Genomic DNA, 56,750 nt, shown 5'->3' on the forward strand with positions numbered 1-56,750 from the left:
CGTCAGCGTCGTCTCGCCAGCGGCTTGAGCGGCGGGAGCCGGCTTCGCCTCCTCCGCGAACACAGGGGTTCCCACGAGCGTCAGCGCGACCAGGGCCAGCTTCATTCCGAAATGCATGGTGTGTCCTCCACAGGGGGTTTCTTCCACCTTCACGGGGGAGACACCGGCCACTCCGGGGCGTTGCATTTCGCCGCGAATTATTTCGGCGACCCCGTGTGGCTCAGGAGGGACGGCAGGCTCAAGTCCAGCTCGCCATGCAGCGCGCGCATCAGGCTGTGCAGCTCGCCCGAGGTGAGCTGGAGCCGCTCCGCCAATCGCTGGCGCGTCCCCTCCATCACCGACTCCCGCGCGCGGGCCACCCAGCGTGACACGGTGGACTTGTGCGTCTGGTACAGGGTGCCGATGCGCTCCAGGCTCAGGCCCTCCACCGCGTGGAGCCGCAGCACGGTGCGCTCGCGCGCGGGCAGGGCCTTCAGCGATTCGGAGAGCGCCCTTTGAAAGTCCTCGCGGTGGTGGCGCTGGAGGTAGGCGAGCTCGACGTCCGCCGCGCCCGCGCCACTCGCCAGCGGCACCGCTTCGGCTTCCTCCTCCGCGTGGGCCCTCCGGCGCTCCGTGCGTTGAAGGTTGAGGGCCGTGCGCACCGCCGCGGCGCGCAACCAGGCCGCGAGCGGGCCACTGCCCTGGTACTCCGCCATGCGCGCGGGGCGGTTTCCCTCGGGCACGAGGAGCCGCTCACGGAGCTGCTGGAGCACCTCGGACGGTTCCACGCCGGATGCCTTCAGCCGCGACACCGAGGCCGCCGCCTTGGGCAACACCTGCCGCTCCAGCGCGGCGTGCGCCGTGGTGTCTCCCCGCGCGCAGGCACAGGCCAGATAGAGGTCGGCGCCGTGCACCGTGGCGAGCACCCGCGCGGGGTCCTCATCCCTGGGCAGACAGCCGGCGAGGTGGCGAAGGAAGTCCTCCTCCTCCAACGCGACGCCCTCCCAGGTGCTCACGCCCGCGGCGTGAAGCGACGCCAACGCGTCCTCCAAACCGGAGAGGCGTTCGTAGCCCTCGCGGACGCCGGGTTCGAGTTGCTGGAGGAAGACGAGCGAGCGGCGCTGCTGCGTTCGCATGCGAACCTCGGCAAGGCCTGTACCTGGAACGGCACGGCGCCCTGCCTTGTTAGCCTGCTCCCTCCATCCGTTTCCACTCAGGGCAGCGCAACACCCACACTGCTGGCGCGCGAGGGCTCCGCGTTCCTCCGCGAATCACTCGCGCGCCAAGGTCCTACATGGACACGGACTTGCTCGGGTCGAACGGCTTCTTCTCCGGCTCGCGTGTCCGGACCTGCTGCGTGTCCGCCTGCTTCGAGGCGTCCTGATTCTTGCGCGGGGCTTCGACCTCCGCCTTCACCGGGGCCTCGCAGTGCTCACCCTTCCGGTTCGGGTGGCAGTGCCGGATGCCGTACACATGGTGGCAGCCACAGGGGTCCACCCGCTTCTTCGCGCACGCCGAAGGATTGAACACCGGGGATGCTGCTACCTCCACCGGCTTCTGCGCCTGCTCCTCCTCCACGGGCCCCGCCTGCAACGCCATCGCCAGGAAAATCCCACCAAGGAAACCCATCGCCCACCCCCTACCTGGATGCTGCGGAATGGATGGGAATGAAATCCGCACGTGACAAGTCCCGCGCCGATCGGACCTTCGCCGTCCGCTCGCGAGCTGACGCTCGCCCCCTTGTGCCGGTGCGCTTCGCGGCGCCTTCTGCCTCCGAATTCGCTCGCCTTGCCGCCTGTGCCCCCAGCATCCTCTTCTCCTGTTCTCGGGTTCCGGCCCCTGGCGTCAGCTTCCCTGGACGCTTCCGTCGCTGCCGCGTGTTCATCCCACCTGGGGGAGTCGAGTCATGAGCTGGAAGCAGCGGCTGGAGAAGGTCTCGGAAGGGCACTACACCCTGCCGAAGACCAAGAGCATGAAGGTCGATGCGGACCTGTTCCTGTCCGACAAGTTGCTGTGGGGGGAGGGCCCCGAGCAACCCGGCCTGGAGGACTCCGTCTTTGACCAGGTGGTGAATGCCGCCTCCTTCCCCGGGGTCACCCGCGTCGCCGTCACGCCGGACTGTCATCTGGGCTACGGAGTTCCCATTGGCACGGTGGTGGAAACGGACGGCATCCTCCTGCCCACCGCCGCCGGGTACGACATCGGCTGCGGCATGGTGCAGCTCCAGACGACGCTCATGGCCGAGGACGTCGCCGACCCCGCCAAGCGCCGCCGCTGGATTGACGAGGTGACGAAGCGCATCGCCGTGGGCGTGGGCGCCAGCCGCGTGCAGCGCCAGCGGCGCGTGACGGACCGCACCTTCGGCGACGTGGTGCGCCATGGCGCCAAGGCCCTGGGCCGGGGCAACGCCGTCACCGAGCGCGACTACATCCCCGTCGAGGACGACCGGGTGGACATCCCCGAGCGCGCCTTCGGCAAGCGCGAGCAGTTGGGCAGCCTGGGCGGCGGCAACCACTTCACCGAGATGCAGGTCGACCAGGACGGCCGCGTGTGGGTGATGCTGCACACCGGCAGCCGGGGCTTCGGATGGAACATCGCCAAGCACTTCTTCGTGGAGGGCGCCGCGCAGCTCGGCCTCAAGAGCCGCAGCGAGGACCATGTCTGGCTGGACGCGGAGAGCCCGCTGGGCCGCGACTATTGGAACCTGCACAACATGGCGGCCAACTTCGCGGTGGCCAACCGGCTCATCATTGGTGAGGCGGTGTGCGACGCGCTCGAGGCTGTCTTTGGCGGCACGGCCCACGTCTATTACGAAATCTCCCACAACCTCATCCAGAAGGAGGCGGGCAGGTTCGTCGCGCGCAAGGGCGCCACGCGGGCGTTCCCCGGTGGACACCCCGCGCTCAAGGGCACGCCGTGGGAGAAGTCGGGCCACCCCATCCTCATCCCGGGCTCCATGGAGACGGGCAGCGCCATCCTCTTCGCGGAGCCGGGGGCCGAGAAGTCCATCTACTCGGTGAATCATGGCTCCGGCCGGCGCATGTCTCGCGGCGAGGCGCGGCGCGTGCTGAAGCAGGACGCCACCGACCAGCGCATGGCCGAGGCCGGCATCCTCCTCAACACCCGCCAGACGCCGCTGGATGAATCCGGGCCTTGCTACAAGAACCTGGACGACGTCCTGGAGACGGTGGAGATGGCCGGGCTCGCCCGGGTGGCCCACCGCCTCAAGCCGGTGGCCTGCATCAAGGGCGCGGACTGAGCGAACGCGGCCCGGGGAGAGGCCGCCTGCCTGCTCCTGGCGGCACGGCGGGGCCCCGGGTCATTCCGGGCGCGGCGCGTGGGACTCGTGGCGTCGCCAGGGGGACGCTACAGTGGGCGCCCCTGGAGTCCCTCGCAAATGACCTCGCCGTCCCCTGCTGCCCGCATGCCCCCGGCTGCTTCCCGTGAAGCGGAGCTGGCTCGCGCCGAGAATGAGCTGTCCACGCTGGAGGCCCGGCTCCATGAACAACTGGCCCAGGCCAGCACGGACGCCTCCGCGCTCTCGGCCCGGCTGGAGCAGACCCGGCAGGCGCTGACGAAGGCCCACCAGGCCCCCGGCGCGGATCCCCTGTTGGGTGAACAGGCCTCCCGGCTGCAGGTCGCCGCGGCGCCCGCGTTGGACGTCGAGGCGCCTCGCGCGAAGGCGCTGGAGGCCCGGCAGGCCGCGTTGCAGGCCCGGCGCCAGGCGGGTTCGGAGATGCAGGCCCTGCTGAAGGCCCATCAGGAGCAGACGGCCCAGGTGGTTCGCGCCGTGGCCGAGGCGGAGGCCGTGCTGAAGCGGCAGGCCGACGCGGCCCGGGCCCGGCAGGAAGCCGCCGCTCGGTCGCAGCAGGAGGCCGCGAAGAACCGGCAGGCGGAGCTGGCACGGGCCGCCGCCGCGGCGAGGGCCCAGGGGCACGCCCCCGTCCCCGCGGCCGCGCCCCGGCCCGTGGCGCCTCCGGATGGGAAGGATGCCCGGCGCAACGGGCGGGTGCGGATGCACACGTCCATCGACATGCGCAGTGACTCCAACTTCTTCACGGGTTTCTCATTGGACATCAGTGAGGGCGGCGTCTTCATCGCCACCGTGGACGCGGTGCCGCGCGGCACGCAGGTGGAGCTGGACTTCACGCTGCCGGGCGGGCGGCCCATGAAGGTGACGGGCGTGGTGCGCTGGGTGCGCGAGGCCAACGCCCGCACCCCGGAGCTGATGCCGGGCGTGGGCGTGCAGTTCACCGGACTGCCGGACGAAGTGGCCACGGCCATCTCTTCGTTCGTCACCACGCGCGACCCGATGTTCTTCCCAGACTGAGATGAGACAGTTTCGCGACACGCGGGCGCGCTGTTTCACGCTATCCGTCCGGTAGTCGACCTCGCTGCCACTCCCGCACGCCGACAGGCGGGATTATCTTCCGCAGAAGGCAGACAATCGACGTCGAATTCATGGCGCGAGCCATCCCAGCGGCGCCGCGGAAGGAGAACACACCCGCATGAGCGCGCCCCATCGAAGTTCAACAGTCCTCACCGGACGGCCCCCGCGGTGGGATTCCCGCCGCCGCGTGAATCCGGCCCGGGCCATGGAGTCCGCCTCGCGCGCGCTCGACGCGCCCGTTCCCGAGGTGGACAAGGTCAACCTCGCGCAGAAGCTGGCGCTCTTCTCCGAGCACTGGTCCCCCAAGGTGGTGGGGGAGTTGAATGGCCAGCACGTGCGGCTCGCGCGGCTGCATGGGCCCTTCGTCTGGCATCAGCATGAGGCCGAGGACGAGCTGTTCCTGGTGCTGCACGGCCACCTGCGCATGGAGCTCCGCGAACGCACGGTGGACGTGGGTCCCGGTGAATTCATCATCATCCCCCGCGGCGTCGAGCACCGGCCCGTGGCGGAGGAGGAGGTCCACGTGCTCCTCTTCGAGCCCGCCAGCACGCTCAACACCGGCGATGTCCGCGAGGCGCGCACCGCCGAGCAGCTCCAGCATCTCTGAGACGAACGCCTCGGCACCCACCGGGCGGGCGAGCCTCTTGCCGCCACGCTCGCGCGGATTCCTCCTTGGCGGCACGCAGCGCACCTTAGCTCCGGACCCGGGCCGCTCCTGCGGCTCACTCGCGAGGAGCGGAAGCGATGCGCATCCACCACCTGAACTGCACCACCCTGTGTCCGCCGGGTGGCCGCCTGGCGGACGGGCGGAAGGGCTTCAAGGGGCCGGCGGCGCTGACGTGCCACTGCCTCCTGGTGGAAGGTCCGCGTGGGCTCATCCTGGTGGACACCGGCTTCGGCCTGGAGGACGTGAAGCACCCGCGTCCCCGGCTGGCACCGATGTTCCTCGACGTGCTGACCCGGCCTCGGCTCAACGAAGGGTCCACGGCCATCCGGCAGATTGAGCGCATGGGCTTCCGGGCCGAGGACGTGCGCGACATCGTCCTCACCCACCTGGACTTCGACCACGCGGGCGGCCTGGATGACTTCCCGCACGCCCGGGTCCACCTGCTGTCGGACGAGTACCAGAGCGCCTTCGCTCAGGCGACGCCGCTGGACCGGCGCCGCTACCGGCCGCTGCAATGGATGAATGAGACGCAGTGGGTGACGTACCCGTCGGGTGGAGACGGGGGGCGCTGGTTCGGCTTCGAGTGCGTGCGGGACTTGACGGGCCTGCCGCCGGAAATCCTGCTGGTGCCGCTGCCCGGCCACACGCTGGGCCATGCGGGCGTGGCCATCCAGGACGGCAGCGGGTGGCTGCTGCACGCCGGAGACGCGTACTTCTACCACGGGGAGATGGCGCCGGACCGGTACCGGTGTACGCCCGTGCTGCGCGCCTATCAGAAGCTGATGCAGAAGGACGGGTACCTGCGCTGGCACAACATGCGCCGCCTGCGCGAGCTGGTGCAGCGGCACGGACGGGACGTCACCGTGTTCTGCGCGCACGACTCCCTGGAGTTCGAGCTGCTGGAGGAGCGGGAGAGGTCGCCGGACCTGGACTCCCCCTTGAGGCACTTCGTGGACGCGCAGCCGCCGCTGCATGTCTGACGACCGCCGCGTGTTTCACGAATGCAGCGACGGACCCGTGGAGTCACGCAGGTCCGCGCTTCGCTGGACGAGCGGCAGCTCCATTGTGAAGGTCGCGCCCCTACCCGGCACGCTCTCCACGCGGATGGTGCCGCCGTGGGCCTCCACCAACTGCCGGACGATGTAGAGCCCCAGGCCAAAGCCTGAATGCTTCCCTCCCGAGAGCTCCCGCTCGAAGCGCTCGAAGATGCGCCGCTGCGCCTCCGGCGCGATGCCCTCGCCGTGGTCCTTCACCACCAGCCGTGCTCGCGCCATGCCCGCATGCTCCACCCGAATCTCCACCGGGTGCCCCTTGCCGAACTTCAGCGCATTGGACAGCAGGTTCGTCACCACCCGGTCCAATCGCAGCCGGTCCCACCGGCCCACCAGCCCCGGCTCCGTGCCGAGCTCCAACGTGCAACCCGCATCCGCCGCTTGCTCGGAGAAGCGCTCCGCCACCTCATTCACCAGCTCCGACAGGTCCACCGGCGCCACGTCCAGCGTCAGCTTCCCCGACGACAGCCGCGACAAGTCCAACAGGTTGTGCAGCAACTGCCCCAGGCGCTGTGTCTGCCGCAGCGCCGCCGCCAGTCCATTGCGCGCCTTCTGGCCTCCCGCCAGCTCCAAGCCCTGGAGCCTGTGCAGCAACAACTGCAACGTGTTCAGCGGGTTGCCCAAATCGTGCGCCGCCACGCCGATGAGCTCCACCGCCTCCTGTGCCTCGCTCCAGAGCCGCGCATTGTCCAATGCGAGCGCGGCTCGGCCCGCGACCTCTTCCACGAAGACCTTGTCCGTCACCGTCAAGCGCCGCTCCGGCGAGGACGTGAGCAAGACGAATACGCCCCGGATCTGCTGCCCCACCCGAAGCGGCACCGCCAGGTAGGAACGCACGCCCACCTTCTCCACCAAGGACAGGTGCTCGGGCCCTCCCAACCCCTGCGCCAACGTCTCCGGCGAGACGTCGCTGTTGAGCTCGGAACGCCCCGTGCGCATCACCTGCCAGATGCCCCACTGCGCATCACGCGGAGGCGGGAAGCGGCGCGCAGAGTCCCACAACCATTCCTCCTTCTCCGGCACCGCATGCGCGATGGCTCGAGGCCACAGGTCGCCGTCCGGCGTCACCAGGTAGAGCAGGCACGCATCCGCCACCTCCGGCACCATGATGCGCGTCAACTCGGCCACGGTCTGGTCCGGGTCCTGGAACTGGTGGAACAGGCCACCTGCTTCCGCCAGGAGCTGCTGCGTGCGGTCGGCGCGCCGGCGCTCGGTGATGTCGCGCGTCACCTTGGCGAAGCCCCGGGGCCGCCCGCGGCCGTCCTGAAGCACCGTGATGCTGACGTCCGCGAGGTAACGCGAGCCGTCCTTGCGCACCCGCCAGCCCTCGGTGTGCAACCGTCCGTCTCTCAGGGCCCGCTCGAGGTCCTTGTCCGGAATCCCCGCCGCCACCGCCTCGGGCGGGTAGAACACGCTGGAGGGCCGGCCCAGGATTTCGTCCTCGCGGTAGCCCATGATGCGCTCCGCCCCTGGGTTCCAACTCGCCACCCGGCCCTGTGCATCCAACAGGAAGAGCGCGTAGTCGCGCACACCCTCCACGAGGAGTTGGAAGCGCTCCACGTTGGCCTCCGCCTCCTGCTGGAGAGGCCGCAGCTTGCGCGTCAAGGTCCACGCCAGCATCGTCGCGCCCGCCAGCCCCAGGCTCCCCGCGAGCAGCGACAGCCCGAGCGCGCTCCGGTCCGTTGCCAGGCTTTCGTGGATGCCATCGGACAGCTTCGCCTCGGCTTCCTGGTGGAGCGTCCTCAGGCTGTCCACCGCGCGGCGCCGTGTGTCCGCGACGTGCCCGTCGAAAATCTGCTCCAGGCGCTGGCGCGCGACACCATCCTCCCGCTCCATGATGAGCGCCTGCACGGCCTCCTCATGCTCCAGCTCCGCGTGGGAGACCGCCTCCAGCAGCGTGGCGAGGGGTTCGTCGCCAAGCCGGCTGTTCAGCGACTCATAGGTGGCCATGAAGCGCTCACGCGCGACGGACATGTCCTGGGCGAAGAACGCGTCACCCGACAGGGCGTAGGCCCGACCACTCACCACCTTGTCGTTGAAGGTCCGCTCCAGGTGCTTGATGTCCAGCACGTCCCGGGACAGCTCCAGGATGCGCGCCTTGTGATTGGCCCGCACGGAGAGCAGCGCCACCACGGACGTTCCCGCCAGCACCAGCGCCACCAGCAGCGAGACGATGAAGCCGGCGCCCGCGCGCTGCGCGAACGTCCACGGACGTGCCACCCACCCTCCTCACCCAGACGTTCCCTGCCCGATGCAGTGCAGGGTGACCCGCCCTCCTCTCTGCAGCCAGGGGACTCGCCGGGTACGGGAACGTCGAAAACCGTGCGGTCTCGTGGACGCTCCCCGCGCCTCCGCCCCGCTGTGTGTGAACCGTCCAACCCCGGGCTCACACCGTGGCTGGGCACGAGCAGGCGTCAGCCCCACGTTGAAGCCGGGTGGTCAGGGCGGCGGGGCGGGAGCACATGCGCGGAGCGGGGCAACGGGGAGCGTGGTTCTGGGCGTGTGGCCTGGTGCTGTGGGTTGCGTGCAGCCATACGCAGCCCGACGAGACGGCGGACAGCCGCCAGCCCGCGTCCTCATGTCAGCCCATGACGTGTGCCTCGCAGGGCATGGACTGCGGCATCGCCATCGACGGCTGCGGCGGCACGCTGGAATGCGGCCAGTGCGGCCCGGACGAGGTGTGCGGCGGCGGCGGACGGCACAACGTCTGCGGTCCCGCGCCCTGCGAGCCCACCACCTGCGAGGCCCTGGGCAACGACTGTGGACAGGTTTCGGATGGCTGCGGCGGTGTCCTCGAGTGCGGCGGCTGTGAAGCCCCCGAGGCGTGCGGCGGCGGAGGAACCCCCAACGTCTGTGGCGAGCCCACTTGCACGCCAGACACCTGTGAGTCCCTGGCGCGCAACTGCGGCGCCGTACCGGACGGCTGTGGCGGCATCCTGAGCTGCGGCGCGTGCCCGGAGGGATTGTCATGCGGGGGTGACGGCACGCCCAACATGTGCGGCCGTGGCGTCTGCAAGCGGACCACCTGCGGCGCGCTGGGGAAGAACTGCGGACAGGTGTCCGATGGCTGTGGCGGCATGCTCGACTGCGGTGTCTGCGCGAACGGGCTGTCGTGTGGAGGCGGCGGCGTCCCCAACGTGTGCGGCAACCCGCTGTGCACGCCGGGGACGTGTGAGACGCTGGGGAAGAACTGCGGAGCGGTCGCGGACGGCTGTGGCGGCATGCTCGACTGTGGCGTCTGCGTGGATGGCGAGACGTGCGGTGGCACCGAGCCCAACGTGTGTGGGAGCGGCGTGTGCACGCCCCTCACCTGTGAATCCCAGGGGAAGAACTGTGGTGACGTGCCGGACGGCTGCGGTGGGCTCCTGGACTGCGGCTTCTGTCCGGGAGACCAGACGTGCGGCGGTGGCGGCGTGGACCATGTTTGCGGCAATCCCATCTGCACACCGGCCACGTGCGAATCGCTGGGGAGCGATTGCGGCACCGTGCCGGACGGCTGCGGCGGCGCGCTTCAGTGTGGGACGTGCGCGAACGGTGAGGTCTGCGGCGGAGGTGGAACGCCCAACGTGTGCGCGGCGACGTCCTGCCGGCCGTACACCTGCGGCCTGCTCGGGAAGACCTGCGGCAGCGTGCCGGATGGTTGCGGCGGATACCTGGAGTGTGGCACCTGCACCGCGCCCGAGTCCTGCGGCGCGACGGGCGTCCCCAATGTCTGCGCCGCGAGCGCATCCGTCTGCGTGGACCGCGACCTGGGCGACATGCTGCCCGTGATGCTGAAGGGCACCACCGCGCACGCGGGGGATGACCACCAGTCCTCGTGTGGTGGAAGCGGCGCGCCGGACCGGGGCTTCTTGTGGCGAGCGCCCAAGAGCGCGCTGTTCACCTTCGACACGGCGAAGTCGGCAATGCGCTCGCTCATCTCCGTGCGCAGCGGCGGTTGTGGTGGCGCGGAGCTGGCGTGCGCGAAGGATGGCATCAGCTATGGCGGCGGCGCGCGCGTCTCCGTGCCGCTGGTGAAGGGGCAGACGGTGCTGGTGGTGGTGGACTCGGCCAGTCCGGACCGCTTCAACGCGGGGTACTTCGAGCTGCACATCGACGAGCAACGGTCGAGCGAGGCGGGCTCCTGCTTCGACGGCATGGACAACGATGGTGACCGCTGGGTGGATTGCGCGGACCCCGACTGTCACGACGCGCCCGGCTGCGGCGGACGTGGGTGCGCGCACCACGACCTGGGCAGCGCGTTGCCCGTGACGTTCCACGGTGAAACGGCGGGCTCCGGAGATGGCTTCCAGGGCACGTGTGGCGCGCTGCTCCAACAGGACCGGGCGCACCTGTGGACGGCACCCAAGGCGGGCACCTACGTCTTCGACACGGCGCCAAATGAGTGGGGCAATGCACTCTACGTGCTCACCGGGTGCCGGGGCACGGAGCTGGGGTGCTCGGCCAATCCGAACCCGGGCCCGCGGGGCTCGCCCGCGGTGAAGGTGACGCTGGCGCAGGGGCGGACGGTCCTGGTGGTGGTGGACGGGATGGCGAATCCCGACCAGGACACGCCCATCCGCTACACGCTCCACATCAGCGAGTACGCCGAGACGGAGGCAGGCCGGTGCGCGGATGGCGCGGACAACGACGCGGATGGATTCGCGGACTCAGCGGACTCCGACTGCCGGTAGCGCGAGCGTGAGGCAACCGCGTGTGGAGGAGCACTCCCGTGCTCCTGCGCCGGACCTTCAACGAATCAGCGATGCGCCTGCCGAAGGGCCTTCACCACCACGTCACGGACTCCGAGGACACGCGAATAGGAGCCTTCCGCATCCTTGTCATTTGAGTCATGGACGTGTGCCGTCAACTCCACGACGCCGCGCTTCGTCTCGACGGCACCACAGGCCCACTCGACAAAGGCGCCGTGTCGGACAGACACGCTGGCGGTGACTGCCCCGGCCTCTCTGCGAAGCATCGCGCTCGTCAAGTCTCGCAGGATGCGCTCGCCTTCGGCACGGGACAACCTCCTGGGGCTGAGACGGACCGGATCCTCCCCGCTATACGATCGACCTGAAACCGTCGCACCGCTCAGACCCACCTTCAAATAGAAGGTGCTCATGGTCACCATGGGGTGCGTCATCACGGAGTAGTCGACCTTCACCGCCACGGGCAGGTCCTCGCTCAGGCAGCGTAGGATCTCCTCGCTGGGCGCCGCGTATCCGACGGCGCCTCCGACGAGGCCTCCGACAGATCTCGCCTGCGCGGAAGAAAGCCCCACCACCGCGAACACCACCGTGAGCCCCTGAAAGAACCGCTGCATCGTGCTCCCTCCGTTCTATTGAACGAAGGGAGCGTGGCACCCGCGCCTCGCGGGCCACCACGCATCGTTCCCTCACGATTTCAGCACGAAAGCCGGACTCAGCCTTCCTGATCGGACACGTACGCCGGCGCCGCGTGCGCTGGCTGTCGGTCGCTCCAATGAGAGGCGTCCTCTGATGGCGAAGTGCCTCGATGAAGCACTCCCGAGCGTACGCACCGGACCTTCAGCGAATCAGCGATGCGCCTGCCGGAGCGCCTTCACCACGACATCACGAACTCCAATGGCTCGGGCGTAGCTGCCCATCGCATCCGTGCCATAACCATCGAGCAAAGTGCATATGGGCGCTGTGAACTCGACGACGCCGCGCTTCGTCTCGACGGCGCCACAGGCCCACTCGACGATGGTGATGTAGTTGGCCGATTTGCCCGAGCAGGACAAGTCGGTTTCGCCGCGAAGCATCGCGCTCGTCAAAGCATGGAGGATGCGATCACCTTCAGCCCGGGACAGCTTCCTGGGACTGAGTTGGGCCGGTTCAAACTGGTCATTCCCTCGACCTGAGACCTCCGCGCCGCGTTGTGTCACCTTCAGATAGAAGGTGCTCTTGGAGCCCCCGTTGCAATCGCTGACGAGATAGTCGACCTTCACCGCCACGGGCAGGTCCTCGCTCAGGCAGCGCAAGAGCTTTTCGCTGGGCTCCTCGTACTCGAAGACGCCTCCGACAGATTCCGCCTGCGCGGCGGAAATCCCCACCACCGCGAACACCACCGTGAGCCCCTGAAAGAACCGCCGCATCGTGCGACCTCCGTTCCATTGAACGAAGGGAGCGTGGCACCCTCTCCTCGCGAGCCACCACGCATCGTTCCCTCACGGTTACCGCACGAAAGCCGACCTCAGCCTTCCTGAGCGGGCACATGCGCCGGCGCCGCGGGCTCTGGCTGTCGGTCGTTCCACTGAGAGGCATCCTCTGATGGCGAAGTGCCTCGATGAGGCACTCCCGCGCATCAGCGATGCGCCTGCCGAAGTGCCTTCACCACGATGTCGCGGATTCCGATGGCACGTGCGTAGGTGCCCAACTCATCCGTACCGAGACCTTCATGCGAGGAGCACATGGGCGCTGTGAACTCGACGATGCCGCGCTTCGTCTCGACGGCGCCACAGGCCCATTCGACGACAGTCTTGTAGTAGGGCACGGAACCCTTGTGACACGACATCTGGCTCTCGCCGCGAAGCATCGCGCTCGTCAAACGACCAAGGAGGTCCTCGCCTTCGGCCCGGGACAGCTTTCGAGGACTGAGTTTGAACGGGTCATCAAAGTCGTTCCCTCGACCTGAGATCTCCGCACCGCTCCGACCCACGCTCAAATAGAAGGTGCTGCGGGAGAACGCGCCGCAAAGGGTGACGGGATAGTAGTAGTCGACCTTCACCGCCACGGGCAGGTCCTCGCTCAGGCAGCGCAAGGCCTCCTCACTGGGCTCGGCGTGTCCGAAGACATCGTCAGACGCCTGCGCGGAAGAAAGCCCGACCACCGCGAACATCACCGTGAGCCCCTGAAAGAACCGCCGCATCGTGCGACCTCCGTTCCATTGAACGAAGGGAGCGTGGCACCCGCGCCTCACGGGCCACCACGCATCGTTCCCTCACGGTTTCAGCACGAAGACCGCGCTCAGCCTTCCTGAGCCGGCACGGGCGCCGGAGCCGCGGGCTCCTCACCCGGCGCATCGTACGTCCCCGTGGCGGGGTCCACGTTCCAGGCCGAGTACTTCAGCGTCTTCACGTCCCGCAGCTTCCCATCCTCGTAACACACCGAATAGATGAGGAACTGGGGGTTCACCAGGTTGGGCGTGCCGTAGCGGTAGCACTCCGCGCCGCTCGCCTCCCGCTCCAGGGTGATGGGCCGGCCGAGCACGGCGCGGACCTGGTCCGTCGTCATCCCGCCCCGCATGGACTTGAAGCCACTGGGCGTGACGATGCGGAACGTCTTCTCCTCGCCCTTGGCGATGCTCCAGAGGCCCACACCCAGCACCACCGGGACCAGGGCCGCCAGCAGCGCGCCCGCCCAACGGCCCCGAGGGACCTTGCCTTCCTTCTGGAAGGCCGTGAACAGGCCACTGGCCGCATCCGCCTGGGGGTTCGTCTCCGTCGCGCTCACGTCGCCTGACATGCAGTCCTCATATCGCGGATGCAACAAAGTCCACGCCTTCCGCCCTTTCTTCCTGCCTGCCCACCCAGGAAGGCTTACATCGCCTGACCGCTCCCTCGCCCAGGTAACACGCGAGTTTACAATGAGAGGGGGGACGTCCTGCTACATCCCCACCCCGGGGAGTCAACGAGGAGTCAAGTCACCATGCCGAAACGCGGCGGCGGCAGTCGCGGCGTCACCCAGAAGCCCTCGAACCGGGACGCCCTCCCGGCGGGCCCGGAGTCGAAGGACACGGAGCTCTTCTTCAATCGAGAGATCTCCTGGATGGCCTTCAATGACCGCGTCCTGCAGCTCGCCGAGTCTCCGGAGCTGCCGCTGCTGGAGCGCCTGAAGTTCATCTCCATCTACGCGCGCAACCTGGACGAGTTCTTCATGATTCGCGTCGCGCGCCTGCACGAGCAGATTCGCAGCGGCGTGGCGCGGCTGGTCCCCGACGGGGCCTCTCCCAGTGACACGCTGGACAAGCTGCACGACGGCATCCTCGAGCAGACCCGGCGCCATGGCGACGCCTTCGAGAAGGTCCTCCGCCCCGCGCTCGCGGAGAAGGGCCTGCGCATCCTCTCCGCCAAGGACCTGGACGCCGAGCAGCGCGCCCAGGTGGACCAGCGCTTCAAGGACCAGATATTCCCCGTCCTCACCCCGCTGGCCATCGGCCTGGGGCGGCACTTTCCCTACATCTCCAACCTGTCGCTGAGCCTCGCGATTCTCCTGAGGGACCCGGACGCGGACGAGGAGAGCGTGGCCCGGGTGAAGGTGCCCAAGGAGCTGCTGCCGCGCTTCCTGCCCCTCAAGGGAAACGTCTTCGTGCCCCTGGAGGAGGTCATCGCCCAGCACCTGGGGGACCTGTTCCCCGGCATGGAGGTGCTGAGCTGGGGCACCTTCCGCGTCACCCGCGACGCGGACTTCACGGTGTCCGAGGACGCGGAGGACCTGCTCAAGGCCGTGGAGACAGAGCTGCGCGAGCGCCGCTTCGGGGACGTCATCCGCATGGAAGTCCAGGCGGGCATGAGTCCCAAGCTGCTCGAGCCGCTGGTGGAGGCGCTGGGACTGGAGGCACGCCAGGTCTACGAGGAGCACGGCCTGGTGGGCCTCAATGACTTGCAGTCCATCGCTTTCGGTCCGGGCTTCCCGGAGCTGAAGGACCCGCCGTGGACCCCTGTCACCCAGGTCCGCCTGCGCACGGACGTGGACGCGCAGGACGGCGGCACGGTGATGTCATCCATGCGCCGGGGTGACCTGCTGGTCCACCACCCCTACGAGTCCTTCGCCACCTCCGTGGAGCGCTTCGTCACCGAGGCCGTGGCGGACCCGGACGTGCTCGCCATCAAGCAGACGGTGTACCGCACGTCGGACAGTTCACCCCTGGTTCCCGCGCTCATCACCGCCACCGAACGCGGCAAGCAGGCCGTGTGCATGGTGGAGCTGAAGGCGCGCTTCGACGAGCGCACCAACATCCGCTGGGCCAACGCGCTGGAAGAGGCGGGCGTCCACGTCGTCTACGGCATCCCGTCCCTCAAGACGCACGCCAAGGCCATCCTCATCGTGCGGCGCGAGGGCGACAAGGTGCGCCACTACGTCCACATCGGCACGGGCAACTACAACCCGAAGACGGCGCGCCTCTACACGGACATGGGCCTGTTCACCACGGACCCGGACATTGGCGCGGACGTGGCGGACGTCTTCAACTACCTCACGGGCTTTGGCCGGCCCAAGTCCTTCCGCAAGCTGCTGGTGGCGCCGCTCACCATGCGCCAGGGGCTGCTGGAGGAAATCAAGCGCACCGTCGCCGCGCACACCGCCGAGCGCCCCTCGCGCATCCAGATGAAGATGAACGCGCTGGTGGACCCCGGCATCATCCACGCGCTCTACGACGCGTCCCGCAAGGGCGTGAAGGTGGAGCTGAACGTGCGCGGCATCTGCTGCCTGCGCCCGGGTGTCCCCGGCGTGTCGGAGAACATCCGCGTGGTGTCCGTGCTGGGCCGCTTCCTGGAGCACTCGCGCATCTACATCTTCGAGCGGGGCCCCGAACTGCGTTGCTACATCGGCTCGGCGGACCTGATGCCGCGCAACCTGGACCACCGCGTGGAAATCCTCGCGCCCGTGGAGGACCCCACGCTGGCCGCCCAGGTGAAGGACTCGCTGGAGCGCTGCATGGCCGACAACACCTCCTCGTGGGAGCTGACGGCGGATGGCTCGTGGCGCCGCCGGCAGCCGCGCGCGGGCGAGGAGAAGCGCTGGGCCCAGGGCGAGATGATGGAGCGCGCCCAACGCATGGCCCAGCTCCAGGTGGGCCGCCCGCTGCCCTGAGACACACCGCGCCGGTGCCCCGTCCTGGCGGCACCGGCACGGAGGGCCTCAGATTTCGTGCTGGATGATCTGGAAGGCCGCCACCTTGTGCGACTGCGGGAACAGCACCACGTAGAGGTGGTGGTAGTCCTTGGCGCCCGGGGCCACCGGATAGCTGGCGTGATAGTGGGCCACCAGCGGCGTCTCGGTGCCGTTGCCCAGGTCCGCCGGCAGGGCCTGGAGCAGCTCCGGGAACCAGCGGCCGGCATACGCATACTCGCTCAACTGCGCGTAGGTCAGGTCCGGCATGCGCTCGAACCGGAAGTGGTCCGCCGCCTCGCCCAGCGCCTCGTACAGCACCGCGTCCGCCACCCGGAAGAGCGTCTGCGGCATGCTGCCAACGCCCGGCACGGTGTACGTGGCGAGCAGGCCGTCGCACCAGTTCTCACCCTCCTTGCAGTGTCCGTTGCCCGCCGCCAGCGCCGCGTGCAGGGTGCCGCTCAGCGGCAGGTCGCCCAGCGGCAGTCGGCCCAGGCCGTAGTAGGCGAAATAGAAGTCCTGGCACACCGGCCACATCTGCTGCGTGAAGCTGGACAGGCCGTTCGCGCACCAGGGCTTCTGGGCCACCGGTGAGCAGTTCTCCATGTATGCGTGGTAGGCGTCCGTCGCGTCGGTGCAGGCGGCGTAGGCCTCGGCGGCCGTGTAGGGCCGGCCCAGCACCGGGTCCACCTCTTCCACCAGCGCCTGCACGCAGACCTCGATGCGCGTGGCCACGTCCAAATCACACGTGGCGAAGAGCGCCGGGTCCACACAGTTGCCGTTGAGGCAGTCCAACTGGAGCCGGAAGCGCTTGCCCACGCCGGTGCCCGTGGACACCACCGCCAGGTACTCGCCGCCCTGGGGCAGGGCCAGCGACGCAATCTTGCTCAACTGGCCGTAGCCCGCGTCGTCGTCCTGCGCCACCACCGTGGTGCCGTAGCTGCCGCTGGCGTTCTTGGGGCCATACACGAACAGGCCCGTGTCCAGGTACATGCTGCTGCCCAGGTGCGTCACCTCCAGCTTCACCTGCGCGCCCGCCGCCGCGGTGAAGGCGAAGGAGAGGTATTGCGGCTGGGTGGTGAACTGCGTCTGCACCGAGCCGCCCATGTTCAGCGGCCCCATGAACGCCGTGCTGTGCACGATGTTGCCGCTGGGCGGCAGCGGCGGCGGATACAGCACCCCCTGCTCACGCTCGGCCAGCTCCGGGACATCCACGGCCTCCGCCGTTTCCGTCGGACCGCACGCGGCCAGGAGCATCGCGGAGAACACCCAACCCAAAGACTGCGTCAGCTTGCCTTGCATGCGTCACACCCTTCTCGAAACGGGCACGGAGATGCCCGGATGACAGGCATTGCCACGGACTCCGCGTGCGACTCAAGTCACAACATGTTTTCACAGTGAGAGACGTGAGACACACTTAGTCCTCGATGTGGGCCTCCTGCCATTGCTGGTGGTTGAGGGTGGGGTCCCGGTTCGGGTCGTAGTTCGGGTTGTTCGAAGGCACGTAGGTCCCCGTGCCCTGGCCATTCAGCCAATATTGGTTGCCGCCCGTCTGGACCTGATGGCGCGTCCCATCCTTGGGATTGCGAACCGTCTCCTCGTCCTTGATGTAGTTCAAGAAGCGGTTGTGGTTGCGGTCCGACGCCTCGTTCCCCTGGGCGTAGTTCGCGGCGATGGCCTGGTTGATGGCGTCGTTCTTCTCGCGGAAGGACTTCTGCTGGGCCTCGAACGCGGCCTTGTTGGCCTTCATGCGCTCGTTGTGGGCCGCCCAGCTTTCGCGCTCCCGCGCCATCTCCGCCTGGTTGTAGGCCTGGACGTATTGGGGGTTGTAGCGGGTGTTCTCCAGGGCGTTGATGAGGATTTTCTTGGCCTCCTCGTACCGCTCCGGGGGCGCCTCGAGCGCGTGGCAGTAATAGTTCCACGTCACCATGTTCATGACCTTCGACACCGTCAGGCTGACCACGATGAGGTAGTTGACGCCCTGCGTGTCCACCCACTCCGTCACCCGCGCGTGGAAGCGCTGGTCCATGGGGCCCACTTTGTAGAGCAGGTCCGAGAAGCCCTTGTTGGCCGTCGCGATTTTCGGCGCGTCGTACTGCTTCACCAGCCGGGAGCCCTCCTTCTCCGCGATGGGGACCAGGTCCTGCTGGACGACGTCCTCCATGGAGGTGAAGGCACGCATCGTTCCGCCCGAGCGGCGGACCACCGCCTGCATCATCGGGTCTTTCGAGGACATGAACGTCCGCAGCGGGAACATGTAGACATTCACGTTCCCTGGCCCGCTCATGAAGGCCTTGCCGTTGTTGAGAATCCAGTTGTCCGGCAGGGGCAGGCTCGCCATCTCCGCGAACTTGTCGTCGAACAGTGTGTGCGAGACGAGCTTCCCGTTGGGCTCCGCCCGCGCCAGGGGATTCGCCGGCGCGGCCTTCGTGGCGGCGCGCGCCGGCGCTTCCTCACGGGTTCCGCTGGCTGCCTTCTCCGGGTTCTGTTGGCAGGCCAGGGACGTCAGGCAAAGCGCCGTGAGCGGAATCGCGCGATATCTCATGAGCAGGAGGTCTCTTCCGTGATTCAGACACTTGGAGTGAGTCTTGATTCGCGGACCGTACTACGCCCTCCCGCCCCTCCGAAACCGGGGCCCGGCGCCGTCAGCCTGGCCGCTCGGGCGAGGGCCACGCGGCGCCGTGCTCAGCGCTCGGCGTCCTCGCGCCGGTGGGCCTCCACCTCACGGACCTCGCGCCACTGAATCCAGCCCTCACGCGCCGCGTGCCGGGCCGCCTCCGTGGTGTCGTCCACGGCGAGCATCTGGCTGCCCGCCGCGCGGATGTCCTCCGCGATGCGCTCCATCTCCTGGGACCGCCGCTCGCGACCGGGCACGTTGCGGATGTAGACGCAGAGGACGCGTCCGGGGAACTCGCGGACGATGGTGCGGTAGTGCTCCGCGTCCTCCTGCCCGCTGTCTCCAATCAGGATGAAGGGCAGGTGCGACAGCGTGCCGAGCACCGCGCGAATCTTCTCCAGCTTGTGGCCATGGCCTCCGCCGGGCGCGAAGCCCGTGCTGGACAAGCCCCAGTCGCGCAGCAGCAGCGGGCCGGTGGGGATGTGGTGCAGGGAGAGGAACTCGTCCAGGTGCTCGTAGAGGTTCCACGGGCTGCTGGACACGTAGAAGATGGGGTTGTCCGCGTTGGCGCCGCGGCCGTGCTGGAGCGCCGCGTAGAAGGCGTCCACGCCCGGGAAGGGCAGCCGCACGCGGTGCTCGGTGAGGAAGAGCGCCCAGGCGCGCTTGAGCAGGTCCGTGACGCCCGTGACGATGACGGTGTCGTCGATGTCGCTGATGACGCCGAACTCCGCCCCGGGCCCAGCCATGCGCACCGGCGCGGCCACGCGCTGCACACCCTCCGGGTCTGGCGAGAGCAGCTCCAGCTCCACCATGTGCCAGCCCGAGCGCACCCCGTCCGGCGGTGGCACCCACAGCTCCAGGAAGCCCTCCTCGTCGGTGGTGCCTTCCCAGCGCTTGTCACCCCAGCGCACCGCGACGTGCGCGCCGGGGACCTCGCGCGTCATGTAGCGCTTGTAGGAAGCCACCGCGCTGCCCACCAACGTGTAGCGCTGCTGCGGTGGGCGCACGTGCCGGTCCTCCAGCACGCGGGCCTTGATGACGGCGCGCTCGGGGGTGCCATAGCCCCGGTAGGGAAGGATGCGCAGCGGCGGCGCGATTCCGAGCTTCTGGCGAAGCTTGCGGCTCAGCGCGTCGTAGTGGGCGTCCACGCGGACGGCGAGTCGGTAGAAGCGAGGAAGAAAGTCGGCCATGGCGCGGGGCGTAAGGAGAGAGAGACCTGACTGTAGAGGACTCTGGGGATTGAGCGGGACAAACCGGCGCGGATCCACGCGCGGACCGTCACAGCCGGTGACCGCCTTGGCGTGCGTATCCGCCCTGCCGTACCCCTCTTGACCCGGAGCTTCGCCTTGATGCGTCATTCCCCCCGATGTTCCCTCGTGGCCCTGCTGCTCGTCGCGACGGCCGCCGCCTCGCAGCCCTCCGCGAGCATCACCTTCCAGTCCCCCTCACAGGGCTGGAATGTGTTCGCGACCCCTCACCCGCTGCCCTTTGGCGCCACCGCCGCCGTCCACTTCAACGTGGACCGGCTGACGCAGTGCCGAGGCAACCTCAACGCCTCCACCCCCGGTTGGACCCTCACCGGCTACTACCAGTTCAACGGTGGCCCGGTGCAGTCCTTCTGGGTGGCGGGGTTCTCCTCCACGCCCAACCCACCCGCGCCGGCCATTCCACTCCACACGCGGGGGACCCTGGCCGTCTGGTTCGAGAACACGAACCGCTGGGGCTGTCAGGCCTGGGATTCGAACTTCGGAAGCAACCACCTCTTCACCGTGCAGTAACGGTGAGCCCGTGGGCGCAGACAGGTGCTTCCGCGCCCACGGGGCTTTGTTTCAACAGGCCGGCGTGACGAGCTCCGCCCGACCGATGGGGCTGTGGCCTCCCGCGAGCAACCGGCGCGCCGCCAGCACCGACACGCAGTCATCCGTGCTGTGGATGTCTCCGTAGAAGGTCAGCAGCACCGCGGGGTCCACCACGCGAATCCCACCCGCGTCCACGGAGGGCACGCGCCGGACGAAGACGTCCAGCAGGACCTTGCCGCCCGCGTCGTGCCGCGCGTAGCGGTAGAAGTGCGTGGAGGTGGCGTCGAAGCGCGTCCAGATGCGGTGATACCCCCGGGCGGTGAGCACGGGAATCAGCTCCGGGAAGCGCGAGGGCTCGACGAAGAGGTCCACGTCCTTGTGGTCGTGGAAGCGCTTCAGTTCCTCATGCGGCGGGGCCATGAAATGCCAGGCCCAACCGCCAGACACCGTCACCCACGGCGCCAGGGCGCGCACCTCCTCCTCGTTGACGCGGAGGCGCTCCAGGTTCCAGCGCTCGTGCGCCCGCTTCGGATTGCGTGGGTCTCCCATGGCCGTGTCCTTGTGTGAGGGCACGGCCCGGACGGAGCCTGGCGCGCGGGCTGACAGCGCGGCTCCGGTGACTTTGTCGCGGATGGGTGGGGGCTGATAAACGTGTCTCATGGGGCACCCGTCCACCTCGAACCTCACGCCCTTCACCTTCGAGCCCCTGTTCCTCACCGACGAGGCGCTGCGGCCCTTGTTCGTCCCCGTGCTGAAGGCCACGTTCGACCTGCGGCCTCGGGGCGCGCCCGTGTTGTCCGCCGAGCAGGCACCACTGCTGACCGGGGGTGAGCGCTGGGACGGCGGGGACGCGGCCAGCCTCCGCCTGGAGCCCGAGGGCGCCTTCTTCAAGGCCGCCACGGATGTGGTGCTGGTGGGACATGCGCATGCGCCCTCGGCGGGGACTCGCGAGCTGCTGGCGGAGCTGCATGTCGGGCCGGTGCACAAGCAAGTCCGCGTGCTGGGGGACCGCACGTGGTTCAAGAGCATGGGCGGCATCGGGATGACGCAGCCTTTGCCCTTCGAGCGGATTCCCCTGCGCTACGAGCGCGCCTTCGGCGGGAAGGACGGCAACGCCTTCGAGCCTCGCAACCCGCTGGGCACGGGCTTTCGTGAGAAGGGCAGCCGGTTCGAGGAAGGGCTTCGGCTGCCGAACGTGGAGTCGCCCACCGAGCCGCTGAAGTCCTGGGGCCAGCGTCCGGCCCCCACGGGCTTCGGGTTCATCGAACCGCACTGGCAGCCCCGCGCCGCCTTCGCGGGCACCTACGATGACGCGTGGAGGAAGTCTCGCAGCCCGCTGCTGCCGAAGGACTTCGACCGGCGCTTCCTCAATGGAGCGCCGCGGGACCAGCTCGTCGCGGGCTACCTGCGGGGTGGCGAACCTGTACTGCTGAAGCACGTCGCGCCGGGTGCGCCGCTGACGTTCAAGCTGCCCGCGCTGCCGTCTCCGGAGGTCCTCGCGCCCAGGGCCCAGGGCCTGGAGGACGTGGACGGCCCGCTGCGGCTGGACACGGTCGTGCTGGACACGGACGCGATGAAGATGTTCCTCGTGTGGCGTGGCACCTTCGCGTTGCGGCACGAGCCCACGGAGCTGCGCTCCATCCAGGTGACGTGCGAGGGCTCGGAGAAGCTGGAGCCGGGGCAATCCGTCGAGGCGGACTGACGGGGGTTACTTCGTCGGCATCGTATCGATGGCCCAGTCGCCGCTGTACGTCACCGTCATGGGGACACGGGCCAGCGGTGGGCAGTAGTTGAAGCCAGTGTCTTCGGGCGCGATGCCCGCGCGCTCGGAGAGACGCAGGAGGGCGAGTCCTTCGAGCCAGAGGAAGCGATGCGGCGCGAAGGACGTCACGGGCGTGGCCACCGAACGGGCGCGCTTCTCGATGTCGATGCCGTAGTCCTGGCACGCGGTGGCGAAGGCTTCGGCGAACGACTTCGCGTCCTTGGACACCAGGGCCCGGGCCATGGTGACGCGGCTGGCGTAGGCGTCCTGTCCCACCTTCTCCAGCGGGACGAGGATGGGTTCCAATGTGGCGACCGGTGTGCGCGTGAGGTGCTGGAGCGCGGAGGCCCAGAGGAATTCGTCTTCGTACTCAGCGCCTTGCTGCCACTGCGTGGCGGAGCTGGCTGCCACGGCTTCCGCGAGGGAGAAGTGGCCCGCGGCGAGCGCGCCCAGCAGCGGAGTGTTTCGCCGAGCGGGAGGAGGTGCCAGTCCGCGGTCCGTGAGGAGGCGCTGCACCCGGCGGCCGTTCTCCGCCATCCGGCAGAGGTTGAGAAAGAAGCCCTGCGGATTGCCGTCCACCAGCAGCGTGGCCACGGCGATGAGGTGCAGGTCGAGCGTGATGGCGTCCAACCGCGCGAGAATGCTGGAGCGGTCCGCGCCCGGATCGAACCGGCTCAGCCTCTCCCCCAGGGAGCCAGCAGCGTCTGCACGGAGGGAAATGAGGCGGGCCATGAAGGTGCGGGAGAGCGTATCCTGGAACCGGGTGTTGGGGCACCATACGACGTGAGAGGTGGGTACGCGCATGAGCAACCTCAGTGCGAGCGAAATGAACACCGAGCTGGCACAACGGCTCCTGGGCATCTTCGAGCGGAGCCGCGACCGGAAGTACACGGCGGCCAAGGCGGCGAAGAAGAAGAAGCCGAAGCCCACGGACGCCGCGGCGGATGACGCCGACCACGTGGATGACAGCGCGCCGCCTCGGGGGGTGCTCGGCAAGGACAGCGACTACGCGCAGAACGGCTCTGACTACATCGCGTCCCTGGACGGCCGCGACGTGTACCGCGTCTTCGACCACTCGTATCTGGATGAAATCCGGGACTTGGTGAAGCAGGCCGCCGAGTTCCCGGGCGGGCCCCCGGAGAACTTCAATCCGAAGGCCAAGGACAAGGACAAGAAGCCCGCGCTCCAGAAGTACCCGTACGCATGGGAGGCGCACCACATCCTGCCGGGCTCGGCGTTCTATTACGAGCTGAAGGACGGGCCGGCCTTCACGTACCGGCAGCTCCGCCTCATCCTCCAGTCCGACTACAACCTGAACCACGGCCACAACATCATCATGTTGCCGGACCAAGCCTGGGCCGTGCCAGTCCATGCGCTCCTACAGCACCCTGGTGACCATCCCACCTACACGCAGCAGGTGATGCGGGACATGAAGGCCATCGCCAAGAAGCTCCAAAAACAAATTGACGATCAAAAAGACCACAAGGCACTGGTCGCGGATGTTTTTGATCAGCTACACAGCTTGGAGAACAAGTACTGGAAGCTACTCGTTGCACTAAGCCGTGCAGTTGTCGCATCCGTCACATCTGGAAAAGAATACAAACATCCATTCGTTAGATATGTTCCAAAAGGCAAAAAAGCCAAGAGCCGCTACGAATGGGGCTCTCTTTATTAATTAGAAAGAATACAAGATGAAATACTTCGTCATCAAGGTCATGGCAGAGGAAGCTGGCTTTATTGATAGCTACCCTCGTGGAAGCCCCGCGGAGTGGAAATTCGATGAGGGCATCAGTCTCGCCAAAGAATTTCCCGCGGGCGGAGAGGTTTCCTTCTCAGACAACTACCCGGATGACCGGAACCTCTACGACTTCCAGCCCAATCTCATGAGCGATTTGCTCGTCTCTGGCCGAGCGCGCAAACTTATCGAGTCACTGGAAGTGGCCAATGCTGAATGGCTTCCTGTCGTGGTCAAGGATCACAAAGGCAATGTCGTTGGCCCTGACTATGCATTCCTCAACCTGCAGGGTGCTGAAGACGCCATCGACATGGAGCGCTCGCAGTACGAGATGGATTCCCTCGAGAAGGACCAGATCGGTCAAATCGACGAATTGGCTCTGAACACGAGCGCCATCAATCCCAACGCGAAGATGTTCCGTTGCACGAAGGAGCGCCGCCTCATCCTCATCCGTGAAGACATCCACGCTGCCTTCGAGCAAGCGGGCCTGACCGGCCTCAGGGTCTACGAAGCCGAAGGCTGGAACGGACTTGAGCTCTGACCCATCATGTTCGAAGCCAATTGCCTGGAAGAGCAGCCCGCTGACATCGTTGCTCGGGTCCTCGAGGAGCAGTCTCCGTGCTTCGTCACCGCACGTGAGGGCGTCCGTGGGGTGCTGGTTCCCTTGGACGAGGTCTACACGGAAGTGCTGGAGGCGCATCCACGCGTCATCAATGCCTTGATGAAGGACCTGGTCCGCCCGGGCAAAGACATGGCCATGTACTGCGTCCAGGTCAGCATGACCGACGAACAGGACGCCATCCGCTTCACGGATGAAGAAGGGGAGCCGGTGCTCGCGTTGGTCGGTGCCATGCGATTCCTGCGCTGGCTTGAAGAGGAGGACGAGGGCTCCGAGGAGCCATGATGAACAGCCAACCAAGGCGGGTTTGGCGTCTCATTCAGCATGGGACTCGTCCGTGAAATACTTCGTCTTCAAAGTCATGGCCGAAGAGGCCGGGTTCATTGATGCCTACCCGCGTGGGAGCCCCACTGAATGGAAGTTCGATGAAGGCATCAGCCTCATCAGCCAGTTTCCTGTCGGGGGCGACGTCTCCTTCTCCCCAAACTACCCAGACGACCGGAACCTCTATGACTTCCAGCCGAATTTGATGAGTGACCTGCTCGTCTCGGGACGCGCGCGTAAGCTCATCGAGTCACTGAGCGTCTCCAACGCGGAGTGGCTGCCTGTCATCGTCAAGGACCACCAGGGCACTGTCGTGGGCCCCGACTACGCATTCCTCAACCTGCAGGGCGCGGAAGACGCCATCGACATGGAGCGTTCGGTCTATCGGATGGATGCGTTGGAGAAGGACCAGATTGGCCGCGTGAAGAAGCTGGCCTTGAAGTACGACGCCATTTCCCCGCAGGCGAAGATGTTCCGCTGCACCATGGAGCGGCGACTCATCCTCATCCGTGAGGACGTGCACGCCACCTTCGTTCAGGCGGGACTCACCGGCTTCAAGGTCTACGAAGCCGAGGGTTGGAACGGCTTGGAGCTGTGAGGTGAATCACGGCGCGCTCCCCTGCTTCCGCGGAGGAGAGCACCAACACGGATGGCGTCGGCGCGTAACCTCGCACCAGGGCCCGGTAGACCAACGCCGTGGCCACCGCTCCCGAGGCCACGCCCGTGTGCCCGAAGCTCTTGGCCGGCATCCACACCTCGCCTCGCTCGAAGCGGGCGTCCGTCTCCCTCAGACGGACCTGGAGCATCCCCCACTCGAAGGCTCGCGCGTATTGCCCGTCGTGGTCCGACACCATCAGCGGCGCGGGCACGTCTTGCCCCGAAGGCCCCAACGCCGCGAGGACCTGCCGGGCCAACTCTTGCCCATCCGGTGGCTGCTCGCCGTCCAGCGGCGCCGCGTCTCGCCCCTGCGCCACCCGCACGACGGCCATGGAGGACTCCTCGGGTTCCTCGCGCGATAGCAGCATGGCCACCGCGGCCTCCCCCGCCATCAACCCCGTGGGTCTCCCTGGTGTCTTCAACCGCTGCTGCTGGTGCAGCAACGTCAGGGTCTCGTTCGAGATGAAGCTGTCCACCGCGCAGAAGAGCGCGCGCTCCACCTTGGAGTTCCGCAGGTCCTCGCCCGACGCCGCCAGCGCCTGGGCGAAGGCCACGTTCCCCGTGGGGAACGCACGCACCGGTCCCTTCCACGCGGGCCATCCCAACGCCTGCCACGTCCCCTTCACCAACCGGTCCACCAACAGCGCGATGCGCTCGCGGGCGTCGTCCGGATCCTCCTCGTAAGGGTCCTTCCCCGTCGTGAAACCCCGTGCTTCCGGGTCGGGGAGCACCAGGTAGAGCCCCACATCGGGCCCCAGGGCTTTGACGTCCACCCGCGTCCCCAGGTCCACCAGCGCTTCCGCCAACAGCGCCACCAGCCGGCCCACACCCGAGAACCCCAGCGTGGCTTCTCCCGCCGCATGCACGGTGACGGAGCTCGGGGCCTCGTCGCCCTTCAGGAAGACCTCGAAGTCCGGCGCCGCCGAGGGCCACGACATCCCCGCCCGGAACGCCGCCGAGGCAGGTACCAGCGCCCCCAACGACGACGCCATTCCCACCGCCTGGACCCATCCGAGCATGCGTGCCACGACCTCCTACACCGGAGCGCCAGTCTTCCACGGCGCGATACAACGGGCCACCACCCTCTGGCTCGTGTCACAGCGACAGGAGCGATACACTCCCAGGCCGAGGAGCCACCCGCCATGAGCGCGACCGTCGGTGTCAACAAGCTGTCCGTGGTTCACAAAGACACCGGAGGCACGAGCATCGCCTTCCCGGACGTCTGCCAGACACCCAGCCCCGCCGGCCCCGTGCCCATCCCCTACCCCAACGTCGCCATGTCGTCGGACACGGCGAAGGGCACGAAGAAGGTGTCGGTGGACGGCAAGCCGGTCTGCGTCGAGGACTCGAACTTCAGCATGAGCACCGGTGATGAAGCGGGCTCCGCGGGTGGCGGCGTCGTCTCCGGCAAGACGAAGGGCAAGGCCGAGTTCGTCAACTACTCCTTCGACGTGAAGTTCGAGGGCAAGAGCGTGGCTCGGACCTTCGACCTCATGCTTCACAACGACAAGAACACCCCGCCGGCGCCGCTGCTCCAGGGGCCCGTCATCGCGCTCGGCAAGGACGACACGAAGGCCAAGTGCCTCGTCTGTGAAAAAGAGCTGTGAAGCCCTTGTCGTCACGCCGTCCCACCGTTCGTTGGGAGCTTCTGGAGCGCCACCTCGAGGAAGCCGAGTTCCTGTGGACGCAGTGGGAACACGCCCTCTGGAGCCCAGCGCTCACCCTGGCCTCGGTGACCCAGAGCGATGAAGGGCGCCTGCGGGCACACCTGGATGCGCTCGTGCTCGGGAGCAGCGCCGTCGCCACCCGCTTGCTGCTGCCCTCGCTGGCTTCCGAGGAACCCTCTCGCGTGGCCGCCGCGACATGGGCCCTGCTCTCCGCCGAGGACGCCGACTTTCGCGAGCCCGTGTTTCAGCGACTGGAAGAAGCACCCGAGGACGCGGGGCCCGGCATCTTCCGCGCGCTGGAGCTGCTCGACCGGGCGGACCTGCACGCCCTGCTCTTGAAGAAGCTGCCGACGCTGCCACCTGTGATTCAGGCCGGGCTGCTTCGCGTCGCGCGGTTTCGACATCTCGACTCGAGCGCTGTGCTCGAAAAGCTCGACTGGGCGGCCGACCCCGCGCTGCATGCCGAAGCGCTCCGCGCCCTTCTCTTCCTTCCCAGGACCCAGGCCGGGGACGCTCGGCTCTCACGCGCCTTGAGCCATGCCGAACCCGCCGTGAGCACCGCCGCGCTGGAGACCGGGTTGCTGCTGGGCTCGCGTGAGGCCTGGGAACGCGCCCGGAGTTCCACGTCGCGCGCCGCGCTCCTGACGCTCGCCGTGGCAGGTGAGTCGAAGGACCTCGCGGACCTCATCGCGCGGATGAAAGACAAAGCCACGCTCGCGGAGGTCATCTGGGCCGTGGGCTTCAGTGGCAGGCTCTCCGCGGCGGAGGCGGTGTTGCCGCTGCTGCGAGATGAAGCGTTGGGCCCCCTGGCCGCGGACGCCTTCGCCGCCATCACCGGCCTTCCCTTGGCGCCTCCCTTCCTCGTAGAGGCACCCGACGACGAGGAAGAGGCCTCCGAGGAGGAGGAAGCCGAACCCGCGGAACCCGAGGACCTCCAGGCGTGGCTCCCCGGCCCCCAGGTGCTTCCTGGCGACGTGGATGCCCAGGCCGTGGAGACGTGGTGGTCGAAGCAGCGCGGCGCCTTCATGGAAGGCACGCGCTACCTGCGCGGCGTGCCCCTCACCGTGGATGGGATGACCAGGGCCCTGGAGACCGAACCGCTGCGGCGGCGCCCCTCGCTCGCGTGGGAAAGCGCGCTGCGCAGTGGCGGCGCCCTCCTCGTGGAGCCGCGTCAGTGGACGCAGGTCCAGCGTGAGCAGGCAAGGCCCCTACGGAGCCAACGGCCGGAGTGGCTCACGCGCGCGGGAACCCGGCTCCAGGGACGCTGACCCTGACGTGGGTGACGCCACGGCTCGGAAAGCGACGCACACGGGCCCAGACCTTCGGGCAAAGGCCCGAAGGTCCACGAGGCGCCGACATCCCGGCCCAGACCTTCGGGCAAAGGCCCGAACGCCCACGAGGCGCTGACATCCCGGCCCAGACCTTCGGGCAAAGGCCCGGAGGCCCACGGGGCGCTGACAGCCGCCCCGTGGCCCGAGCGACGCCGCTCAGTCGCGCCGTCCCAGTGTCCGGTCCAGGTTGTACGCGGCGCTGATGAGTGCCAGGTGCGTCAGCGCCTGCGGGAAGTTCCCCAGCGCCTCGCCGGACATACCTGTCTGCTCCGCATACAGGCCCACGTGGTTGGCGTACCCCAGCATCCGCTCGAAGATGAGGCGAGCCTCCTCCAGCAGGTCGGGCCGAGCCACGCTCGCGCGGGTCATCGCCTCCACCAGCCAGAAGCTGCAGAGGTTGAAGGTGCCCTCGCTGCCGGCAATCCCATCCAGCGTCGCCTCCACGTCGTAACGGAACACGAGTCCGTCCGAAGCGAGGCCACCGTGAGACGGCGGTCTGCGCATGACATCCAGCGTCTGGAGCATGCGCGGGTCCACCGGAGACAGGAAGAACACCAGCGGCATCAGCAGGTTCGCCGCGTCCAACGCGTGGCTGCCATAGGACTGGACGAACGCGCCGCGCTCCGGGTCCCAGCCCTTCTCCATGATGTCCTCGAAGATGGCGTCCCGCACCTTGTGCCAGCGCGCCCGGTCCGCCGGGAAGCTGCGCTTGTCCGCCAGCCGGATGGCGCGGTCCACCGCCACCCAACACATCAGCTTCGAGTACACGAACTGCTGCCGCCCGCCGCGCACCTCCCAGATGCCCTCGTCCGGCAGCTCCCAGTTGTCACACACCCAATCCACCAACCGCCGCAGGTGCCGCCAGAAGTCATACGAGATGGGCGCCGCGTACTTGTTCGACAGATACACCGAGTCCATCAGCTCGCCATAGATGTCGAGCTGGAGCTGGTCCGCCGCGCCGTTGCCAATCCGCACCGGACGCGCCCCGTCGTACCCCGACAGGTGCAACAGCTCCTGCTCCTCGGGCACCCGCTTGCCATCAATGGCGAACATCAGCGGCAGCGGCCCTTCGTCGTACTCCGCGCAGCGCGCCTCCACCCAACGCATGAAGGCCGCCGCCTCCTCCTTGAAGCCGATGCGGAGGAACGCATACACGGTGAAGGCCGCGTCGCGCAGCCAGCAGAAACGGTAGTCCCAGTTGCGTGTGCCACCCGGTGACTCGGGCAGGCTGCACGTGGGCGCGGCGACGATGGCGCCCGTGGGCTCGAAGGTCATCAGCTTGAGCGCCAGCGCCGAGCGCTGCACCGTCTCGCGCCACCGCCCCGTGTACTGGCACTTCGACAGCCAGTGGCGCCAGTACTCCACCGTCTCGCGGAAGAGGTCCTCCGAGGACTCGTGGTTGTGCACCACCGACTCACACGACGTGCGCGCGCCCGCGTGCAGGGAGAACACGGCGGATTGGTTCTCGTGCAGCGTGAAGCTGGCGGTGACACCCCGCTCCGCCTTCTTCAACGTCGTGGACGACGACAGCGTGAGCTGGAGCGTCTCCGACGAGAAGGTGGCGCCGTGAGGGATGATTCTCGTCTCGTGCGTGTCCCGCGCGTAGTTGAAGGCCGGGAAGCACTCCATGTGGAAGGTCATCTCGCCGCGCACCACCCGCACGCGCCGGAGGATTTCGCGCTCGGGCTTCACGCCCTTCTTGCCCGCCATGGGCATGAAGTCGACCAACTCGCCCACGCCATCCGGCGAGTAGAAGCGCGTCACCAGCACGTTGGTGTCCGGCCAGTAGAACTGGCGCTTCAACACCCCGTCCGGCGCGGGCGCGATGCGCCAGTGGCCACCCCGGTCCGCGTCCAGCAGCGCGGCGAAGACGCTGGGACTGTCGAAGTGCGGAAAGCAAAACCAGTCAATGGTGCCCTCGTTGCCCACCAGCGCCACGGTCCGCAGGTCCCCGATGACGCCGTGGTTCTCGATGGCGACCGACTTCCCCGCCTCACCGACGCCGCTGCTCCCGGTTGCCATGAATCACTCCTCGTCGAAGGGGGTTAGCTGAAACGGATGACGTCCTTGATGCCGCCGGACTTCTTCCCGGTGACGACGTCACAGAAATCCTCGGGCGAGTGCTCCGCGCAGATGAGCCGCTCCAACCCGCCGGGCCAACGCGCGCGGATGTGCGCCAGGTCCTCCAGCGCCATCTCGAAGTCGACGTCCGCCGCGTTCACCGTGCCCAGCAGGACCTGGTTGCCCAACACCATCTGTTTGAAGATGGGCGACACCTCGAGGGGCTCCTCCTTCGACGGCACACCGGTGAGCACGCAGACGCCATTGGGCCCCAGCGCCTTGAGCGTCTCCAACGTGGCCTTCACCACGCCCGCGGCCTCGTAGATGACGTCCGCGGTCCCTACGGTGCGCACCACCTCCTCCGGCCGCACCTCCTTCGAGGAGAGGTAGGGCACCCCCAGGGCCTCCACCGCGTCCGCCTTCGGGTTCGGCTTGGGGGTCCGCGAGTACATGGTGGTGGCGTAGCCCCGGCGCATCAGCGCCATGGCGCCCAACTGCCCCACCGGCCCCGCGCCCAACACCAGCGCGCGCCCGGGGCCCGCCTTCCACGGCAGCCGTTCCCGGAAGCGCTCCACCTGGCGAATGGATTTCTCGGCGATGGTGAGCGGCTCGGTGAGCACGGCCACCTTCCGCAGCTCCTCGGGGACACGGTGCAGGTAGGCCACGTCCTCCACGAAGAACTCGGAGCCGAAGCCGTGGGCTTCCTTGATGCCGCGCTCCGTGTAGTCACCGGTGATGCAGAAGTCCGGATGCCCTTCCCGGCAGGGCGGGCAGGTGGCGTGTGGACACGGGCGCCGCACGCGGGGCACCACCCAGTCTCCACGCTGCAGACCCCGCACGGCCTCGCCCACCTCCACCACCTCCCCCAGACACTCGTGGCCCAGGATGAGGTAGTCCGAGCCGGGCGGCGGCGAGCCGTAGATGAATTCGATGATTTCCTTGTCCGTGCCACACACGCCGATTTCCCGCGTCCGCACCTTCACCTGCATGGGCGACTGGATGCGGGGTTCGGGGGCGTCGGTGATGACACGCACCTTGCGTTCGCGGGGGAAGACGGCCACCGCCTTCATACGGCCTCCTCATGGTTGAACGCCCCGGCACGCGGCCCAAGCGTGGACACGACACGGTCAACGCTGTGCATGCACGAAACCGCTGCCCACCCGGCCCGCCCGGGTCTATGAGGAAGAATGTGAGCGAGCCCCAGCCCTCCTACTCCGATGACGAGCCACGCCGCAGCCGGTCCACGGGCATCGCCGCGGTGGCCTGTGTGCTGCTCTCCCTTCCCTTCCTCGTCCTGGGTCCTTACTTGTTGAACGCGAAGGCCCGCATCGAGCTGCGCTGTCAGCCCGGCGGTGTCTGTCTGCTGTTCCACACCAGTTGGCTCACCCGGAACGAGGTGGCCAGCTTCGCGGTGACGGACATCCAGGACGTCAAGGTGGAGCGGACCCGCAGCGCGCGCCGCAACCGCGTGCCCATCTTCCGCCCCACGCTGGTGACGGCCAGCGGCGAGTACCCGCTCTTCTACCAGTGGGCCACCGAGGAGTCGGAGGCCACGCGGGTGGAGGCGCAGGTGCGGCAGTTCCTCGCCAACCCCGGCACCACCCCGCTGGAGGTCGTCCGGGATGACCGCCATGCCTCGCTGCGCGTGGGCGGCGCCTTCACGGGCGTGGGCGTGTTGCTGCTCGTCGGCGCCGCCTGGCTGACACTCCGGACGCGGGCGCACCAGCGCGCCGAACGGGCACGCGGCGTGGCGTGAGCTGGAATCACCAGCGGTGTCTCGGTCGACGGGCTCCCACATGCCCTCGCGTCCAAGCCAGCCCGGCAGGCGCGAATAGCAGCCGCCCTTCACGTCACTACGTTGTGGGGGAGGGGCAAGGACGGCGCGGCGCCCAGGCGCTGACGTCCGGGCCCCTGACGACGCACAAGGCAGGCAAGCAAGTGGGGGAGCCCTCCAGGGGTGGCCTGCGTGCGCCCCCTTCCCACGTGTACCTACGTGCCTAGATTGTGGCCGATGCTGCGCGCCCTCCTTGGCCGATGGAGAAGTTCCCTGCGCCTGCTCCAGCCGGCGCACGTCGGCGCGGAGCGCGCCAAAATCAGCGTCACGCAGCTCGACCACGAATACGCCAACAAGGTGGTCGCCTTGCAGAACGTGGACCTCAACGTCCGCTCGGGCGAGTTCGTGTGTCTGCTGGGCCCGTCCGGCTGCGGCAAGTCCACGCTGCTCTACGCGCTGGCCGGACACGTGGTGCCCACGGGGGGCTCGGTGTCCATCGACCGGGAGCCCATCCACGGCCCGGGTCCGGACCGGCTGCTGATGTTCCAGGAAGCCGCCTTGTTCCCGTGGCTCACCGTGCGCGGCAACATCACCTTCGCGCTGGCCGCCCGGGGCGTGCCCCGCTCCGAGCGCCGAGAGCGCGCCGACCTGTACATCCGCCGCGTACAGCTCACGGGCTTCGAGGACGCGCTGCCCCATCAGCTCTCCGGCGGCATGAAGATGCGGGCCTCGCTCGCCCGCGCGCTGGCCGTGGACCCGGCCGTGCTGCTCATGGACGAGCCCTTCGGCTCGCTCGACGCGCAGACGCGCATCCACATGCAGGAGCTCCTTCAATCCATCTGGGTGCGCACCGGCAAGACGGTGGTGTTCGTCACCCACGACGTCCATGAAGCGCTGATGCTGGGCACCCGCGTGGTGTTGATGGCGCCCCGGCCCGGCCGCGTGGTGCGGGATTTGGAAGTCCACCTGCCCATGCCGCGCCGGCCCGAGGACGCCGGGCTCAACGAGATGGTGCGGCACGTGACGGGCCTGCTGCGCGACGTCGAGGACCGCGCGCGCACGGAGACGATTCAACCCGCGCCCGCCCGCGTCCGCGCGCAACCCGTACTCCGGCCGCAAGTGCTGCCCGGACCGTAGAGGCGAACCCCGCCATGAAACAGCACGCACAAAAACTGCTCCTGGTGGCGCTGCTGCTGGGCGCCTGGGAGCTCGTGGCCCGCCTGGGCATCTGGTCCCCACACCTGCTGCCCGGACCCATGACGGTGGCCCAGAGCCTGGGCGCCATGCTCGTGGATGGACGGTTGGTGGGAGCCGCCGGCCGCTCCCTGGGGCGGCTCCTGCGCGCGTACCTGATGTCAGCGGCGCTGGGCGTGCCGCTGGGTCTGCTGATTTCCCGCATCCCCTTCTTCCGCAACGCCGTGAAGCCCGTGGTGATGGGGCTCCAGGCCCTGCCCTCCATCTGCTGGCTGCCGCTGGCCCTGTTGTGGTTCGGGCTGACGGACGGCGCCATCCTCTTCGTTGTCGTCATGGGCAGCGTGCTGGGCATCGCCATCGCCACCGAGGACAGCGTCAACGGCGTGGACCCGCAGCTCACCCGCGTGGCCAGCACCCTGGGCGTGCGCGGCCTGCGCTTCCAGTTCGGCGTGCTGTTGCCCGCGGCCCTGCCCGGCATCGTCACCGGCCTCAAGCTGGGGTGGAGCTTCGCCTGGCGCGCGCTGCTGGCCGGGGAGCTCCTCTTCGTCTCGGGCGGTCTGGGCCAGCTCCTCACCGTGGGCCGGGAGCTGATGGACGTGCCTCAGGTCATGGCCGTCATGGTGGCCATCGTCATCATCGGCATCACCGTGGACCGTGTCCTCTTCCAGACGGTGGAGGTGCGGCTGCGGCGGCGCTGGGGGCTCACTGGCGCGGCGTGAGGCGCCCGGCCGTGCGCCGCCCGACGCTTCGGCCGGTGGGGGCGTTGAAATTCCGTCGACGCGCCCCACCCTTGAGCCGCCATGCGTGCCTTCCGTTCCCTGCCGCCGTGGGTCGTCATCGCCGCCGTCGCTGGACTGTCCGTGCTCGGCGCCGGCTGCAAGCGCGAGCCTGAGTCACGAGGCCCCAACGCGCCCCTGCGCCTGGGCTTCTTCCCCAACATCACCCATGCCCAGGCCCTGGTGGGCAACGCGGAGGGAACGTTCACCTCGCAGCCCGGCGTGGGCCCGCTGACCGTCATGCAGTTCAACGCCGGCCCCGCCGCCATGGAGGCGCTGGTCGCGGGCTCGTTGGACGTGTCCTACGTGGGCAGCGGACCGGCCATCAACACGTTCCTCAAGGCCGGCCGGGAGCTGCGCATCATCGCGGGCGCGGTGAACAACGGCGCGGTGCTGGTGGTGCGCACCGTGAAGACGCCCGCCGAGCTGAAGGGCAAGAAGCTCGCGTCACCGCAGTTGGGCAACACGCAAGACATCGCCCTGCGCTACTGGCTCAACCAGCACGGACTGTCCACCCACCTGGACGGCACGGGGGACGTGCAGCTCTTCCCGCTGAGCAATCCGGACATCCTCGGCCAGTTCCTGCGCGGCGGCATCGAGGGCGCGTGGGTGCCAGAGCCGTGGGGCGCGCGGCTGGTGGCGGAGGGCCACGGCCGCATCCTCGTCGACGAACGTGACTTGTGGCCCGACAGGCGCTTCCCCACCACCGTGCTGGTGACGACGCGCAAGGTGTTGGAGACGCAGCGCCCCCGCGTGGTGGCCCTGCTGCGCGCGCACGTCCGGCTCACCGAGCGCTGGAAGGACGACCCGGCCGGCTTCACCACCGCCGCCAACGCCGCCTTCGGCCAGCTCACGAAGAAGCCGCTGCCGCCCGCCATCCTCCAGCAGGCCTTCTCGCGCCTGGAGCCCAGCCTGGACCCGGTGCCTCGAGCCCTGGTCACCGCCGCCGAGCACGCGAAGTCCCTGGGCTTCATCACCGACGCGAACATCGACGGCCTGGTGGACCTGAGCCTGCTGGACGAGGCGCGGGCCACGGCGGCCCTGCCGGGTGGCGGACGTTGGGACACTGCAGGCGTGACGCTGGACGTGCCGCCGGGGGAGGATGCGCGCCCATGAAGATGGAGCGTGTGGAGGAGACGCTGGAGCGCATCCGCATCGAGGCCGAGCAGGCCCCGGGCGGCGTGCTGGCCTTCGACGGCGACGGCACGCTGTGGAGCGGCGACGTGGGGGATGACCTCTTCCTCGCCCTGCTGGAGCACGGCGGCATCCGCCCGGAGGCGTACGAGGCCCTGGAGCGGCTCGCCACCTCGCACGGCTTCGCACCGGGGCTGCCCGCGAGGGAGCTGGCGCACCAGCTCTTCGCCGCGTTCGAGGCGGGGCGGATTCCGGAGAAGGACATCTACGAGATGGTGGCCTGGCTGTTCGCGGGCTGGCGCGTGGACGCCGTGCGCGACTTCGCGAGCGACGTGGTGGCCCGGCGCGAGGTGAAGCAGCGCATCCACCCGGAGACCCGGCGCGTCGTGGAGTGGGCGCAGCGTCACGGCATCGGCTGCTACGTGGTCAGCGCCTCGCCGCTCGCCGTCGTCGAGGCCGCCGTGCTGGCGGTGGGGATGGACCCGATGAACGTGCTCGCCTGCACGCCGCGCACGGAGGATGGGACGGTGCTGCCCAGCATCGTCGAGCCCATTCCCTACGCCGCCGGGAAGGTGCGCTGCCTGCGCTCGCGCACCGACCAGCCGCTCTACGCCGCGTTCGGTGACAACGTGTTCGACCTGGAGCTGCTGGCGGCCTCGCGGGTGCCGGTGGCCATCCGGCCCAAGCCGCGCCTGCGGGCGAGGGCAGCGGAACTGCCCTCGCTCGTCCAGCTTCATCCGGAGGACTGAGCGTCAGTCCTTCGCCGGGCGCTCACCCGCGAGCGCCAGCGCCACGTTCTCCGTCGTGTTCTCCACCTGGTAGACGGCCATCACACGCTGGCCCTTCTCCGGCTGCTTGCGAATGCGCAGCGCGCTGAGGTCCAGCGGCACCACGGCGCCGGGCTCGGTCTCCAGGTAGAGCATCTGCCCGTTGAGCTTCAGCACCTTGCCCGACAGGCGCTTCATCTCATCCTGGTCCGGCGTCACCTCGCGGATGGGCATGCCCACGCCGTTGGCCTGCGGTCCCACGTCGAGGTTGCGCTGACTGCCGCTGCTGGAGCGGTCAATGGACATGGTCGCGCCGAAGTTGGTGAAGTTCCGGTCCAGGCCGTACTGGAGCGGTGCGGTCACGCCACCCTCGGTCGCGCTCGTGGGGTCGACCGGATCGCGGGCCAGGACAGCCATCGGGGTCAGCAGCGCCACCGTGGCCGCCATCCGCCAGTTGCCAGCATGCATTCGCTTCATGGGTCCTCCTCCTGAAGGGGCCAGGGCCCCAATGCCGACAAGCTAGGCCCTGACCCGAGGCCGCAGCCCTGTGGGCGGACCGTTCCGTCGCACCATGGGCCGTGCGCCATGCGGCGCGCCGGGCCCACGCGTGGACCCGCGGGTCAGGTCCCGCATCGTGATGCCGGTTCAGGCAGGCGGACGCGCCGGGCCCTCAATCGCGGGACTGCCCCCGGAGGCTCAAGGCGCGGAGGCGGGCGGTCGCCGCCTTCCGGCTTTCGAGGGTGAACGCCGGGAGTTCCAGGGTGCGCAGGTAGGACTGATAGCGGCGCCGGGCCGCGGCCTTCGCGCCCGCCTGCTCCTCCAACTGCCCCAACCGGAAGTGCGCATCCGCCACGAGGCCCCGCGCCCACCGGACGCCCTCGCCACACTCGCGGGTGCCCATCACCTCGGGCTTCTGCCGGGCCAGGGACAGGAAGAGCTTCCGCGCTTCGTTCGTGTCACCGCGCGCCATGAGCGCGTTCGCCAGCCCCCACCGTCCCAGGGGACAGCGCGGCACGCTTTCGAGCACCTTCTGGAAGAGGCGCGCCGCCTTGGCGTACTTCCCCCGCGCGTACCAGGCATCCGCGCGCCGGACGTGCAGCCAGTGGTCGTCGGAGGTGCCTTGCAGGGACTCCGAGATGAGTTGGTCCAACGCGTCCCACTGCTGTTCGGAGAAGAACGCGTCGATTCGTTTGCTGATACGGCGTTTGTCAGCATCGCTGAGCGCGGCGTGTCGGTTCGTCACGAGGCCCCCCTGCGTCACTTCTTCGCGGACTCTTTCTTCCGCTGGGCTTCTTCCCGCTCAATCCGCTCGGCTTCCTTCTTCTGCCGCGCTTCTTCTTTCTTTTGCTTCTCCGCTTCCTTCTTCCGCGCCGCTTCTTCCTTCTTCTGCTTGCTGTTGTCGTCGGCGCCTTGGTTGAAGCGCATGCGGCTGTCCTTCTTCTCCTTGCCGCCCGAGCGCGTCTTCGTGTGCTTGTCCCAGCTCGACTTCCGCTTGCCCTTCGTGTGCTCCGCGGCCATCGACCACTGGGCCCCCGTCAGCACCGTGGCGCTCAGCGCCAGGACCGGCCGCGAGAGGTCGGAGCAGGCGGTGGCGGCCAGCGTCGCCATGCCCCCCGCCGCTTTGACCGTGGCGCCCATGGGAGCCCCGACGGCGGCGTCGGTGACGGCCCCTACCACCCACCCGCTGGCATGGCCCCACGAGGCCGTGGACACCGCGTCGCCAGGAGCGGCGCGCGTGCAGCCCCCCAGCGCCCCCAGCAACACCAGACAGGTGATGCGCATCACATTTTTCGTATCGAGCATGGAATGTTCAACCCTGCCCAATTCACTAACATTGCGTCAAGCTTCATCCCGAGTCACATTCCAAGACACCTTGGCAGCCCTTGCGCCGTCGTCGTCCGCGCGGGCGGTGGACGGGCCCTCCAGGTAGGACCGTCCAATATTCAGCCGGTCCGTACCGGGTGCATCCTCTTCCCGCGGACGATTCGGGCTAGGGTGCGCCGTCCTTCTCAGGACCCCTTTCCCGCCGCCCCCATGGCGGCACCACGCAGAGGCCGCACGTGAACGGTCGCAACGAAGAGCACCGCATCGCTCTCTTCATCGATTTCGAGAACCTCGTCACCAACACGGGCATCAGCTCCTCCAGCTTCGACCTGCAGCCGTCGCTCGACCGGCTCCTGGAGAAGGGCAAGGTCGTCTTCCGCCGCGCCTACTGCGACTGGTCCCGCTTCGCCGAAGCCAAGATTCGCCTGCACGAGTTCGGCGTGGAGCTCATCGACGTGCCCCCCTCCACCCGCGCCGGGAAGAACGGCGCGGACATGCGCCTGGTCATCGACGCGCTGGAGCTGTGCTACGCGCGCGAGAGCATCGACACCTTCGTCATCGGCTCCGGGGACAGCGACTTCTGTCCCCTGGCCTACAAGCTGCGTGAGAACGGGCGCACCGTCATCGGGCTCGCGGTCAAGGAGTCCACGTCGCCGCTCTTCGTGAAGGCCTGTGACGAGTTCATCTACCTGCGCCCGCGCCAGTCCCGCTCCGACAAGGGCGACAAGGAGAAGGGCCGCCAGAGCGTCAGCGCCGACGATGGTTCGAGCAAGCGCGGCCGTCACGGGCGCGACGAGAAGGGCCGGGGCGACAAGGAGAAGGCATCGCAGGGTGGCGGCAAGGCCCAGGCGAAGACGGAGAAGACCGAGGTGCCGGACATCGCTCGCGAGGTGGTGCAGAGCATGCTCGCGCGCGCCACCGGGCCGGTGAATCCGTCGCTCATCAAGGAAGCCATCGTCCGCAAGGAGCCCGACTTCGACGAGCGCGAGCACGGCTTCTCCACCTTCGCCCGGCTGCTGGCCGCGCTGGAGCAGCAAGGCCTGCTGCGCCGCATTCAGCAGGGCCGCCAGTGGTACGTGGTGGCCGCGGACTTCGACGTCGGCGGTGGAGACACCAAGAGCAAGAAGCGCGCGCCCGCCCACCACCACGCCGAGGACGACGACGAGTTGGAGTCCTACCCGGACCCCGACGAAGACGAGGGCTGAGCGCCCCCGTCCTCGCGGACGCCCATGAGGTGACTACGCCTTCGACGGAGGCGTGGTCGCCTCGAAGAGGTGCTCGAGGAACTCGGGCAGCAGGCTGGCGGAGATGACCCACAGCTTGCCTTCGCCCAGGTCGGCCAGCGACGCGCGCTCCACGTACTCCCCGCAGGCCGCCTCCACGTAGTGGATGAACACCTTGCGATCGCGCGCGCGGTACCAGTCCGCCGCGTGGGCCAGCAGCGCCACCATGGCGTCCTGGGCCTCCTTGCTCGACTCGTCCACCAACGACACCAGGCGCACGCCGTCGAGCACGTTGAAGAGGTTGAGGCCCGGCTGCGCCGTCTCCAGCACCGCCAGCACCACCGGCCGGCCCTCGTGGCGCGCCACCACCAGCTCGCGGTCGCGGCCCAGCCCCGCCTCGCCCCAGCGCTCCTTCGCGCGCTTCATGTCGAAGCGGTCCGGCACCAGGTCCAGCGCCTCCCGGTAGGCCAACGGACGCGTGCGCTCCACCTGCTCGAAGAAGGCCGCGCGCTCCGCCTCGGTGGGCGTGCCCACCTCGATGCCCGCGGGGATTTCCCAGGCCGCGTCCACCTCCGCCTCCATGAGGCGGAAGGGCACCAGGCACGTCTGGCCCGTGTGCTCGTACCAGGTGGCGAAGTCGAACTTGGTGAAGCGCACCCAGCGGACGTTGGCCTCGCAGAAGGCGAAGAACCACTTCACCTCCGGGTCCACCTGCGTGGGCTCGTAGCCGCGCAGGTAGATGTCGCGCAGCGCCTCGCGCGCCGTCGTGCGGCTGCCCTTCACCGGCTGCCGCGCGAGCTGATGCGCCATCCAGCTTCCTTCGTAGGGCTTCACCACCGACAGCGTGGCGCCCACGGCCTCGCCCTCCGGCTGCACCACCCGGTAACCCAGGCGCGTGCGCCCCTCCAGCCGCGCCAGCGTGGCGTCGAAGCTGGGGTGCGAGTCCTCGAAGTCCTCCGGCGACTTGCCCTGCAGCCGGAAGTACCCCGAGCCATCCAGGAGCTTCCAGGTGGCCTCGCCCCAGTCACCCTCCACCTGGGTGGCCGGGTGCATCTGCGCCTCCACCAGCGCGCGCCAGGCATGCGCCCCCGCCGCGTCCAACGGCCGCACGGACATGCCACACCGGCGCCCCGCCGAGGTGCTGGAGATGTTGCGGACCTCCGCGCGCAGGCGCACCGGCGCCATGCCCTCCGTCACCACCTCCAGCACCGGCTGGCGCAGGCCCGGATAGAGCAGGTCCTCCCCCGGCTCCGTCAGGAAGGCGAGGCCCTCATAGGACAGGTCCAACACCTGCCGCCGCACGTGCACCTGCGGCCACAGCGGATGGTCGAAGGACAGCGTGCAGGGGCGGCTCGGCGGCGCGCGGCGCAGCCAGCGGTGGCGGTAGCGCACCAGCTCCTCGGGCAGCGGCATCACCAAAAGGCCGTTCTCCACGCGCGCCTCGCGCACCTCCAGGTGCACCACGCTGCTGTAGCCAAAGGCCTCCAGCGTGAAGGGCCGCTCGGGGATTTCACCCTCGAAGCGCCAGCCGATGACGCCCATGCGCGCGTCGAAGAGGGCGGCCGTCACCGGGACCTTGCGGCCCCCTTCCGCGCGGGCCATGCCTCGCGCCTGCCGGCCGACGAGCGCGTCACAGATGCGGCGCACGCGGTCGACGTGCTGGATGCGCTCCTTCCACACCGGCCGCGTTTCGGGTGGCAGCAGCAGCCCGTTGTCGCGCAGGGCCTCCAGCACGGAGACGATGCGGCGGCCCGCGTCCAGGGGCGGCGCCAGGAAGCGCAGGCTCACCTCGGGCGCGCCGCGCACGTCCATGACCTCCACGTCCAGCGCGGTGGCCCAACGCTCGCCATGGCCCAGCACCACCGACGCCGTCTCTCCCGGCTTCGGCGCGGCCTGCGTGCCCAGGTTCAGCGTCAGGTGCTCCAGTGAAAGCTGTACCAGCCGACACGGCGCCTGGAGGTTCCCGAACGACGCCACCGCCGTCAGTTCCGTCCCCATCCGGTAGCCGAGCATCGACGCCCGGCCGCTCAAACCTTCCAGCGTGTCCGCCTGCATGACAGCTCCGTTGTCTGAAGGGTTCTGATTGTACGGCTTCATGCGAAAGGAAAAAGACCCAGGTGAGATTTGAGACCTGAGAATTCTCGAGGCACCGTGGACACGATGGAGCCGCGAGTAACTTGCTCTCCAGGACAGGCCCGTTTGTCTGACATTTCGAGTGTCGCGGAGAGGCCGTTTTTCCCTCGGAGCGGTGTCCTCAGGACGCCTCGCTCGGCGTGAAGCACAAGGCATGTGCGCTTCGCTCCCATCGGGTCCACCCGCACCCAGTGCGGGCTTACCGACGAGGTAGGGACGTGTCGTATTCAACACGGCGACTGGAAAACCGAGGGCTCAGGTGCTGGCTCGCCGCCGTGATGGAACCGCCGGTGACGCCGGGTTAGGGGAAGGGAACATGCCCCTCAACACCCTCTGCCTTCGTTGCGGCATGTGCTGTGACGGGACGCTCTTCACCCATGTGTCGCTCCAGCCGGAAGAGGCCGCCGCGCTTCAACAGCGGGGAATGGTCATCGGCTCGCGCTCGGATGGGAGCCCCGCGCTGACGCAGGCCTGCGCCGCCTTGGATGGGCGCGCGTGCACCGTCTATTCGGACCGTCCCGCGAGTTGCCGCCAGTATCACTGCCAGCTCTTCTCCGCGCTGGCGGAGCAGGAAGTGTCCCTGGAGGAAGCGCTCGCCGTGGTGGACGAGGCCCATGCACGGGTGGCCGCGGTGGCGCTGACGCTGGCGCCTGTGTCACCGGAGGACGCGCCGCGCTCCGTGTTGCAGCGGGCTCGCCGCGCGCATCTGCGTGAGCACGGTGGCCCCGTGTCCGCGGAGGCACAGGCCACGTACGAGCAGGCGGAGGCGTATCTGGACACGCACTTCCGCGGACGCTTCGGACGGCGCGGCTGAGCGTGACGCGGCGGTGAATCACCGGACACCCGTCGTTTCGTGAAGCTACGATGCCGGCGGGACCCTCTGGACCGTGTGGCAACGAGGACTTCGATGAAGATGAAGGTGTCTGTGCTGGCCGTGGTGACGTGCTCCCTGCTGACCGCGCCGCGAGCGCTCGCGAACGCCGAGACGCCGGTCAAGTCGGGCTCCGTGGACCTGAATGGCGACGGCAAGGCCGAGGCGGTCTCCATCGAGTACGACGAGGCCAAGGACGAGGTCGTCCTCAAGGCGGACGGCGCCAGCGCGCGCATCCCGGGGGACGGTAACGCGCCGGACGGCCTGTTCATCGTGGACCTCGACACGCGGGACAAGCGCAAGGAGCTGGTCGTGCGCACCGGGCAGACGGACTCCGACGCGCGCTCGTACATCTATGGGTTCGACGGCAAGGCGCTGAAGCCGCTCGGCATCGTGCCCAACCTCACCGAGGCCAAGGGCAACGGCATCATCCTGTCTGATTCGTGGAAGGGCTTCTGGAACCAGCGGGACAAGTACGTCTTGGATGCGAAGACGGGCAAGGTGTCCCTGGTGCCGCAGGACCTGTACGCCGTGGGTGTCGAGGCGACGGTGAAGCAGTCATTCCCGCTGGCGCGCAGCCGCACGGACAAGAGTGCCATCGCCACGCTGGCGCAAGGCTCGACGATTCAGGTCCTCGCCGCCTCGCCCCCGAGCGGCAAGGGCGGGGCGTATCTGTACCTGGTGAAGTCCTCCACGGGGCTGCTCGGCTGGGCCACCGCGAAGGACCTGATGGAGAAGACGGACGGGCTGCCGTTCGCGGGGTGAGCGACGGTCATCCGGCCAGCGACAGCTCGATGCGGCCGAGTTGCTCGTCGGTGGACGCCACCTTCACCGTCACTGGCATGCCCACGGTGAAGGTCCGCTCCTTGCCCACCAGCGACAGCTCGCGCGCGTCGGGACGGAAGGGGCCTCCAGGCAGCGCATCCGCGGGCACCACGCCTTCCACCAACATGCCGTCCAACTGCACCACCAGCCCGAAGGGCCGCACCCGCGTCACCCGCGCGGGGAACTGCTTGCCCACGTGCCCCGCCATCCACCGCGCCTCCAGCTCACGGTGCCTGTCGTTCTCCGCCCGGTTCGCCGCGCGCGCCTTCGCGTTGATGTGCACCGCCAGCGTCTCCACCTCCGGGTCCTGGTCCACGAAGTCCCGCCGCCCGCGCAGATACCCCTTCAATGTCCGGTGCACCGCCAGGTCCGCGTACCGGCGAATCGGTGACGTGAAGTGCAGATACAACGGCGCCGCCAACCCGAAGTGCGGCCCCGGCTTCACCGTGTAACGCGACGGCCCCAGCGAGCGCCGCAACACCGAACGCAGCGCCGGCTCCGCCACCGCGCCCGCGATCTGCCGGTCGAACGCCGCCAGCGCGAGCGGCGTCAGCTCCCGCCCGAAGCCCGCCGCGAAGCCCGACGTCTCCGCGAACGCATTCAGGTCCGCCACCCGCAGCGGGTCCGGCTGCTCGTGCACGCGGTACACCCCAGGGAGGCCGCGCGCGAGCAGCCATCCCGCGATGGACTCGTTCGCCGCCACCATGAAGCGCTCAATCATCGTGTGCGCGGACGTTGGCTTCTCACTCACCAGCCCGGACAGTTCGCCCGTCGCCTGGTCGAAGGTGAAGCGCGCCTCGTCCCGCGCGAACTCCATGCCGCCACGCGCAGCCCTGGCCACCGCCAACCGCGCCGCGGCCAACCGGAACCACGGCATCACGTCCCGCACCGGCGCCATGGGCTCCGACACCTCGCCCCGGTCCAGGAAGGCCGCCACCTCGTCGTAGTTCAGCCGCGCCCACGAGCGGATGATGCTCTCGTACACATCCGCCGCCGTCACCCGCCCCTGCGGGTCGATGCGCAGCTCCACCGTCAGGCACAGCCGCTCCTCGCCCTGCACCAGGCTCAGCCAGTGCGAGGACAGCTCCTCGGGCAGCATCGGCAGCACGCGCCCCGCCAGGTACACGCTGGTGGCCCGCTCGCGCGCCTCATCGTCCAGCGCCGTGCCCTGCTTCACGTACTCGCCCACGTCCGCGATGGACACCAACAGCCGCAGCGCCCCGTCCGGCCCCGCGGGCAGCACGGAGATCGCGTCGTCGATGTCTCGCGTGGACGGCGCATCCACCGTCACCGTGGGCACGTCCCGCAAGTCCCGCCGGGCACCCCGGGCGTGGGGCACCGCTCGCGCGCCTCGGGCCTCGTCGACGACCTCCGAGACGAAGTCCTTGCGCAGCCCGTGACGCGCGATGACCCGCTCCAACGAGCGGTCCTCCCCCGCTTCCACGCGGTAGAGCAACACCACCTTGCCCTCGTCGATGCGCGCCACCACCGCGTCACCGGCCTGCACCGGCGTCCCGCCCACCTCCAGCGCCCAGTCCGCGTTGGCCACCTCACGGTCCACGCGGAGCAACGGGGCGCCCTTGCGCAGCACCACCTCGCCGTAGACGCGGGCGCGGGTGCGCTCCACCAGCGACAACTGGCTGGCCGACCAGCGGCCATCCGCGGCCGCCGTCACCGTGGCCGTGACGATGTCCCCGGCGAAGTAGGGGTTGAGGTCAGGCGGCGGAACGAAGGCGGACAGCACCTCGGCCGAGCCGGGCGTCTGGACGGTGAGGAAGCCGAAGCCTCGGGGGTGGACGTCGAGACGGCCGGTGACGGTGCGGGGCGAAACGGAAGTATCCATGGGACCTTGAGCGCGTCTTAGCCCAGTCCGAGCGGGGCGATGCAGGCGCGCATGGGAAAGTGTCTGTCCCCAGGAGCGCGGCCCGCTGGGGGCCTGCGCTTCACCGGGGCGCCGCCGGAAATGGCGGTGGGTTCGCCGCCCTGGACGCGGACACCCCCCCGACCCTGACACCCTCTGGCCCGGCCGCCGCCCACGATTCCCCACCTGAATCGGGCTTCAATTCCGCCCAACCCCGGAAGTCACCTGGTCCGGTAACAAACCCCGAGGGGACAGGGCTTTCGCGTCCATCCGGCTCACGGTGTACATTCGACGCCATTCGATGAGTGGGAACAGGCTGCCGCTCGCGCCGGAAGCGCGCTCGCTGGGCAAGTACGAGGTGCTGTGCCGCCTGTCGACGGGCGGGATGGCGGAGATTTTCCTCGCGTCCCAACGGGGCCTGGCGGGTTTCCACAAGTTGGTGGTGCTGAAGCAGATTCTCCCCGACATCCGCGGCGAGGAGGAGTTCGTCCGGATGTTCCTGGACGAGGCCAAGGTGACGGCCGCGTTCAACCACCCGCACATCGCCCAGGTGTACGACCTGGACATCGCGGACGGAGAGCTCTTCCTCTCCATGGAGTTCGTCCCGGGCGCCACGCTGGTGGAGGTGGCTCGCGCGTGCCGGCAGGCCCAGACGCCCATCCCCATGGGTTACAGCCTGATGGCGGTGCGCGACACCGCCGTGGCGCTCCACTACGCGCACACCTTCACGGATCCGCTGGGCCGCCCCTCGCCCGTCATCCACCGGGACGTGGCCGAGAAGAACATCATGGTGACGTACGAGGGCGTCACCAAGCTGCTCGACTTCGGCATCGCCAAGAGCCTGGCCCGCGCCAGCCGCACCGCCGTGGGCATGGTGAAGGGCACCAGCGGCTACATGTCGCCCGAGCAGATCATGGGCGAGCAATTGGACGCCCGCAGCGACCTGTTCAGCCTGGGTGTGGTGCTGCACGAGTGCCTCACCGGCATGCGGCTCTTCTACGCCAAGCAAGCCGACGCGATGATGAACGCCGTGTTGCGCTGCGAGGTGACGCCCCCCTCGCGCACCAACAAGCACGTGCCGCCCGAGCTGGACGCCATCGTCATGCGCGCGCTGTCCAAGCGCCGTGAGGACCGATACGCGTCCACGCTGGAGTTCGCCCGCGCCATCGAGCGCGCCGTGGGACCGCTCATCTGGCACCCCGAGCAGAGCAGTGAGCTGATGCTCCGCCTGTTCTCCGACCGGAGAGATCAGACGCGGCAGCTCCTGGCGAGCGGGCAAGACGAGACGGGAGACACCACGGGCGTGGTGAAGCTGGCCCGGGTCATGGCCATGGGTGGGCTCGAGGCCTCCGAGCTGCCCACGGGGGCCGTCACGGTGACACCCCCGAAGCATCCCGTGCCCCCGAAGGCACTGACGCCGCCGCCTCCTCCTTCGCCTCGGCGCACCTCCACCACGACCTTGCCCGCGTCGGAACCGATGTTCCGCAGCCCCGTGCTGAAGGCGCCTCCCGGCAAGAAGCTGACGGGCCGTCCCCCACCGCCGCCTCTTGAGGCCCTGCCTCCGCCTCCTCCTGAGTCCGGGGTCCAGAACGCTCGCACGGTGCCGGGGTTGCCGGCGATTCCTCCGGAACACACCGTCCGCGCGCAGTTGCCGAGCTCCCTCCGGGACGCGGTGCCTCCGCCGCCCCCTTCGGGTGAACCGGCGCCCAGACAGGGCTCGCGCGGTGTCACGACGGACGGCGGGGCTGGCGCCGCCAAGCAGGCCCAGGGGCGCGTGGGGAAGACCGCGGAGCCACCGCCTCCGCCTGATGAGGCCCGGTCCTCGCGAGGGGGGCGCGCGCAGGACGCAGCCGCCTCGGACGATGCAGCTCGGTCCTCGCGGGGTGGTCGCGCGCAGGACGCAGCCGCCTCGGATGACGCAGCCCGGTCCTCGCGAAGTGGTCGCGCGCAGGACGCTGCCGCCTCGGACGATGCAGCTCGGTCCGCTCGCGGTGGTCGCGCGCAGGACACAGCCGCCTCGGACGATGCAGCCCGATCCGCGCGAGGTGGTCGCACTCAGGACTCAGCCACCACGGACGATGCAGCCCGCTCCGCTCGCGGTGCTCGCGCGCAGGATCCGGCCGAACTGGAAGACACAGCCCGGTCCTCGCGAGCAGGCCGTGCCGCGAATGCCGACGACATGGCGGACGAGGAGACCACTCGGCCTGGCTCCTTGCGTTCGATGGCGCCCATCCCCTCGGACGACGCGCCACGGGCTCGCGCATCGCGGACACCGAACCCGTCGCCCGCCGTGGACGAAGCCCCTCGCGCCGAGCCCCGGTCCCGCTCCACACGGACCCAAGATGGTCTGCGCGCCGCGGGACTCCCTCCCGAGACGTCCGCGCCTCGCGCACAGGAAGAAGCCCCTCGCGCCCGCTCCTCGCGGACCCAAGACGGCCTGCGCGCCGCGGTTGCTTCGCCGCAACCCGCCGAGCGCGACCTCCAGACGGCCATGATCCGCATGCCGGTGATGCCGGCCGATCGCGGTGACGACACCGCCCCCCTGACACCTACCGCCCGGCGTGGCCCCCAGTCCCGCCGCCGGCAGAGTCCGTCGTCGGCCGAGCCCGCCACCCAACCCGTCCGTGTCCACGACACGCCAGACATGGAGGACGAAGAGTCCACCCTGCTCAACCGAGGTGCCTCTGCCCCTCGCGCGCGCCAGCGAGAAGCCCAGCCGCCGCCCCCCCGACGCAGCCGTGCATGGATGGCGGTCGCGGGCGTGGTGGGTGTGCTGGCACTTGGGGCCGCGCTCGTGATGCTGGGACGGGACGGCGGCATCGTGTCCTCCCGGCTCAAGCCCCAGCCCACCCCGATGGCGGCGACGAAGGGACAAACGGGCGGCTCGGCCAAGACGAAGGCGGTGGCCCCGTCGGACTCCGCCAAGACGGACACCGCGGCGGCATCGAACACCCCGGAGGCGCCCCCCGCGCAGGACGCGGACCCGAGCACCACGGCGCCGACCGGGCCGAACGAAGTGGAGCTGGGCACCCTGACGGACGTGGCCCTGGCCCCAACCGATGGCACGCCGGAGTCCTCCGACGACGAGGACACCCCCACCCGGGAGCCCCGAACCTTCAAGCGCGTCCGCGGTGGAAGCGCGGCCCAACGTGAAAAGGTGGCCGCTGCCCCGCAGCGCAAAGCCCGCACCGGGAAGGACGCCGCCTCGGTCACCGCTGCCCAGTCAGAGAGCGCGCCCATGGGCGAGCCCGGCTTCCTCACCCTGGTCACCGAGCCCAAGGCCCAGGTGTTCTTCGGCGGCAAGGACCTGGGCAAGACGCCCCTTCTCAAGGTGAAGCTGCCCGCCGGTCAGCACACCCTGAAGTTGGTGGACGCCACGGACACGGCGCACCAGGTGCCCGTGGACATCAAACCCGGTGAGACGACCTCCGTCCGCGGCCCGTTGAGCCTGCTGTCGGACCCCTGAACCACGGGGCGAGGCAATCGGCGGGGAATCCGTGCGTACCTCAGGCACGTCGGGGTCTGTCATGGCCCCTTTTCCCTGGAGCGTGCCCATGTCCCCCGCCCGCGTCTCAATCCTTTCGTCGTTCCTCCTGTTCGCCGCCTGTGCCCACGCGCAAGAGCCGAAGGACAGCGCGTCCGCCTCCGCCCAGCAGCGGGGAGGCCAGTCCATCGAGGTGGCCGACTTCGACGAGGTCTCCGTGAGCCACGGCATCAAGGCCGAGGTGAAGGTGGGCCCCAAGTCCGTGCGCCTGGAAGGCCCGGCGGAGCTGGTCTCCCGAATCCAACTGGAAGTGGATGACGGGGAGCTCCACACCCGCGTGGACAAGAGCGCCTTCAACAAGTTCCGGGGCGGCAGTGTCCGCCTCTACATCAGCAGCCCGCGCATCGAAGGCATCCACGCCAGTGGCGGCAGCCGCGTGGACGCGGAAGCCAGCCGCACGGACAAGTTCGAGGTCGAGGCCAGTGGCGGCTCCATCGTCAAGGTGCGCGGCGTGGATGCGCGCCAGGTGGAGGCCGAGGCCAGTGGCGGCTCCGACGTCACGCTCTCCGGTCAGGCGACGGACCTGGACGTCGAGGTCAGCGGCGGATCCACGCTGCGCGCCCTGGACGTGAAGGGCGTGAAGACGCTGGACGCGGAGGCCAGTGGCGGCTCGCGCGTGGAAGCCGACGCCACCGAACGCATCAGCGGCGAGGCCTCGGGTGGCAGCACCCTCCAGCTCGTGTCTCGCCCGAGCCGGAACGAGGTCACCAGCAGCGGTGGCTCGCGCATCCTCTACAAGGACTGACACGCGCTCGACGTGAGCCGTGACACAACTTGGCACGTTGGAAGTGTGGCGCGTTGGGACGAGGTCTCTCGGGCCCCGGGAACTTCCACCCGGGGCCCGAGCGGGCCCCCCACGATGCCACGAAGCCGCCGCACGCCGGACCTCCAAGGTAGCCCGGGCAACCGCACTTCTTCCACGCGAGCGCTGGGAGCAAGGGGGTTGCCTCCCGAACGGCCTGCGCATGGGCACCGTGGAATACCGTCCACGAACTCCGAACACCACGGTGGTCGAAGAATATCGGCTGCGACGGCCATGTCCACCCGTCGGGTCATGACTCCCGCAAGCACCGTGGCAGGCCGGATGTCGTGAGGACCCATAGCAGTTGCGCGTTCACGAGGAGTATGAGCAGGCCCGGGTGAGACTGAATTCCTTTCAGGGCACCGCTTGAAACAGCGCACCCTGAGGGGAAACCACTACACCGGCACCCGCATGTCCGAGAGCACCCCGCGTTTCCTCGGCTGGGATTTGACAGACCCCTACGCACGCGTCCCCAGGCCGGTGGACGTGGCCGACGTGGACCCGCACGGGCGGGTGCGTTTCACCGAGCACCCGTGGCCCGCCGTGTCGAGGACTCGCGGCTTCGACACGGGCCTGCTGCTGGAAGCCTTCCCTTTGCAGACGAAGGATGTGCTCGTCATCGACGGGCCCCAGGCCCTGGCCCGTCCCGGTGCCTCCGTGCGCGAGGCGGAGCGGCTGCTTCACGCGCCCGGGCGCACGCCCGATGTGCTGCCAGAGCCCGGCCGTCCCTTCAGCGGTTTCGTGCGCGGCAGCGTGTTGTTGTTCGCGGCGCTGCATGCCCAGGGAAGGCACCCCATGCTGGACATGGACACGCCCGCGCTCACGCAGGCCCGCCTCTTCGAGGCCTTCCCGGGAGCGACGTGGCGCGCGCTGGCTGTGGAGAAGTTGGGGGCGAAGGCCTCACGCACCGGACGCGCGCAACGGCTGGCGATGCTGGAGGCCCGGGGTCTTCGCTTTCCCTCGGGCCTGCTGCCCACCCATGACCAGTTGGACGCGGCGTTGTGCGCCTGGCTCGGGTGGCTGACGCGCACCGCGCCGGAGCATGTCACCGCCGTGGGCGCGCCCCTCACGGTGGATGCCGAGGGCTGGCTGCGCGAGGGCCGCATCCTCGACGTGCGCCGGCCCTGGCCTTCATCGGCCTGAGTGCCTCAACGCCCACAAGTTCTCCACAGCGCGCGGCGCCGCTCAGTGCGCCGCCTGCTCGTGGTGCCCGTGCCCCGGTCCGCCGAAGGTGCCGGGCCAGGGCTCTCTCGAGGGCTGCAGTCCCGGCAGGGTGAAGCGCAGGAAGCGGGGCTGGCTGTTCGCGAACGGGGGATCGCACTCGCCACAGCTCATCGCGCCCTCCATGAGGAACAGGGTGTCGGGCGCCAGCTCCATCAACTGCGGCAACGTGCGCGGCGCGTAGGTCAGCGGGCACTGGAAGGCCTCGCTTCCATCCCGCGTCCGCACGCCCACGAGCAGTTGTTCGTTGCCAGCCCCCATCGCATGGGTCAGCACCAGCGTCTCCGGCGGCAGGCCCGCGCTCCTCGGGAAGGTGGCCAGCCGCAGCTCCTTGGTCGCGAGGTGCTGGCCCGCCCTCAACGCATACGTCCACGCGGGCGTCAGGTCCGGGAGCCGGAAGCCCTTCAGCTCCGTCGCGGCGGACGGCGAGCTGCTCGAATTCACCGTCGCGTTCACCGTGGTGCCCGGCGCGCTGGGCACCACCACGTCGCGGGTGGCCACGACGCGGCCGAATGGCTGGGGAACCGTCTGGCCCGCTGGCGTCCCATCCCGCGTGCTCAGGGCCTGGAAGCCGCGTTCGGGCAACAGCAGGCCGTTCACCACCGCCAGTTCGCCGGCGCGCATCGGCTCCGTCCTCCGCCAGCGCGGCACACCGTCCGAGGAGAAGGCCATGAACAACGTGGGCGCTCCGGACTCCAGCGGCGCGCCCGTGTTCACCGTCGGCGCGAAGGCGACGTAGAGGCCGCCCACCGCGTCCGAGGCGAGGCCGAAGGGGTGCGGGTGGTTGCACTCGGCGAGCAGCGGGTCCGTCAGCTCCTGCGCGGACACCATGTGTCCGTAGGCATCCAGCACCACCAGGAAGTAGTTGCGACAGCCGGTGTCCCGCGGCTGGTCCGCCGGGTAGGCCTCGAAGAGCGCCGCCAGCCGGTCCGGCGCCATCACCGCCAGCCGTGCCAGGAAGAGGGTCTGCGTCCGCTCCCGGAAGTCCGGCCGCGTCTTGCCCAGGGTGAAGGTCCACCGCGGCGAGCCCGTGCTCCGCTCCAGCAGGGACACCGTCCCATCCACGGGCATGTCCATGCACAGGAGCCGGTCGTTCCACAGCATGCAGCGCCGCGCCGGATTGGACGCCCGCACCGGCACCTTGCCCGCCGCGTCCAGCAGCGGCGTGCCGTAGAAGCCCGACAGCGTCACGTCCCCCTCGGGCCCCACCAGCAGGTCCTGCAGTTGCTGCCCTTCCTCCTGAGCGTCGTACTGCCAGTCCGGTGACAGCGAACGGGCCGGGGGCCGCGCGCACGCACCGCTCCGGCACTGCCCCGCCGCCTGGCAGGGACTGGCCGCCTCGCAGACGAACCCCTCTGGCAGGTCGCGCCGCACACAGGCCCCGTCCAGGCACACGTCCACGTCCTCACACGTTCCCCGCCCGCCACCGCACAGGGTGCCGTTCGGCGCGGGCGCCGTGGAGCACCCTCTTCGCGGGTCGCACGTGCCCACCTGACACGGCCCGACCGACGGGCAGGGCGGCGCGGGCACCGACTGGCACCCGTCCAGCACGTGGCACACGTCCGTGGTGCAGGCATTGCCGTCATCACACGCGCGCTCCACGCCCCGGCAGCGCCCCGCCTGGCAGGTGGCGCCCACGAGGCAGGCGTTGCCCGGGTCGCACGCGGTGCCGTCCGGCAGCGCCGCCTCCACGCACTGCTCCTTCACCTTGTCGAAGGTGGCCGTCGCGCACGTCACCGGCGTGAAGCACTCCGGCTCCGGCCGGGCCTCCCCCGCCAGCACCAGCTCCACCCGGCCGCCGTCCGACGCCGTCCCGGTGAGGGTGACCTGGTAGGTGCCCGCCGCCTGGGGCGCGAAGCGCAGACGCACGGGGACTTCGCCCGCGAAGACCTGGACCGGCAGCGCGGCCTCCACCGAGAAGGGCGCGGGGACCTCGGTCCACGTCACGTCCAAGGGGGCCCGGCCGCCGTTGAGCACCCGGACCTCGGCCTCTCGCAGGGAGCCCGGGTAGGCGGCCGGGAAGTCCACGCGCTGCGCCGACAGCCGCAGGCGCCCCACCGCGTCCGACAGGGGCGGCGCATCCCGGCAGGCCATCACCCACCCCAACGCCAGCATCCACCCCAGGATGCCACTCCACCACCGCCCCACCCCGACTGCCTTCGTCGCGTGCGTCATGGCGTGCCCCCCACGCCCATGGCTATACGCGCCGGAAATGGCCCCCCATCTGGCCCTGCGGGGCCGTCTCTCACATCCCAACACTTCAGGGTGGCCCAAAGCCCCGGCAGTGTTTTTTACAGGCCGTTCCAGTGCTACAGCCTGCAACCACCCGAAATGGCTGGGGGTTCGAAAGGTATGGTTCTGGCACCCGGGGTACGTCATGACCTCTGCCGCATCCTCATGCGCCCCGGCGTCATCCCAGGCCTTCACGGTGCTCATCCCACACGGCCTGCAGGCGGCCGTGGAAGGGCTGCCGTCGGAGACGCGGCAGGAGCTGCTCGCCGAGCTGTTCCGGCTGGCCGCCCTGGCCCGGCAGGAGCAGGGCCAGCTCCCCGCGGACGGCCCCTACACGCTGCGGATGGACGTGGCCGGCTGCCAGGTCAGCGTGGAGCTGGAGCCCTCCCGTTCGCGCCTCACCCTCGCGGGCCTCATGCGGCCCCAGCCGCTGGAATGACGCCAGCGGCGTGCCTTGGGCTTGGGTGAGATGTCACGCCGTGCCGGATACGCGGAATCCTGGGACCTGACGTACCTGGTGGAACAGTTGCGTGAGCTCATTGGCCACGACCTGGACCTGGGTGAGGACCTCTCCGCCGAATTGGAGGACGTCCTGGGCAGCCTGGTGCTTCGAAACCAGCGCCTGAGGGTCCTGCAGCGCATGGTGAACGCGGATCGCGCTCCGGACGACCTGGCGGTCCTCAGAGGCGCCCTGGAGGACATGGACCGGGAGCTGATGGCCCGGTTGCCCGCGTTGCTCGAACGCCTGCGCTCCGCGATGCCTTGATGCGCCGGTGGCCGTCGGATTCCACAGGCACTTCGTCCCCAGGCGGACTGCTTCTTCTAAAGGGTTATAGAGAGTATTGATCTATTGGTAGTGGCAGTAGGCAGCTCGGACTTGGGGACAAGTCAGCAAGCTCTTGAGAATCCTCACGAATTTCCGATGTGCTACATGTGGGTAAAGTGACGGTTATCCCCGGGAACCCACAGGTGTTGATCCACGCCGGGGTTTCTCCACAACCCCACCCCCGCTGTCCACAGGCCATCCACAGCCTTGTGGGGGGATGCGGGGATGACCCGGGGTGCCGGGCGATTCTCACACCACGTCCGCCCCGCACAGGCCTGTTATCGTCTGGGCGGTGATGTGCCCCAATAGGGGTGCCGGCGGAGGGTTTCCCCATCGATTTCTATCGGGGCGAGCGCATCGGGAAGTATGAGGTCGTCACGCAGCTCTCCGTGGGAGGCATGGCGGAGCTGTTCCTGGGCTTCACGTCCGGGCCAGGCGGCTTTCGCAAGTACGTGGTCCTCAAGCGGGTGCTGCCGGACGCGCGGGACAATGCCCAGTTCGAACGCATGTTCCTGGACGAGGCGCGCATCACCGCGGCCTTCAACCACCCGAACATCGCGCAGGTGTTCGACCTGGGGCAGGAGGATGACGGGCTCTACCTGGCCATGGAGTTCATCGCCGGGCAGAACCTGAACCAGATCACCGGCGCGTGCCTGCGTCGCAAGGACCAGCTCCCGCTGGGCTTCACGCTGTCGGTGGCGCGCGACGTCTGCATGGCGCTGCACTACGCGCACACCTATACGTCGCCCTCCGGCGCCCCCAGCCCCGTCATCCACCGCGACGTCGCCCAGAAGAACATCATGGTGACGTACGACGGGGTGGTGAAGCTGCTCGACTTCGGCATCGCCAAGGCGAAGGACAGCCTGGAGCGCACCAGCGTGGGCACGGTGAAGGGCACCACCGGCTACATGTCCCCGGAGCAGGTGCGAGGCGACAAGCTCGACGGGCGCAGCGACTTGTTCTCCGTGGGCGTGATGATGCACGAGCTCATCACCGGCGCGCGCCTGTTCTCGGGCAAGAACGAGCGCGACGAGATGATGAAGATTCTCGAGGCGCCCATCCCCTGGCCCTCCCACGTGGCGCCGCACGTGCCGGAGGGGGTGTCCAAGGTGGTGATGCAGGCGCTGGAGCGCAGCCGTGAGAAGCGCTTCGCCACCGGCCGGGACATGGCCCGCGCCATCGAAGCGGTGGCGGGGAAGATGATGCTGGACGCGCATGACCGCGCCGCGTTGATGCAGGAGCTCTTCACGGAGCGCATGACCGCCACGCGCGTCATGCTGGAGTCGGCGGACGGCACCACCAGCGGCGTCATCCTGGAGTCCGCCAAGCGCGCGCTGCGCAGCGACGACGGGCCGTATCTCCCGGAGCGGAAGGACGAGGCCACGCCCCAGAAGGGGGTGGCGGGGATGCCGCGCAAGCCCTCGCGCAAGGTGGCCGCGGCGCAGGCCCCGAAGAAGCCGGCCTCGGTCGACACGAACAAGACCGCCGCTCCCGTGAGCCGCTCGTCGAACGTGCTCTGGGGGGGCGTGCTGCTGGCCATCCTGGGTGGTGGCGGTTTCGCCGCGTGGCATCTGGCGAAGGCGCTCAACGAAACCACGGAGGACGAGGACGCGAGCGCGCTGCGCACCCTGCCCACCAATGACCCCAATGAGCTTCTCCCCCTGGGGCCGCCGACGGACGCGGGTGAGGCGCACGCGAACGCGGGGCCGCCCGCCGCGCCGGCCGATGAGGATTCACGGCCGAAGACGGAGCCCGCGAATGCCCGTCCCACGAAGGGCCGGGGCAAGCTGACCCTGGTGGTGTTGCCGGAATCGGACGTTTTCCGTGGCAACAAGAAGCTGGGGCGCACGCCGATGTTCAACGTCGCGATGCCCGCCGGGGAGCATGAGCTGACCATCGTCGGCCCGGATGGGAAGAAGCGCATGTTGGCGGTGCCCATCGAGGCGGGGGCCACGGCGCGGTTCCGGCTGAAGCTGGCGGAAATCCCCGAGCGCTGAACAGCCGCGCGGGGATTGAGGGGCGCGTCGGGGGACACTTGGTTATCCTCGCGCCCCCCTCTTGATTTCGGACTGCATGGCCCCTCTGACCATTGGCTTCTTGATGGACCCGCTCGAGACGGTGCGGGTGGACCACGACTCCACGTTCGCGCTGATGCTCGAGGCGCAGAAACGCGGCCACCAGGTCCGCTACTTCGAGCAGGGCTGGCTGCGCTTCAACGGGACGTGCGCGGAGGCCCGCATGCGCCACGTCACCGTGCGCCGCGAGCTGGGGCGGCACTTCGACATCCATGACGAAGCCCCCCACCCCATGTCCTCGCTGGACGTGCTCTTCATGCGCAAGGACCCGCCGGTGGACGCGGAGTTCCTGCACGCCACGCAGTTGGTGGAGCTGTGCGGTACGGGGCGGTCGCCCGTCTTCATCAACGAGCCGTCGGGCATCCGCGACGCGAACGAGAAGCTCTTCGCGCTGCGCTACCCGGACCTGATGCCGGACACGCGCATCACCGGCGAGCTGCCGGTGCTCCTGGACTTCATCGCCAACAACCCCGCGGGCACCATCCTCAAGCCGGTGGATGGCTTCGCGGGCAAGGGCATCCTCTTCCTGTCGTCCACGGACCGGAACGCGCGCTCCGCGGTGGACCTGCTCACCCGGGGAGGCCGCGAGGCCGTGGTCGCCCAGGCGTACATCCCGGAGAGCCGGCAGGGCGACAAGCGCATCCTCCTGGTGGACGGCGACCCGGTGGGCGGCGTGCTCCGCGTCCCCTCCGACGACGACCACCGCGGCAACATGGCCGCGGGAGGCGTGCCCCGGAAGGCCGTGCTCACCCCCAGGGATTTGGAGATTTGCGCGCGGCTGAAGCCGGAGCTGGTGCGCCGGGGGCTGCGGCTGGTGGGGATTGATGTCCTCGGGGGGTATCTGACCGAGGTCAACGTGACGAGCCCCACGGGCCTGGTGGAGGCGAACCACCTGGACAACGTGTGCGTGGAGGCCACGGTGCTGGACGTGGCCGAGCGGCTCGTCGCCGAGCGCGCGGCGGGCTGAGGGACGGTGGCCGGGGGGCGCGGTGCCTCGCTGCTGGGGCGCGGTGCCTGCCCGGGGGATGAAGCATGACTCATGTTTCAGGCGTTGAACGACGCAGTGCGTGAGATGAAGACTGGTTCATGTTTCATCGCCATGCGACGCGTCGCGCCTTGAATCAGTGACTGTCGGAGGAGTCAGGTCTTGCTCCGAGGCCGCCCTCCCCTCCCAACCGGGG

General features: G+C 68.9%; 51 protein-coding genes (1 of these 51 running past the window's edge). 29 read left to right on the forward strand and 22 right to left on the reverse strand.

The annotated features are described in order from the left end of the window. From A176_RS33730 to A176_RS33740, 3 genes are all read right to left on the reverse strand, one after another. Positions 1-117: the start of a pilus assembly protein N-terminal domain-containing protein gene (locus A176_RS33730; RefSeq protein ID WP_002637764.1), read on the reverse strand. Its footprint begins 201 nt before the window's first position; the window shows 117 of its 318 coding nt (coding positions 1-117); it begins with the start codon at positions 115-117; the stop codon falls past the left edge of the window. An 80-nt stretch (positions 118-197) separates the two neighbouring features. Further along, positions 198-1,115: a sigma-70 family RNA polymerase sigma factor gene (locus tag A176_RS33735; protein ID WP_002637765.1), complete on the reverse strand. Its 918-nt coding sequence runs from the start codon at positions 1,113-1,115 to the stop codon at positions 198-200. A gap of 154 nt (positions 1,116-1,269) precedes the next feature. Next, a complete protein-coding gene (locus A176_RS33740) occupies positions 1,270-1,608 on the reverse strand; it encodes a hypothetical protein (protein ID WP_002637766.1) in 339 nt (112 codons plus the stop codon). Between the two features lie 277 nt (positions 1,609-1,885). On the opposite strand from A176_RS33740, the gene A176_RS33745 reads away from it, so the two are divergent. From A176_RS33745 to A176_RS33760, 4 genes are all read left to right on the forward strand, one after another. Beyond that, complete coding sequence (locus tag A176_RS33745; RefSeq protein WP_002637768.1) at positions 1,886-3,238, forward strand: RtcB family protein; 1,353 nt, start codon at positions 1,886-1,888, stop codon at positions 3,236-3,238. Between the two features lie 138 nt (positions 3,239-3,376). Then, a complete protein-coding gene (locus A176_RS33750) occupies positions 3,377-4,309 on the forward strand; it encodes a TIGR02266 family protein (protein WP_002637769.1) in 933 nt (310 codons plus the stop codon). Between the two features lie 178 nt (positions 4,310-4,487). Further along, the gene (locus A176_RS33755) at positions 4,488-4,976 is read left to right on the forward strand and encodes a cupin domain-containing protein (RefSeq protein ID WP_044890229.1); all 489 of its coding nucleotides are present in this window, start codon (positions 4,488-4,490) and stop codon (positions 4,974-4,976) included. A gap of 137 nt (positions 4,977-5,113) precedes the next feature. Continuing rightward, complete coding sequence (locus A176_RS33760; RefSeq protein WP_002637771.1) at positions 5,114-6,016, forward strand: MBL fold metallo-hydrolase; 903 nt, start codon at positions 5,114-5,116, stop codon at positions 6,014-6,016. Positions 6,017-6,031: 15 nt separating this feature from the next. On the opposite strand, the gene A176_RS33765 is transcribed toward A176_RS33760, so the two are convergent. After that, entirely contained in the window at positions 6,032-8,308 is a 2,277-nt protein-coding gene (locus tag A176_RS33765; protein ID WP_002637772.1) for a sensor histidine kinase, read from the reverse strand. Between the two features lie 242 nt (positions 8,309-8,550). On the opposite strand from A176_RS33765, the gene A176_RS33770 reads away from it, so the two are divergent. Beyond that, positions 8,551-10,761, forward strand: coding sequence for a hypothetical protein (locus tag A176_RS33770; RefSeq protein ID WP_044890230.1), 2,211 nt, complete (start codon positions 8,551-8,553; stop codon positions 10,759-10,761). Between the two features lie 65 nt (positions 10,762-10,826). Here the strand turns inward: A176_RS33770 and A176_RS33775 are convergent, their stop codons facing one another. The 4 genes from A176_RS33775 to A176_RS33790 form a co-directional block, all read right to left on the reverse strand. Next, entirely contained in the window at positions 10,827-11,390 is a 564-nt protein-coding gene (locus A176_RS33775; protein ID WP_002637775.1) for a hypothetical protein, read from the reverse strand. A gap of 231 nt (positions 11,391-11,621) precedes the next feature. Continuing rightward, a complete protein-coding gene (locus tag A176_RS33780) occupies positions 11,622-12,182 on the reverse strand; it encodes a hypothetical protein (protein WP_002637776.1) in 561 nt (186 codons plus the stop codon). Between the two features lie 209 nt (positions 12,183-12,391). Beyond that, entirely contained in the window at positions 12,392-12,925 is a 534-nt protein-coding gene (locus A176_RS33785) for a hypothetical protein (protein ID WP_226994066.1), read from the reverse strand. Positions 12,926-13,053: 128 nt separating this feature from the next. Continuing rightward, a complete protein-coding gene (locus tag A176_RS33790; protein WP_002637778.1) occupies positions 13,054-13,551 on the reverse strand; it encodes a hypothetical protein in 498 nt (165 codons plus the stop codon). A gap of 183 nt (positions 13,552-13,734) precedes the next feature. On the opposite strand from A176_RS33790, the gene ppk1 reads away from it, so the two are divergent. After that, positions 13,735-15,897, forward strand: a complete 2,163-nt coding sequence (ppk1, locus tag A176_RS33795) for a polyphosphate kinase 1 (RefSeq protein WP_002637779.1) — start codon at positions 13,735-13,737, stop codon at positions 15,895-15,897. A 48-nt stretch (positions 15,898-15,945) separates the two neighbouring features. Here the strand turns inward: ppk1 and A176_RS33800 are convergent, their stop codons facing one another. The 3 genes from A176_RS33800 to A176_RS33810 all read right to left on the reverse strand — a co-directional run bounded on the left by A176_RS33800 (position 15,946) and on the right by A176_RS33810 (position 19,722). After that, on the reverse strand, positions 15,946-17,217 hold the full coding sequence (locus tag A176_RS33800) for a PPC domain-containing protein (RefSeq protein WP_002637780.1): 1,272 nt from the start codon (positions 17,215-17,217) through the stop codon (positions 15,946-15,948). Between the two features lie 115 nt (positions 17,218-17,332). Next, on the reverse strand, positions 17,333-18,460 hold the full coding sequence (locus A176_RS33805) for a hypothetical protein (protein ID WP_002637781.1): 1,128 nt from the start codon (positions 18,458-18,460) through the stop codon (positions 17,333-17,335). A 140-nt stretch (positions 18,461-18,600) separates the two neighbouring features. After that, positions 18,601-19,722, reverse strand: a complete 1,122-nt coding sequence (locus tag A176_RS33810) for an App1 family protein (RefSeq protein ID WP_002637782.1) — start codon at positions 19,720-19,722, stop codon at positions 18,601-18,603. Positions 19,723-19,881: 159 nt separating this feature from the next. On the opposite strand from A176_RS33810, the gene A176_RS33815 reads away from it, so the two are divergent. Beyond that, entirely contained in the window at positions 19,882-20,310 is a 429-nt protein-coding gene (locus A176_RS33815; RefSeq protein ID WP_144429665.1) for a DUF6209 family protein, read from the forward strand. A gap of 51 nt (positions 20,311-20,361) precedes the next feature. On the opposite strand, the gene A176_RS33820 is transcribed toward A176_RS33815, so the two are convergent. Beyond that, the gene (locus tag A176_RS33820; protein WP_002637784.1) at positions 20,362-20,880 is read right to left on the reverse strand and encodes a hypothetical protein; all 519 of its coding nucleotides are present in this window, start codon (positions 20,878-20,880) and stop codon (positions 20,362-20,364) included. A 109-nt stretch (positions 20,881-20,989) separates the two neighbouring features. Here A176_RS33820 and A176_RS33825 point away from each other — a divergent pair, with 109 nt between their 5' ends. Then, positions 20,990-22,033, forward strand: a complete 1,044-nt coding sequence (locus A176_RS33825) for a DUF2169 family type VI secretion system accessory protein (protein WP_002637785.1) — start codon at positions 20,990-20,992, stop codon at positions 22,031-22,033. A 6-nt stretch (positions 22,034-22,039) separates the two neighbouring features. On the opposite strand, the gene A176_RS33830 is transcribed toward A176_RS33825, so the two are convergent. Next, positions 22,040-22,897 carry a hypothetical protein gene (locus tag A176_RS33830; RefSeq protein ID WP_002637786.1) on the reverse strand — a complete coding sequence of 286 codons (858 nt, stop codon included), beginning with the start codon at positions 22,895-22,897 and terminating at the stop codon, positions 22,040-22,042. Here A176_RS33830 and A176_RS33835 point away from each other — a divergent pair. The 4 genes from A176_RS33835 to A176_RS33850 are packed head-to-tail and all read left to right on the forward strand — an operon-like array spanning position 22,896 to position 25,369. Continuing rightward, positions 22,896-23,768, forward strand: a complete 873-nt coding sequence (locus A176_RS33835; RefSeq protein ID WP_002637787.1) for an MXAN_0050 family toxin nuclease — start codon at positions 22,896-22,898, stop codon at positions 23,766-23,768. The two genes, A176_RS33830 and A176_RS33835, sit on opposite strands and share 2 nt — an antisense overlap. A gap of 16 nt (positions 23,769-23,784) precedes the next feature. After that, entirely contained in the window at positions 23,785-24,369 is a 585-nt protein-coding gene (locus A176_RS33840) for an MXAN_0049 family immunity protein (RefSeq protein WP_002637788.1), read from the forward strand. A 6-nt stretch (positions 24,370-24,375) separates the two neighbouring features. Further along, positions 24,376-24,732: a hypothetical protein gene (locus A176_RS33845; RefSeq protein ID WP_002637789.1), complete on the forward strand. Its 357-nt coding sequence runs from the start codon at positions 24,376-24,378 to the stop codon at positions 24,730-24,732. Positions 24,733-24,784: 52 nt separating this feature from the next. Next, positions 24,785-25,369, forward strand: a complete 585-nt coding sequence (locus tag A176_RS33850; protein WP_002637790.1) for an MXAN_0049 family immunity protein — start codon at positions 24,785-24,787, stop codon at positions 25,367-25,369. Here A176_RS33850 and A176_RS33855 read toward each other — a convergent pair. After that, entirely contained in the window at positions 25,326-26,447 is a 1,122-nt protein-coding gene (locus A176_RS33855; protein ID WP_002637791.1) for a hypothetical protein, read from the reverse strand. The two genes, A176_RS33850 and A176_RS33855, sit on opposite strands and share 44 nt — an antisense overlap. Positions 26,448-26,570: 123 nt before the next feature. On the opposite strand from A176_RS33855, the gene A176_RS33860 reads away from it, so the two are divergent. Together A176_RS33860 and A176_RS33865 are read left to right on the forward strand one after the other, a co-directional pair. Further along, positions 26,571-27,035, forward strand: a complete 465-nt coding sequence (locus tag A176_RS33860) for a DUF4150 domain-containing protein (protein ID WP_002637792.1) — start codon at positions 26,571-26,573, stop codon at positions 27,033-27,035. Continuing rightward, positions 27,032-28,363, forward strand: coding sequence for a TIGR02270 family protein (locus A176_RS33865; protein ID WP_002637793.1), 1,332 nt, complete (start codon positions 27,032-27,034; stop codon positions 28,361-28,363). Before A176_RS33860 ends, A176_RS33865 begins: the two co-directional genes overlap by 4 nt. Before the next feature lie 219 nt (positions 28,364-28,582). Here the strand turns inward: A176_RS33865 and A176_RS33870 are convergent, their stop codons facing one another. Together A176_RS33870 and A176_RS33875 are read right to left on the reverse strand one after the other, a co-directional pair. Further along, positions 28,583-30,448, reverse strand: a complete 1,866-nt coding sequence (locus A176_RS33870; protein WP_002637794.1) for a glycoside hydrolase family 15 protein — start codon at positions 30,446-30,448, stop codon at positions 28,583-28,585. A 23-nt stretch (positions 30,449-30,471) separates the two neighbouring features. Next, positions 30,472-31,557: a glucose 1-dehydrogenase gene (locus tag A176_RS33875; protein WP_002637795.1), complete on the reverse strand. Its 1,086-nt coding sequence runs from the start codon at positions 31,555-31,557 to the stop codon at positions 30,472-30,474. A 119-nt stretch (positions 31,558-31,676) separates the two neighbouring features. On the opposite strand from A176_RS33875, the gene A176_RS33880 reads away from it, so the two are divergent. The 5 genes from A176_RS33880 to A176_RS33900 all read left to right on the forward strand — a co-directional run bounded on the left by A176_RS33880 (position 31,677) and on the right by A176_RS33900 (position 36,114). Continuing rightward, complete coding sequence (locus tag A176_RS33880) at positions 31,677-32,243, forward strand: hypothetical protein (protein WP_002637796.1); 567 nt, start codon at positions 31,677-31,679, stop codon at positions 32,241-32,243. Positions 32,244-32,498: 255 nt separating this feature from the next. After that, on the forward strand, positions 32,499-33,398 hold the full coding sequence (locus A176_RS33885; RefSeq protein ID WP_002637797.1) for an ABC transporter ATP-binding protein: 900 nt from the start codon (positions 32,499-32,501) through the stop codon (positions 33,396-33,398). 14 nt (positions 33,399-33,412) lie between these two features. Continuing rightward, on the forward strand, positions 33,413-34,174 hold the full coding sequence (locus tag A176_RS33890; RefSeq protein WP_002637798.1) for an ABC transporter permease: 762 nt from the start codon (positions 33,413-33,415) through the stop codon (positions 34,172-34,174). 81 nt (positions 34,175-34,255) lie between these two features. Continuing rightward, entirely contained in the window at positions 34,256-35,347 is a 1,092-nt protein-coding gene (locus A176_RS33895; protein ID WP_002637799.1) for an ABC transporter substrate-binding protein, read from the forward strand. Continuing rightward, a complete protein-coding gene (locus A176_RS33900) occupies positions 35,344-36,114 on the forward strand; it encodes an HAD family hydrolase (RefSeq protein ID WP_002637800.1) in 771 nt (256 codons plus the stop codon). Before A176_RS33895 ends, A176_RS33900 begins: the two co-directional genes overlap by 4 nt. A gap of 3 nt (positions 36,115-36,117) precedes the next feature. Here A176_RS33900 and A176_RS33905 read toward each other — a convergent pair whose 3' ends face one another. The 3 genes from A176_RS33905 to A176_RS33915 form a co-directional block, all read right to left on the reverse strand. Then, entirely contained in the window at positions 36,118-36,609 is a 492-nt protein-coding gene (locus A176_RS33905) for a hypothetical protein (RefSeq protein ID WP_002637801.1), read from the reverse strand. A gap of 193 nt (positions 36,610-36,802) precedes the next feature. Continuing rightward, complete coding sequence (locus tag A176_RS33910) at positions 36,803-37,375, reverse strand: tetratricopeptide repeat protein (protein ID WP_226994067.1); 573 nt, start codon at positions 37,373-37,375, stop codon at positions 36,803-36,805. Positions 37,376-37,389: 14 nt separating this feature from the next. Continuing rightward, complete coding sequence (locus tag A176_RS33915) at positions 37,390-37,935, reverse strand: hypothetical protein (protein WP_044890236.1); 546 nt, start codon at positions 37,933-37,935, stop codon at positions 37,390-37,392. Between the two features lie 257 nt (positions 37,936-38,192). On the opposite strand from A176_RS33915, the gene A176_RS33920 reads away from it, so the two are divergent. Continuing rightward, positions 38,193-39,161 carry an NYN domain-containing protein gene (locus A176_RS33920; protein ID WP_002637804.1) on the forward strand — a complete coding sequence of 323 codons (969 nt, stop codon included), beginning with the start codon at positions 38,193-38,195 and terminating at the stop codon, positions 39,159-39,161. Between the two features lie 33 nt (positions 39,162-39,194). Here A176_RS33920 and A176_RS33925 read toward each other — a convergent pair whose 3' ends face one another. Next, entirely contained in the window at positions 39,195-41,234 is a 2,040-nt protein-coding gene (locus A176_RS33925; RefSeq protein ID WP_002637805.1) for a hypothetical protein, read from the reverse strand. 394 nt (positions 41,235-41,628) lie between these two features. Between A176_RS33925 and A176_RS33930 the strand changes: the two genes are divergently transcribed. Next, the gene (locus A176_RS33930) at positions 41,629-42,126 is read left to right on the forward strand and encodes a YkgJ family cysteine cluster protein (protein WP_002637806.1); all 498 of its coding nucleotides are present in this window, start codon (positions 41,629-41,631) and stop codon (positions 42,124-42,126) included. 93 nt (positions 42,127-42,219) lie between these two features. Then, positions 42,220-42,948: a hypothetical protein gene (locus A176_RS33935; protein WP_002637807.1), complete on the forward strand. Its 729-nt coding sequence runs from the start codon at positions 42,220-42,222 to the stop codon at positions 42,946-42,948. 7 nt (positions 42,949-42,955) lie between these two features. Here A176_RS33935 and A176_RS33940 read toward each other — a convergent pair whose 3' ends face one another. Next, positions 42,956-44,851: a ribonuclease R family protein gene (locus A176_RS33940; protein WP_002637808.1), complete on the reverse strand. Its 1,896-nt coding sequence runs from the start codon at positions 44,849-44,851 to the stop codon at positions 42,956-42,958. Between the two features lie 319 nt (positions 44,852-45,170). Between A176_RS33940 and A176_RS37680 the strand changes: the two genes are divergently transcribed. The 3 genes from A176_RS37680 (at position 45,171) to A176_RS33955 (ending at position 50,358) form a co-directional block, all read left to right on the forward strand. Then, on the forward strand, positions 45,171-48,335 hold the full coding sequence (locus A176_RS37680; RefSeq protein WP_002637810.1) for a protein kinase domain-containing protein: 3,165 nt from the start codon (positions 45,171-45,173) through the stop codon (positions 48,333-48,335). An 88-nt stretch (positions 48,336-48,423) separates the two neighbouring features. Next, complete coding sequence (locus A176_RS33950; RefSeq protein ID WP_002637811.1) at positions 48,424-49,158, forward strand: head GIN domain-containing protein; 735 nt, start codon at positions 48,424-48,426, stop codon at positions 49,156-49,158. 423 nt (positions 49,159-49,581) lie between these two features. After that, positions 49,582-50,358 (forward strand): DUF429 domain-containing protein, encoded by a 777-nt coding sequence (locus tag A176_RS33955; protein WP_226994068.1) that lies wholly within the window; start codon positions 49,582-49,584, stop codon positions 50,356-50,358. A 42-nt stretch (positions 50,359-50,400) separates the two neighbouring features. Here A176_RS33955 and A176_RS33960 read toward each other — a convergent pair whose 3' ends face one another. Continuing rightward, positions 50,401-52,611, reverse strand: coding sequence for a hypothetical protein (locus tag A176_RS33960; RefSeq protein ID WP_044890238.1), 2,211 nt, complete (start codon positions 52,609-52,611; stop codon positions 50,401-50,403). 202 nt (positions 52,612-52,813) lie between these two features. Here A176_RS33960 and A176_RS33965 point away from each other — a divergent pair, with 202 nt between their 5' ends. From A176_RS33965 to gshB, 4 genes are all read left to right on the forward strand, one after another. After that, positions 52,814-53,107, forward strand: coding sequence for a hypothetical protein (locus A176_RS33965; RefSeq protein ID WP_044890239.1), 294 nt, complete (start codon positions 52,814-52,816; stop codon positions 53,105-53,107). Positions 53,108-53,137: 30 nt separating this feature from the next. Further along, the gene (locus tag A176_RS33970; RefSeq protein WP_021781314.1) at positions 53,138-53,434 is read left to right on the forward strand and encodes a hypothetical protein; all 297 of its coding nucleotides are present in this window, start codon (positions 53,138-53,140) and stop codon (positions 53,432-53,434) included. Positions 53,435-53,805: 371 nt separating this feature from the next. Continuing rightward, complete coding sequence (locus tag A176_RS33975; protein WP_002637816.1) at positions 53,806-55,491, forward strand: serine/threonine protein kinase; 1,686 nt, start codon at positions 53,806-53,808, stop codon at positions 55,489-55,491. A gap of 76 nt (positions 55,492-55,567) precedes the next feature. After that, positions 55,568-56,536, forward strand: coding sequence for a glutathione synthase (gene gshB / locus A176_RS33980; protein ID WP_002637817.1), 969 nt, complete (start codon positions 55,568-55,570; stop codon positions 56,534-56,536). Positions 56,537-56,750: the final 214 nt, after the last annotated feature.

Origin of the sequence: Myxococcus hansupus (assembly GCF_000280925.3) — a bacterium.
GTDB lineage: Bacteria > Myxococcota > Myxococcia > Myxococcales > Myxococcaceae > Myxococcus > Myxococcus hansupus.

Excerpts from the sequence above, each read along its gene's own strand:
- A176_RS33735 (WP_002637765.1), bottom strand. The coding sequence starts at position 1,115 with ATGCGAACGCAGCAGCGCCGCTCGCTCGTCTTCCTCCAGCAACTCGAA.
- A176_RS33740 (WP_002637766.1), bottom strand. The coding sequence starts at position 1,608 with ATGGGTTTCCTTGGTGGGATTTTCCTGGCGATGGCGTTGCAGGCGGGG.
- A176_RS33745 (WP_002637768.1), top strand. The coding sequence starts at position 1,886 with ATGAGCTGGAAGCAGCGGCTGGAGAAGGTCTCGGAAGGGCACTACACC.
- A176_RS33750 (WP_002637769.1), top strand. The coding sequence starts at position 3,377 with ATGACCTCGCCGTCCCCTGCTGCCCGCATGCCCCCGGCTGCTTCCCGT.
- A176_RS33755 (WP_044890229.1), top strand. The coding sequence starts at position 4,488 with ATGAGCGCGCCCCATCGAAGTTCAACAGTCCTCACCGGACGGCCCCCG.
- A176_RS33760 (WP_002637771.1), top strand. The coding sequence starts at position 5,114 with ATGCGCATCCACCACCTGAACTGCACCACCCTGTGTCCGCCGGGTGGC.
- A176_RS33770 (WP_044890230.1), top strand. The coding sequence starts at position 8,551 with ATGCGCGGAGCGGGGCAACGGGGAGCGTGGTTCTGGGCGTGTGGCCTG.
- A176_RS33775 (WP_002637775.1), bottom strand. The coding sequence starts at position 11,390 with ATGCAGCGGTTCTTTCAGGGGCTCACGGTGGTGTTCGCGGTGGTGGGG.
- A176_RS33780 (WP_002637776.1), bottom strand. The coding sequence starts at position 12,182 with ATGCGGCGGTTCTTTCAGGGGCTCACGGTGGTGTTCGCGGTGGTGGGG.
- A176_RS33785 (WP_226994066.1), bottom strand. The coding sequence starts at position 12,925 with ATGTTCGCGGTGGTCGGGCTTTCTTCCGCGCAGGCGTCTGACGATGTC.
- A176_RS33790 (WP_002637778.1), bottom strand. The coding sequence starts at position 13,551 with ATGTCAGGCGACGTGAGCGCGACGGAGACGAACCCCCAGGCGGATGCG.
- ppk1 (WP_002637779.1), top strand. The coding sequence starts at position 13,735 with ATGCCGAAACGCGGCGGCGGCAGTCGCGGCGTCACCCAGAAGCCCTCG.
- A176_RS33800 (WP_002637780.1), bottom strand. The coding sequence starts at position 17,217 with ATGCAAGGCAAGCTGACGCAGTCTTTGGGTTGGGTGTTCTCCGCGATG.
- A176_RS33805 (WP_002637781.1), bottom strand. The coding sequence starts at position 18,460 with ATGAGATATCGCGCGATTCCGCTCACGGCGCTTTGCCTGACGTCCCTG.
- A176_RS33810 (WP_002637782.1), bottom strand. The coding sequence starts at position 19,722 with ATGGCCGACTTTCTTCCTCGCTTCTACCGACTCGCCGTCCGCGTGGAC.
- A176_RS33815 (WP_144429665.1), top strand. The coding sequence starts at position 19,882 with ATGCGTCATTCCCCCCGATGTTCCCTCGTGGCCCTGCTGCTCGTCGCG.
- A176_RS33820 (WP_002637784.1), bottom strand. The coding sequence starts at position 20,880 with ATGGGAGACCCACGCAATCCGAAGCGGGCGCACGAGCGCTGGAACCTG.
- A176_RS33825 (WP_002637785.1), top strand. The coding sequence starts at position 20,990 with ATGGGGCACCCGTCCACCTCGAACCTCACGCCCTTCACCTTCGAGCCC.
- A176_RS33835 (WP_002637787.1), top strand. The coding sequence starts at position 22,896 with ATGAGCAACCTCAGTGCGAGCGAAATGAACACCGAGCTGGCACAACGG.
- A176_RS33830 (WP_002637786.1), bottom strand. The coding sequence starts at position 22,897 with ATGCGCGTACCCACCTCTCACGTCGTATGGTGCCCCAACACCCGGTTC.
- A176_RS33840 (WP_002637788.1), top strand. The coding sequence starts at position 23,785 with ATGAAATACTTCGTCATCAAGGTCATGGCAGAGGAAGCTGGCTTTATT.
- A176_RS33845 (WP_002637789.1), top strand. The coding sequence starts at position 24,376 with ATGTTCGAAGCCAATTGCCTGGAAGAGCAGCCCGCTGACATCGTTGCT.
- A176_RS33855 (WP_002637791.1), bottom strand. The coding sequence starts at position 26,447 with ATGCTCGGATGGGTCCAGGCGGTGGGAATGGCGTCGTCGTTGGGGGCG.
- A176_RS33860 (WP_002637792.1), top strand. The coding sequence starts at position 26,571 with ATGAGCGCGACCGTCGGTGTCAACAAGCTGTCCGTGGTTCACAAAGAC.
- A176_RS33870 (WP_002637794.1), bottom strand. The coding sequence starts at position 30,448 with ATGGCAACCGGGAGCAGCGGCGTCGGTGAGGCGGGGAAGTCGGTCGCC.
- A176_RS33875 (WP_002637795.1), bottom strand. The coding sequence starts at position 31,557 with ATGAAGGCGGTGGCCGTCTTCCCCCGCGAACGCAAGGTGCGTGTCATC.
- A176_RS33885 (WP_002637797.1), top strand. The coding sequence starts at position 32,499 with ATGCTGCGCGCCCTCCTTGGCCGATGGAGAAGTTCCCTGCGCCTGCTC.
- A176_RS33890 (WP_002637798.1), top strand. The coding sequence starts at position 33,413 with ATGAAACAGCACGCACAAAAACTGCTCCTGGTGGCGCTGCTGCTGGGC.
- A176_RS33895 (WP_002637799.1), top strand. The coding sequence starts at position 34,256 with ATGCGTGCCTTCCGTTCCCTGCCGCCGTGGGTCGTCATCGCCGCCGTC.
- A176_RS33900 (WP_002637800.1), top strand. The coding sequence starts at position 35,344 with ATGAAGATGGAGCGTGTGGAGGAGACGCTGGAGCGCATCCGCATCGAG.
- A176_RS33905 (WP_002637801.1), bottom strand. The coding sequence starts at position 36,609 with ATGAAGCGAATGCATGCTGGCAACTGGCGGATGGCGGCCACGGTGGCG.
- A176_RS33915 (WP_044890236.1), bottom strand. The coding sequence starts at position 37,935 with ATGCTCGATACGAAAAATGTGATGCGCATCACCTGTCTGGTGTTGCTG.
- A176_RS33925 (WP_002637805.1), bottom strand. The coding sequence starts at position 41,234 with ATGCAGGCGGACACGCTGGAAGGTTTGAGCGGCCGGGCGTCGATGCTC.
- A176_RS33930 (WP_002637806.1), top strand. The coding sequence starts at position 41,629 with ATGCCCCTCAACACCCTCTGCCTTCGTTGCGGCATGTGCTGTGACGGG.
- A176_RS33935 (WP_002637807.1), top strand. The coding sequence starts at position 42,220 with ATGAAGATGAAGGTGTCTGTGCTGGCCGTGGTGACGTGCTCCCTGCTG.
- A176_RS33940 (WP_002637808.1), bottom strand. The coding sequence starts at position 44,851 with ATGGATACTTCCGTTTCGCCCCGCACCGTCACCGGCCGTCTCGACGTC.
- A176_RS37680 (WP_002637810.1), top strand. The coding sequence starts at position 45,171 with ATGAGTGGGAACAGGCTGCCGCTCGCGCCGGAAGCGCGCTCGCTGGGC.
- A176_RS33950 (WP_002637811.1), top strand. The coding sequence starts at position 48,424 with ATGTCCCCCGCCCGCGTCTCAATCCTTTCGTCGTTCCTCCTGTTCGCC.
- A176_RS33960 (WP_044890238.1), bottom strand. The coding sequence starts at position 52,611 with ATGACGCACGCGACGAAGGCAGTCGGGGTGGGGCGGTGGTGGAGTGGC.
- A176_RS33965 (WP_044890239.1), top strand. The coding sequence starts at position 52,814 with ATGACCTCTGCCGCATCCTCATGCGCCCCGGCGTCATCCCAGGCCTTC.
- A176_RS33970 (WP_021781314.1), top strand. The coding sequence starts at position 53,138 with ATGTCACGCCGTGCCGGATACGCGGAATCCTGGGACCTGACGTACCTG.
- gshB (WP_002637817.1), top strand. The coding sequence starts at position 55,568 with ATGGCCCCTCTGACCATTGGCTTCTTGATGGACCCGCTCGAGACGGTG.